Consider the following 57,671-nt stretch of genomic DNA (forward strand, 5'->3'; position numbering starts at 1 on the left):
ATGACGGTGACTTTGACAATACCTAAATCAAAAAAGATCTCGTCATTCTAGCGAGCTCAAGCGAGACTAAGAATCTGCTAACAGCAGACGCCTTTCTTTCCCACTCACCTTCATCACTGCACAACCGGACGATAGATTCTGAATAACCCTTTGACTTCTAGTTGAGTTGTTTTAGGTCAATAGCGTATCTGCCTCTTTGTGCTTATACTGGGCACATTGGTTACTAGCACGAAATTTCCATGAAACAATCTCTACAGATCTGGCTTGAAGCCGCTCGTCCAAAAACATTACCTCTGGCATTGGTCTCTATCTTAACAGGTAGCGTGCTCGCCTACTCGGCGGGTCATTTCTCACTGACGATTGCCATCATGGCTTTCGTAACCGCGACATTGCTGCAAATTCTGTCCAACCTGGCAAACGACTATGGCGATGCCGTTCAAGGTACAGATAACGACAAACGCCTCGGCCCATTACGAGCGATGCAGTCTGGCGCGGTAAGTGCTAAACAGATGAAACAAGCGATTATCTTTAACATCGTTCTGACCGCCATTTCAGGCTTGGTGTTGGTTTTCTATTCACTAAGTTCACTGGAAAGCATTGTCACATTTATCGGGCTGGGAATTCTGGCCATTCTCGCCGCCATTGCTTATACCATGGGTAGCAAACCATACGGTTACGTGGGGCTTGGCGATATATCAGTGTTCTTGTTTTTTGGTCTACTCGGCGTATCCGGTACCTACTTCTTGCATACTGGTCACGTAGACACCACGCTATTCTTACCTGCTTTAGGCTGCGGTTTACTCGCCGTTGCAGTCCTCAATATCAACAATATGCGTGATATAGAGAACGACCGAGAGTGTGGTAAACGTACGGTGGCTGTACGCTTAGGTCAACGTAAAGCCAAACAGTACCACTTTATTTTACTTGGCGGAGCTATCCTTGCCTTTGCGGCTTACTTGTTAATTCAAGACAAACCCGTTTGGATTAGCTTGCCATTCTTACTTAGTATTTATTTCGTGGCCGATCATGGTAAAGCGGTTTGGCATACACAAAAGCCTGCTCAAATAGCACCAATGATGCCAGTCATCGTGAAATGCTCTCTAGTCACCAACGTTTTGTTTGCAACAATTGTGGTAGCTCAAACTCTAGTAAGTTAAAAAAGGATTGTCATTGCATTGACTTAATGCCTAGATATACTCAAAGACAACCAATTTCTGTTTAGAAAGGTACGCTATGGAATACAATACCTCAGCACTCTGTGATATCTACCTCGATCAGGTAGATGTGGTTGAACCAATGTTCAGTAACTTTGGCGGTCGCGCTTCATTTGCCGGGCAAATCACCACCATCAAGTGTTTTGAAGATAATTCGTTGATCCGCGAGACATTAGAGCAAGATGGACTTGGTCGCGTTTTGTTAATTGACGGTGGCGGTTCCCTACGTAAAGCCCTTATCGATGCAGAAATCGCAACCATTGCGGAAGAAAACGAGTGGGAAGGCATTGTCGTTTACGGCTGTGTTCGTGAAGTAGATGAACTTGAAGATATGAACTTAGGCATTCAAGCCCTCGCCTCTATTCCTGTTGGAGCGACCAGCCAGGGTATTGGCGAATTAGATGTACCAGTCAACTTTGGCGGCGTCAGCTTCTTACCTGAAGATTATATTTATGCCGATAGCACCGGAATTATCCTGTCGCCTGAACCATTGAATATTGATTTAGAGTTGGATGAAGAAGCATAGCGAGTCTTAGGTGTCTAAGTTATAGGGTCTTCTCTTAGCTATCAGCGCCTAGCCTTGTCTTAACATTTTCTACTTCCCTAAAACACAAACACCCGCTTAACGCGGGTGTTTTTAATTTGGAATGAAGAAGCCGAATTATTCCACTTCGTCCATTTTGCCAAGTAGTGCACGAATGCGCTCTTGCCATTGTGCGTGCTCTTGCTGTGCTTGTTGTGCTTTTTGCTCTAGCTCTTCACGTTGAGAGCGAAGCTCGTTCGCTTCTTCCGCAAGTTTAGCTTTATCTTCTTTCAGCTCTTCGACTTCCATCTGAAGAAGAGTGATTGTGTCAACTGCAGTTTGAATTTTAGATTCTAGTTGTTCTAGTACTTCAAAAGACATCTTGGCCTACCTATGTTATTCCGTTGGGACGATGTGCGAGATTGATGCACACCTAACCTATATAAGGTTCATTCTACTCAGCGTCGCGATGAGAAACACTCACTATATTCGATATTTTGCATCATTCGGTCAAAAAATCAGCGCAATCTCACTAAACGCTGACTTTTCTTGTCGCCGAAGCATTTTTGAGCAAGGATTTTGCGTCCCGCTACGCTGAAAATCGCCCTAAGTATTGATCAAATTCAAGTTAGATAAAGTAAAAGCCTCGCAAAAAGGCAAACGTTTACTCGACCTTGTGATAGAATCGCCGCGCAAATTCTTCTTCCCTCTTGCTTACTTGGAGACATCATGAAACGCGATTTAGCAATGGCATTTTCCCGTGTGACTGAAGGTGCAGCTCTGGCTGGTTACAAATGGCTTGGCCGTGGCGATAAAAACGCAGCCGATGGCGCAGCTGTTGAAGTTATGCGCACGCTACTGAACAAAACAGATATCAGTGGTGAAATTGTCATTGGTGAAGGTGAAATCGATGATGCGCCAATGCTGTACATTGGTGAGCAAGTGGGTATTGGTGGTGATGAAGTGGATATCGCTGTCGACCCGATTGAAGGAACGCGTATGACGGCAATGGGACAATCGAACGCACTAGCCGTACTTGCCGCAGGTGAGAAAGGCAGCTTTCTTAAAGCGCCAGATATGTACATGGAAAAACTGGTTGTTGGCCCTGGTGCAAAAGGCGTAATTGACTTAGAAAAGCCGTTAAAAGAAAACCTAGAGAACGTAGCAAAAGCCCTGAACAAGCCACTTGATACCCTAGTCGTTATTACCCTTGCAAAACCTCGCCACGATGACGTTATTGCAGAAATGCAAGCAATGGGCGTACGTGTTTTTGCGGTGCCTGATGGTGACGTCGCTGCCTCTATTCTAACTTGTATGCCAGACAGTGAAGTGGACATGATGTACTGTATTGGCGGTGCGCCAGAAGGGGTTGTATCAGCAGCGGTAATTCGAGCGCTAGACGGTGACATGCACGGTCGCCTGCTTCCTCGTCATGAGGTAAAAGGCGATACTGAAGAAAACCGCATTTACGGTGCAGATGAACTAAAACGCTGCGATGAAATGGGCGTAAAAGCGAATGTTGTCCTCAAAATGGAAGACATGGCTCGTAGCGACAATGTGGTATTTTCAGCTACAGGCATCACTAAAGGTGACTTGCTGGAAGGTATCTCTCGTCAAGGCAATATAGCGACCACAGAAACGCTGCTCGTGCGCGGTCGATGCCGAACTATTCGCCGCATCAAATCGGCTCACTACTTAGATCGTAAAGATCCAGAAGTACGCGATATTATTCTTTAAGCATTTCTCGAGGCTCTAGCTCAATCTGAGTTTGAGCCTTTCTTTCCGCACAACGGGCAATAGATTCTGAATCACACTCGTTCCTCAGAATGACGGTGACTTTAATAAGCTCTAAATCAAAAGAACTCGTCATTCTAGCGAGCCCCAGCGAGACTAAGAATCTAGTAGTAACAAGCTCCTATTCTTTCCTGAACACCTCAACCACTACTCAACCAAAAGATAGATTCTGAATCACCTCGTTCCTCGCTGTTCAGAATGACGGAGACTTTAATAAGCTCTAAATCAAAAGAACTCGTCATTCTAGCGAGCTCCAGCGAGACTAAAAATCTAGTAGTAACAAGCTCCTATTCTTTCCTGGTCACCTTAACCGCTGCACAATCGGACGATAGATTCTGAATCACCTTATTCCTCGCCGTTCAGAATGACGACATATATTGGCTCATATGAACATAGCCCCTACAAATCCACACTCAAATTAAGTCAACACTTTTCTTTACTAACCCTATCGCGCATAATATGTACTGACGTATAAATGGTGGGTATATGAAGACCGTAGATAGGATATTGCAAATCGTTAAGCGTGATGGCTCCGTCACTGCAAAACAACTCTCTTCTGAGCTAGGGATGACAACCATGGGGGCTCGTCAGCACCTGCAAAGTTTAGAAGATGATGGCATTCTTTCTATCCATGACGTAAAAGTAAAAGTTGGTCGCCCTGCTCGTCATTGGTCTCTCACTCAAAAAGGTCATGAGCAATTTGCTGACCGTCACGGTGAGTTGACCATTCAGTTTATAGAAGCTGTCGAACATATCTTTGGCAAAGATGGACTGGAAAAAGTCACATCAGAAAGGGAAAAACTCACGTTACAAAGTTATCGTCAGCATCTTGAGCAATGCGACTCTCTGCAAAGCAAACTAGAAACACTCGTCACATTAAGAGAGCAAGAAGGCTATATGGCAGAGCTCGAGAAAGATGAGAACGGATTCATCTTGATCGAAAATCACTGTCCGATTTGTAAAGCCGCAACTCGCTGCCCAAGCTTGTGCCAATCAGAATTAAGTGTCTTTCAGTCTTTACTTGGACGTGACACCAAAGTAGAGCGTACCGAACACATCATTAGTGGCCAAAGACGCTGCGTTTACCGCATCCAACAACTGCAGTAACCACCACAACCAAACATCGACATGCCGCACTTATTCAATCTCAAGCTTGAAAGCTTCTCTTATAAGTGAGACGGCTGAAGAATTCATCCTCTCTCCTCTTTCTAGTGGTATAGGCTTTTAGTAACTAAAGGCAACTTCCATAAGGATTTGGAGAGCATCGATGTCTAATCTACGTCATATCCCATCCCAAACGCTTCCTCCATTCGATGAAATGGTTCGAATGGCAGAGCGAGATCCAGAAGCTTTTGAGCAATTTCGTCATGAGATGGCGAAAGAGATGATCGAAAGCGCATCAGAAGATATGAAAGAAAGATTGTGGGCTCAACAAAGCCATATTGATAGAGTCATCAGCACGTGTAAAAACCCTCATCACACCAATGTGGTATTGATGAACGAGTTGCAAAAACAGGTCGTAAAGTTCAAAGCAGCGCTAGAAGGGGAAGCGGCACCGACACAAAAAGCGGATGTGGTTAGCTTAAATGCGTTTAAAGATAGGGATGATTTTTACTGATACTCAGTAGATAGATCGAGAAAGTTAGGGTTCGTTTCTCTTACCAAGGCTAACTTCCACTCACGCTTCCACTGCTTGAGCTGCTTTTCTCGGTTTATAGCATTAGCCATATCGTCGAATAACTCAAAGTAAACGAGCTTATGAACGTTGTATTTCTTAGTAAATCCTTCCACTACTCCATTTTTATGTTGCCATATTCTTTGGGGCAGCTGACTGGTAACACCTATGTAGAGAACGGCGTTGTTATTTGACGTTAGGATATAAACGCAAGGTGTCTTATCGATGATTCATTCTCCTTCATTATTCGCTGTTACTTTTCCGTTGTAATTCGCAAGCTCAGGCAGTTTATTTCAATCTCAGAGCACTCTGCGCCTAGATTCTGAATCACACTCGTCCCTCGCTGTTCAGAATGATGATGACTTTAACAGCCTCCAAACCAAAAAGGATCGTCATTCTAGCGAGCCTTAGCGAGACTAAAAATCTCGTAACAGCAAGCTCCTATTCTTTCCCGCTCAGCTTAACCACTGCTCAACCGGACGATAGATTCTGGACCACGCTCATTCCTCGCAGTTCAGAATGACAGTGGCTTTAACAGCCTTCAAACCAAAAAGGATCGTCATTCTAGCGAGCCTTAGCAAGGCTAAGGATCTGGTAACAGCAAACCCCTATTCTTTCCCGCTCACCTTGGCCACTGTTCAATCGGACGATAGATTCTGAATCACCTCGTTCCTCGCTGTTCAGAATGACAGTGGCTTTCCAGACTCTAAATCAAAGGAGCTCGTCACTCAATCGAGCCTTAGCGAGACTAAGAATCTCGTAACAGTAAGCTCCTATTCTTTCCCGCTCACCTTAGCCACTGCTTAACCGGATGATAGACTCTGAATCACCTCGTTCTTCGCTGTTCAGAATAACGATGGCTTTCACAGTCTCTAAATCAAAAGAGTTCGTCATTCTAGCGAGCCTTAGCGAGACTAAGGATCTGGTAACAGCAAACTCCTACTCTTTCACACAGCTTAACCAGGGCCCAAGCGGACGATAGATTCTGAATCACGCTCGTCCCTCGCAGTTCAGAATGACGGTGAGTTTAACAGCCTCTAAACCAAAAAGGATCGTCATTCTAGCGAGCCTTAGCGAGACTAAGAATCTAGTAATATCAAGCTCCTATTCTTTCCCGCTCAGCTTAACCACTGCTCAAGCGGACGATAGATTCTGAATCACGCTCGTTCCTCGTTGTTCAGAATGACGGTGACTTTAATAAGCTCTATGTCAAAAGAGTTCGTCATTCTAGCGAGCCTTAGCGAGACTAAGGATCTGGTAACAGCAAACTCCTACTCTTTCACACTCAGCTTAACCACTGCTCAACCGGACGATAGATTCTGGATCACACTCATTCCTCGCTGCTCAGAATGATGATGGCTTTAACAGTCTCTATATCAAAAGAGTTCGTCATTCTAGCGAGCCTCAGCGAGACTAAGAATCTAGTAACAGCAAGCTCCTATTCTTTTCCGCTCAGCTTAAACACTGCTCAAGCGGACGATAGATTCTGAATCACGCTCGTCCCTCGCAGTTCAGAATGACGGTGCGTTTAACAGCCTCTAAATCAAAAGAATTCGTCATTCTAGCGAGCCTCAGCGAGACCAAGAATCTACTTTCAGTACGCACGATACTTGAGGCGATTACTCCGGCTCAGGGCCATATTGGTTTGGTCCTGATGTTCCCTTTAAGAACCCACATTCAATTAGAATCCATAAACCACAAATCAGAGAAATGGAAGCAACGAACATCTGTGGGGTCGACGGCTCTTGCGCGGCAGGGCTGGTCATTGGCGTGGCAATTCGTCCGATAATCAGCGGAATATTCAGTGCTAGCCAATAGATCGATTTGTTGCGGTCGTGCCAACGCTTGGTGGTGATCGCCAAATCAGGGATCAATAGAACCACCAAGAAAATAGGAAGAAGCACATAGGAGAGAGTAGGAAGCAGCTGGCTGATACCGGCACCAAAGCCTAGAATGGACACATAGTAAATGACGTTCCAAATCCAGTAGGTTTTACGGTCTATACGTCCTTGAAAAGAAAACAGTAACTCTTTAGTCGACATCAAATTTTACCCCAAAGTAGAAAGGTTATAGATTAGCCGAGTCGATATAGTTTGGAAAGGACACCGATAGCTTGGGTGCCCACAACGCCCATATAACAAGCAGAGCCAGGCTGAGAATTCGTAACAATAACCCCTCGCTATTCTCAGGTAATTCAGCGCAACCTAGTTCACTACCTTTTGGAAGCTATCGATATCCATGTCTCGGATATTGACCGTTAAACTGTGCACGTGACTGGCTTGCTCTTGAAGTGTCGCCATCAAGACTCGTGACAGTTCTCGCTTTTGTTCTTGGGAGCGACCAGATAACAAATCAAAGTTGATATGGATAAAGTCGAGGCTATCACCCTCCTCTCCTATTAACCAATTGTGGCACCGGAGCGTTCTAGATTTCACTGACGCGAGTTCAAAAAGGCCACTTTCTAACGCCGTTTTATGTAAATCCTCCAGCAACCCCTGAACATTGACGCGTTCTTCCACCGAGTTTGAATACTCTAAAACGAGATTTGGCATTTTGATTCCTTTCTACAACAATTAATTCCAGCGCGTAGTAATACCAATCTCAGCAGCAATTTCCGAGGAATGAACTATCATTCTGTCTACGCGATCACCAATCGGTTGCTTTTGACAAAAATAACAGGATCGATGCTTGGTCGAATCAACAAAGAAAGCCGGACAAGACATGACGCCAATCATGATCTGTTCACATTATTCTGTTATATTCCTACGTAGATTTTTTACATTAATTGACTATTTACATTAAAGATAAGGGAGATATTCCTATGCGTCGTCCTGTAGTGATGGGTAACTGGAAACTAAACGGCAGCAAAGCAATGGTAACTGAGCTGCTAACTGGTCTTAACGCTGAACTTGAAGGCGTTGAAGGTGTTGACGTAGCAGTCGCTCCACCAGCACTTTACATCGACCTAGCAGAGCGCGTAATCGCTGAAGGCGGTAACAAGATCATCCTAGGTGCTCAAAACACTGACCTAAACAACAGCGGTGCGTTCACTGGCGATATGTCTCCAGAAATGCTGAAAGATTTCGGTGCTACTCACATCATCATCGGTCACTCAGAGCGTCGTGAATACCACAACGAATCTGACGAGTTCATCGCTAAGAAATTCAACTTCCTAAAAGAAAACGGCCTAACACCTGTTTTCTGTATCGGTGAATCTGAAGCGCAAAACGAAGCTGGCGAAACTGAAGCAGTATGTGCACGTCAAATCAACGCAGTTATCGACACTTACGGTGTTGAAGCTCTAAACGGCGCAATCATCGCTTACGAACCAATCTGGGCTATCGGTACTGGTAAAGCAGCAACAGCTGAAGATGCACAACGCATCCACGCTTCTATCCGCGCACTAATCGCAGCGAAAGACGAAGCAGTTGCAGCACAAGTAATCATCCAATACGGCGGTTCTGTTAAGCCAGAAAACGCTGAAGCTTACTTCTCACAACCAGACATCGACGGCGCTCTTGTTGGCGGCGCTTCTCTAGACGCTAAGAGCTTCGCAGCAATCGCTAAAGCAGCGGCTAAAGCAAAAGCTTAATCTCGTTTTTACTGAGAGTAGAAATAACAAAGGGATGCATCATGCATCCCTTTTTGTTTGTGTTGTACCGTCGGAATACCTAATAGGAAGTTCCGACTTACGCTGGCTCAGCAATTTTCACGGTTGGCTTTTTCGCGAGCTCCGCACTGGAATCTTTCTTATAAAGGTTCTCGTAGCAGTAATTTGTGGCTTCAATGTAGCCTTCTACGCTACCGCAATCAAAGCGCTGACCTTTAAATTTGTATGCCAAAACACAACCAGATTGAGCTTGTTGCATCAGCGCATCGGTGATTTGAATCTCACCACCTTTACCTGGCTCTGTATTTTCAATCAGTTCAAAGATATCAGGTGTCAGAATGTAGCGACCAATAATCGCTAGATTGCTAGGTGCAGTGCCTGGCTCTGGCTTTTCAACCATGTTATCAATGCGGAAGATATCATCTTTGATCACCTCGCCAGCAATCACACCGTACTTATGCGTTTCTGATTCCGGAACTTCTTGTACTGCAACGATTGAACAGCGGAACTGTTTGTACAGCTCAACCATTTGAGCTAGAACGCCTTGGTCCTCATTCACACAAAGGTCATCCGCGAGCACAACAGCAAACGGCTCATCACCGACCAGTTCACGTCCCGTAAGAATAGCGTGACCTAAGCCTTTCATTTCACGCTGACGAATATAAGTGTAACTCGCAGAATCAATCAAAGAACGAATATCATCAAGCAGCGCTTCTTTACTTGTACCGCTAATTTGATGCTCTAACTCATAGTTTTTATCAAAGTGATCCATTAACGAGTGCTTACCACGACCCGTGACGATGCACATACCGTCCATGCCAGCTTCAATCGCTTCTTCAACACCGTATTCAATCAATGGCTTGTTCACCACTGGCATCATTTCTTTCGGCATCGACTTAGTTGCAGGAAGGAAACGTGTACCGTAACCCGCTGCAGGGAATAAACATTTTTTAATCATAACCATTACCAACTAAAAAAAGGCTCCTCTGAGGGAGCCTGTTATATTATTTTGAATATAAAGACTAATTAATCGCTACCAAACAGGTCACGGGTGTAAACTTTATCAGCCACATCAGCTAGTTCCTCAACCATGCGGTTAGAAACAATAACATCAGACATTTGTTTGAACTCTTCAATATCGCGGATAACGGCAGAATGGAAGAACTCATCTTCCTGCAGTACCGGCTCGTAAACCACTACTTCAATACCTTTCGCTTTAATACGCTTCATAATGCCTTGAATAGACGAAGCGCGGAAGTTATCTGAACCAGATTTCATAATTAAGCGGTAAATGCCCACTACTTTTGGCTGACGTTTGATAATGGAGTCTGCAATAAAATCTTTACGAGTGCGGTTTGCATCAACAATTGCACCAATGATGTTATTAGGAACTTCTTGGTAGTTTGCTAACAATTGCTTTGTATCTTTTGGCAAGCAGTAACCACCATAACCGAATGACGGGTTGTTGTAGTGATTGCCAATACGAGGGTCTAAGCCAACACCTTCTATAATTTGGCGAGCATCAAGGTTGTGTGCTTCAGCATACGAATCTAACTCATTGAAATAAGCTACGCGCATCGCTAGGTATGTGTTTGAGAACAACTTAACCGCTTCGGCTTCTGTAGAGTCAGTAAACAAGACCGAGATGTCTTCTTTTACCGCACCTTCAACTAAAAGATTAGCGAACTTCTCTGCACGTTCGCTACGCTCACCAACGATAATGCGAGACGGGTGTAGGTTATCGTAAAGAGCTTTACCTTCACGAAGAAACTCTGGAGAGAACATAACATTCTGACAACCGAGCTCCTCTTTAATACGCGCAGTATAACCCACAGGTACAGTCGACTTAATCACCATAACTGCATCTGGATTAATTGCCATCACATCTTTAATCACTGCTTCAACTGAAGAAGTATTAAAGTAGTTCGTTTGAGGGTCATAATCCGTTGGTGTGGCAATAACGACAAACTCCGCGTCTTTGTAAGCCAGCTCTTTATCTAGCGTCGCGATAAAGTTGAGTTCTTTGTTTGCAAGGAAATGTTCGATTTCCGCATCAACAATCGGAGATTTCTTGTCATTCAACAAGTCCACTTTTTCTTGGATAATATCAACCGCCACAACCTCATGGTTTTGTGACAATAACATGGCATTGGACAAACCGACGTAGCCCGTGCCTGCTACAGCAATTTTCATTTTTATTTCCTATTATTTAACTGACGCTAGCATATCAAAACACCGACACTCTCGGTAGAGTGCGGCGATTAACTAAAAGCCTAACTAGCAACACAACTTAATTCATTTGAGTACCCAAGTAACGCAAATAAGCATTGCGAATGCGAAGCTTGTTCTGCTCAAAGTACTCTTGACCATAACGGCCTCGGTTAAAGTAGCGGCGAAGCATACTATTATCCATCACGAGTTCATCACCCTGGCCTGCTGCCAAATAGTTTGTATCGTTGCCAACTCGAGTCGTAACGTTGAAATCATAAGCCTCGTTACCACGAACTTGTATCACTCCCGGCGACATATCGCGCCATGGCGTTAATGGCAGTTTTACTGACACAGTGACAAACTGCTCTTCGTCTGTATCATTAAACTTTGTCACCTGATAACTTGCTGATACTTCTATGTCTTCAAACCAATGTGATGTCGTGAATTTTGCGCCAACATCCCCTTTCCAAAACTCGCCAGCAGTTGCGTTAAACTGCCAATCCCACTCTGGCATAGAGAATGTGTAACGAGTTAAAAAGGTTTGGCGGTCTGGATTCGCATAACCATTTTTGTCTTTTTCGTCTTGATGTTGGAAGTAGCTCATCTCTAGTCCCAACTCATGGTTGCCCGATTGAGAGAACCAAGCTGATTCGCTGCGCGCACCGATATAATCCGACTTAACCAAGCCTAGAGAGACCTGGTTAGCAATATCGACATATGGTAAACGGAAGAACTGATGCACCATTGCACGATCAATCTCGTTCTCGTACGCGCTGTCTTCGAAATACCCACCTTCTTCAAAATCGTCACTTTCTGCTAAAGGTAAAATATGACGAACATCAATTGCCGCGCCAGACCATAGGTAGGTGTATAAGTTGCTAGACATAGCAAAAGAGTAATCATACACACCGTACTCGGTTGCAAAACCATGCCTTACCATAGGAGAAAGCACGATCTGCGAATCTAAAGTGCCTGAATTAACTCGCTCCGTTTTCCAATCAACCATGTCTAATCTTTCCGGTAAATCGCGCGTGATAAACTGAATGTCATCACAAGCTGCGCTACCATTGACAAAACTTTGGTAACAGTTAGCGTCAGACAAAACGCTGACCACTGGTTTTTGGTTGGCAAGCATCACAAGTTCAAATTGATCCGATGCAGCGCCTAAATCTTGCGCCGCATTTTGACCTAAATGACTAGACACAATACCCAGAGCGACACCTAGTCCGTCAACTTGGTTATGGTTGTAGCGGCGGTTTTCTACAGCCACCACAACTTTGCCATTTGATACGCCCACTTGAACATTAACGAAGCCTTCATTTTTTAACGCACTAACCAAAGAGGAAATTGACGCTTGTTGCGCTTTGTTTTGCTCAACGACTAAACGATCCATTAACGTCATATTATTCTTCGCGTAGTCGCGAGAGCGAGAGTATTCCGTTATCAATGGCATCGAGAGTGCAGCACTCCAAACGCTTGAACCATCCGATTCATGACCAGAATAAATCTGGTAGCTTAATGAGGCGGTTATATCATTAGGCAGTAAATTATCGGGAGTAAACACTTTTATAGAAGAGTTGAATTCTACTGAATCGTACTCTCCTACTAGTTGAACAAAGTCAAAAGGTTGGTATTCAAAGCCACCAAAAGGGCCATCTAGAACACCCATCAAACGCTCTTCTGACTGACCGAAACCAGCAGAAACCCTTAAGGGAAGTGCTTTAAACGTATAATCAGCGACGGCAAAATTAGTCATGAGCTTAGTTGCAGCCCCACCGACATCTTGCATACCTAAAGCAAAATCTAAGTTCTCATTCCCCCAAAAATTGGGAACCTGATACTTCAGTGATAGTGATAAATCTCGAATACCGCCACAGCCTGTTTTAAAACAGTTCGAGTTATAATCATAAGTAACGATACTACCATGAGCCTCTAACCCTTCAATGAGGCCGAAAGATACTTTTATAGAATCTAAACCTTGCACCTCGTCAAGCCAAGGGCGTCCTTGGGCAAAAGATACACCAAAGTCGCCATACTCTTTCACTTGAGCATTAGGGTTAAAAACCAGTCCACTAAAGCTTTGGTTAGAATTTAGCGTCTGCAATTCGTTTGCCGCGACGCCACAACTAAAAGCCAACGATAGGGTAATTATCGTTACTTCATCCACTGAAATCTTTTTGATCATAACTCTTTATTTTATTTAGTTTTGCTAGCTGGCACTGAGGCCTTCTGCTTGAGTTTTTTCTTTTTGAAAGCAATCTTCCACTGCGTCCAAGTATTTTTGTATGACTAACTGCTCATCAAACTCTCGTTCAACTTTTTGACGACTGAATTGTCCCATTGTTAACCTTTCTTGATGAGTGAGGTTGATCACCAAATCCAGTTTTTCAATTAAACTCTCTGTCGAACGAGGAGCACATAAATAACCATTGACTCCATCGTCAACCGTTTCACGACAACCAACATTGTCAGTTGTTACTATGGGTTTCCCCATTGCCGCCGCTTCAAGTAACGATTTAGGTACTCCCTCTCGATAGAATGAAGGAAGCACCATGCAATCTACCTTCGCAATCTCCTCTTCTACACAATCAGAAGTGCCAAGATAACTTACAATGCCTTCATCAACCCACTTTTGCATATCACTACTAGAGACAGCTGAAGGGTTATTAACATCAAGAAAACCTAGTAATCGAAATTCAACCTTATCACCATGTTTAGACTTCAATGCACGAGCCGCTTCAACGTAGTGACCAATGCCTTTGTCGTACAACATTCTGGCAATCAATAAAAAGCGAATTACACCGTCATCATTTGCAGGGCTAACTTGAAAACGGTTGAGATCAGCTCCCGAACCAGGTAGACGATCAACAAGATACGATGGCGCTAACCGGTTCTCCAAAAACAACGTTTTATCGTCTTCATTTTGAAAGAAGATCTTACTTGCTTTAGATTGGCTCATTTTATACAGCAATCTGGCAATCTTAGACGTAAGGCCTTCATTAATAAAGACCATACCTAAGCCGGCAATATTATTGACCGACTTAGAGCCAACAAAATGCCCAGCTAACGTACCGTAGATATTATTCTTTGGAGTAAAGTTCAGTACCACATCGGGTTTGACGCTCTTAAAGATTTTGATAAATGAGAAAAACGTACCAATATCTTTAACAGGGTTTGTACCCCCTTGGTCAATGTGGATATGACAAAAGCTTGCTCCAAGTGATTCAAGCTTCGGTGAATAATCATCTTTAGGGGCTATAGCTACAACCTGATAACCAGCGTCCAACAACGCCGTAATGGTGTTTCTTCTGAAATTATATAAATACCAACTTGTATTTGCTGAAATCGCAACCGTTTTCATCTAACTACCTAAACCTTATAAAACTCGCGATACCAATCAACTAAGGCTTGAACGCCTTGTTTGAGACCAACTTGAGGTTTGTAGCCAGTCGCTTCGAATAAATCAGAGGTATCAGCATAAGTCTTATACACATCACCAGGCTGCATCTCGCGGAAGTTCTTTTTCGCTTCAATACCAAGCGCAGATTCGATTTCCGTGATGAAGTCCATAAGGTTAACTGGGCTACCATGACCGATATTGTAAACAGAGTATGGAGCTGAGCTAGAAGCAGGCGTCCCGGATTCAACGGTCCAGTCGTCATTTCTTTGAGGGATAACCTCAGAAATACGTACAATACCTTCAACAATGTCGTCAATGTAAGTGAAGTCTCGCCACATATCGCCATTATTGTTTATATCAATTGTATCGCCCTCTAGTATCTTCTTAGTGAAAATAAAAGGTGCCATGTCAGGACGACCCCATGGACCGTAAACGGTGAAGAACCGCAATCCAGTCGTCGGTAAGTCATACAAGTGAGAATATGAATGTGCCATTAACTCATTTGATTTTTTCGTAGCTGCATACAAAGAAACCGGATGGTCAACCGTATCACTTGTTTCAAAAGGTGTTTTTTGATTCAAGCCATAAACAGAAGATGACGATGCGTAAACTAAATGCTTAACTTTTGAATGTCGGCAACCCTCTAGGATGTTTAGGTGACCAACTAAGTTAGAATCCGCATAGGCCATCGGGTTTTCTATAGAGTATCTCACACCAGCTTGAGCTGCTAAGTGGATAACACAATCAAACTGGTTGTTAGCGAAGAAATCAGCTACAGCTTGTCTATCCGAGAGATCCATCTTTACAAACTCGAATCGCTCACTATTGTTGATCGTCAGTAATCGAGCTTCTTTAAGATTAACGTCATAGTAGTCATTAATATTATCTACACCGACAACACTAGCACCTTTACTCAAAAGTACTTCAATGGTTTTAGCGCCAATAAAACCCGCTGCGCCAGTTACTAAATATTTCATTTATTAAATTCCTTCCAATAACTACCTAATAAGACATCTGCATCTTTACTTGAAAGTGGTTCCCAACCACTACCATGACAAAACGTGAGTTCTCCAAAATAAACCTTTCCATCAACGTTATACATATCAACTCGAACGTACTTAAAAGGTTTCGCTAATTTTTTTGCTAGTGAAACCACGTCAGGCATATTAATTGGAAACTCATAGGAATCATCAATTGATTCATACTTTGGCTGTATAGCAAAATCTAACTTTTCTAAATGTTCGGAATACAGTGATCTTTTATGATTACTAAACCGGTCACTATCAACCTGAATTATTACTTTTTCCTGGTTACTATCGTCCCCTTGAAAAATATGTAATTTGTAATCGGATGGCAGAGAACCATCTTTATGCATTAATAACTCTTCCATGAGTACTTGAGGCGTTTCAAGATCATAGAAATTTTCATCAATTTTTTGTCCTATTTTTACTTTTAGGTAACGATTGAATTGTGCTGATAATGCATTTAAATCTGCTAATTTTGACTTATCAAGTACTACTTTAACATTCTCACCACCACCTCCATTACTCGTTTTTATAACAAAATTATTAGGTGCTTTGTGAAAGAAATCAGGCGTTACATGAGTTGTTTTTGCAATTAAAGGAATTAAATGTTCTTTACCAATAGTATCTTCGACATATTTTCTCACAGTATACTTATCAACATAACGAGAGAAGCTTAATGATTGTGAATCTAACTTTCGAGCAAATACTTTTTCTGAAAATGTACTAGGGTTTACAAAGCTTGGATAATAACGATGAACGATAAAAAATCTGAATTTATTATATACACTAGGTGTAAGGATCAACCTTAAACTATCTCTTATTGTATTCTTTATTTGTTTCTTTAGTGATGACATTGTAGCACTTCCGCATATTGACTAGTTATTTCTTCATGATTAAGGCTGTCAATAAAATCTTTACTATTATTTTCAAACTCAGAACTAAGGATATATTTGTTTTCGATCGCATAGTTTATTGCTTTACAAGCCGCTTCGATATCACCTACAGGAAACAATATGCCGCGCTTCTCAAGAGAAAACTCTCCTTTCGAAGAGGAGTAATTAAGAAAGTCATCACAAAGAATTTCTTTAGGTCCGGTTTTACAATCACTATGGATAGGGATAGCTTTAGATATAATCGACTCGATAAGAGCATTAGGAAACCCTTCAGCCTCAGAGCAAGATAGATAGAAGCCAAATTTATTTATATACTTAAATGGGTTTTCAACCATGTCGTGGAAAGTAATATTCTTCAATTCCTTGTGTCTAACATATTCCTGTAGTTCATTTTTTAAAGAACCGTTTCCGAAAAAATGAAAATGACAATTATCTTGAAACCTTTCAGCGATTTTAATTACATCGTATGGCCGCTTCGATGAATTCAGCCGACCAACGATTGCTATGTGATGAAAATTATCGTCTACTGGCTCGTCAATTATATCTTGGGCTAACTCTTTAATTTCATCGATATTGTATGGATTATATATGACTCGATAATTTTTAGGTATCCATCCAAAAACATCATTAAAATCAGACAACATTTCTTGTGATTTAAATATATGTATATCTGCCTGCTTCAAAACCCTACTCATTAAGGATCTATGAGCAATTTTCATTATATTAGACTTATTTTTATAGAAACTACTATAACTAAAGCAATGTACGGATTGAAATATAAATTTAGAACCCAAAAGCTTTGCGAGCCCACATATTAATATAGGCTTGTTTAGATGAGCCTGAACTATTTGGAAATTATTCAAACAAACAATTTCTTTAAAAGATTTAACTATAGATAATATGGAAAGCTTTGAATCAAAACTATTTTTTTTGAGAGCTTTAGCATTATAAAAAGAATTTTCATTCAACATCCACAAACTTGTGGAAACTCTTATATCTCTATTGTTAAACAACCTTGAAACAACTCTCTCAGCCCCACCGTGACTGAGATTATTAATGAAAACTATCTTATTTAACATAATAATTTACTTCACCTTTATTTTTGAAGGAGATGATTATCAAAGTCAAGAACAACCAAAATAAAGGATGCATAATGGTATAAAATTGAAATGATATTGCCAAGAAGAACAGATAAGTTTTTCTATTTACATTCGATTTATACAAAACGTAAGAAAAAATAACACATGCAAATACAAATCCTACAAATCCAAACGTGACAAGGAAATATGGAATTGTAGGTAGATGTATGTCTACCTTGTCATTAGCAAAGCCCAAACCAAACAACTGATTAAACTCTGAAAAGTCAAATATAGCATCAAAAGCGCTAAGACGAACATTGGCTGAGTTATCAGCGCCTATATTGCCAACACGCTCTGTAATGTATAAGAAAATAAGATCATAAAAGTAAAAGAGTAAACCTAGAAATATAACTGAAGATATAATTAACTTTCTTATCGATATTTTTAGGTAGTTATACGTTATCAAAAGATATGCAAATACACCTAACATCCCACTTAGAGAAAATGACAATATTATAGATAGTAGTAACAATTTTTCAAAAACATGATTAATTTTATCATTTACTTTAAGGAGCCACATTATTGTCAGAACATGCACCGCGTAGTTCCCAGGTTCATTAAATAAACCTGAAGGTCTGAACATGCTGAAACCATTAGCTTCGAGTGATGAAAAACCATTAACTCTTTGAGTTTCTCCAGTTATAGGCTGTAAAAAATCAATTTTCTCTCCAAGAACATGAAATGAAATTAACTGTATGAAGAAAAAAGAAAAATGCACAAACAATACTAAATTTAAACTAGAGATATACTTTAAGAAAACATCTCTGTTTAAATATATAGCCAGAAAAAAGAGTATATTTAAGTTGATGCCTAGTATGGAATTTATGTTAAGTTTATTATCTTTGTCAGCTAAAGTAATCAACAAAGATAAAGACAAGAATATCATTAAGATAGATAAAAAACTTACAACATCTTTATTTATTGATTTTCTATCTGTTAATGCCTTTAAGAAAAAAGCATAGCTTAACAACATTGACACAACAGGAAATGGAGCTAGCGATATAGATTGAAAATATAATGATCTTAGAGTGATTCCAAAATATATAAAAAAGATAAAAACTGGCAAAAATCCAAATCTATTAACCATATACATCAATATTCCTGCTCGAACTTAAAGTAACCGAATATCATCTGAAAAAAACAAAATGTAGCGGCTAAAAATATTTTCAAGTTTTTATCCAAACACCTGAAAACAAAAAACTCTATATTTAAAATTATTTCATTCCATATAAAACTGTAACATTCAAACAAGTTAACCTCATCAAATAATGAATTTAATTAACGATTATAAAACTATCACTATTTATGTTCCAACCTTCTCTTTAAGACCTCATTAAAAATCGTTCTATGAGATTGACACCTAACATTATTTAGCAAACGAGCAATCGCTATTTTTTCATTAAACTTTTTCAGCCTTAATCCTAACCTTCTAAAAATCCCCCTTTCCAATCTAGAGTGATTGAGTGCCGAAGATAGGTAGTTAACATGCTCCAACTTATAATAATTTTCCCAATACTTTTCATACTGGTGATCATTTTTAATACTATCGCAGAGAAATCTAAACCGTTTATTAAAAATATCTAAGTCTTTCCCTTCTAAAGCTAAAACTGTTGTTGAATTATTTACTTGCTTAAATGGAATGACTTTTGTATTTAAAACTTCATCATCGATTTTAATCTGTAAAGATATTCCTAAGTACCAAGTATTATTCGCCTTTTTTTTAGGAAATATAAAGTTCCCTAAGCCATAATAAATTTCTTTTCCTCTATACTCTTCCATCCCACAAACAGTATGAGTATGATGGCATAACACCAAGTCACAACCAATATCTATATAATATTTTGCAATTTTTCTAATCCATTTATTTGGCATGTCTGAATGCTCAGTCCCACCATGGAGTATAACGACTTTAAAGTCAGACTCGCACTCTGTTATCTCTTTGTAATTACAACAAGGATCAATGGTTTTTGCACGATTAGCATCATCTATTTCACAAAATTCAAATTCACAGAAATTAAAAATAGCCACTTTATGACCATTAATATCTAAAAACTTATAGTTAGAGGTACCATTTACTTCAATGCCCTGATAAGTTATTTCATATTTACTCAAAACGGATATTGTGTCTTTTATACCTTCAATTCCATAATCACAAATATGGTTGTTGGCTAAAGTCACATGATTAATATTAAATATTTTAAATATATTACCCGAATCGAGTAATTTTATATTTGGTCCAACTTTAAAGTTCGTTTTGTTTGATTTGGTTATAGGTGCTTCTAAATTGACTATATGCGTTTTAGCATTCTTATAAATTTTTAATAGTTCATTATTACCATTATTTTCTGTTATAACTCCGTTTGAAGGGAAAAAATCGCCAGATACAACTATATATTCATATTTTTTTGTAGACATAATAAATATAACCAATATTAAACAATAAACCCAAAAGGGAAAAAGCTATAGTAGCACCTAAATATCCGACACTAGAAAAATACATTAAAAACACGATTAATATACGAGAAGTGATATATGTAATCTCATACAATAGCGCAGATTTTTGAATGTCTATTATATTTACTAGAGCATTGGCAGGAGCATTACAAAAAAGACCAATCCCCCACAGTGAAAGTGCAGACATTATATATCCAGAAGCTTGCCACTCATCGCCAAAAACAAAACCAAACAAATAAGGTGAAAAAATAGCAACAGCAAGAAATACAGGTAAAGATATTTTAATTAACGTAAATACCGTTTTCCTGTATAGTTTTTTTAAGGTTGAACGCTCTGAAGATAAACGAGCAGCTTCTACAATAAAAACATCTCTTGTAGATTTCCCTATCAATGCACATGGAGCAAGAAGCATTCTATTTGCTAGGGCATAGAGCCCTGATATAACAGGTCCATACAATGCTAACATTATCAATATGAAAACATTTTGGGAGATAGCATTGATAAATGACGCTGGTGTTTGATAGATTATTATTTTTTTACATTTATAAAAACAGAAATATAGTGACTTTTTATTAAATCTTATTAACTCTATTATTTTTGCATGATATACCACATAAACAGATGATAATAAAAAACTAATCGTGTATGCATAGATCAAGTTATTAACGTCAGCTCCAAAAAAATAATACAACGAAATTTGTAGCGTAACCATAACTGCAGCTTGTAGAACTTTAGATAAAGCTAAACATTTATAATTCTCATGCTTATTAATAACAGATGAAAATAATATATAAAATGAAAAAGACATCATCATTAAGATCACAACCATTAATTTTTCGCTAGAAAACCCATTGATTTCTTGATAAGAATAATGTATAACTTTAAAGATAATAAATAATAAAAGTGAAAATAGTGATAAAAACGCTAATGCAGTTGACAGTATACTTCCTATTAAGTTTTTATCTGAAGCCAGAATTCCATACTCTAACCTTAATGTTGATATAGAAGATAGTATAATAGAAATAGACAATACTGATCCGTAAATACCAAATAATTCTGGATTATACAACCTAGTTACAAAAGGTAGAGTTCCTAATACTATTATTTGTGCAAATGCATTCCCAAATAGAACTTTGATGATATTTTTAAACATTTCTAATATTATCTACAATGGAGCTCGCGATTAGTTCTTCTAAAGTTGTATCATTTTGCATTTCAAGCCAAGAGTCACCGTCTTTTACATAATAGCATGGCGCATTCATTTGCGTATATGGACCAAAATGAGCACATTGATATTCGATACACTCAAAACCTCCACTATGCTCTACGACATCAATAGATACATAAGGAGTATTCAATGCATTTTTAAAATTTAGTGCAAAATTAAGTAAATCTTTGGTTGGTTTAATAAAATCAAACTTCCCACTTCCACTAGCTCTAAAGTCATTTTCTCTTGTCCCCCTTTTGAGAACAAAAACCTTTTCACCGAACACTAACACCTTGAAATCGTGCAATAAATTGGGGATAAAGTCTTGTATTACATAAGGCTCTCTCCATCTGTAATAATTCCATTTATTTTCATTCTCAATGGATTTTTTTAATCTAACTTGAAAATACGCCCTCGCAAGGTATCCAATTCTTTTAATGCCTATTTTCTTAAAGTGATTTAATCTTAAGAAGCTTATTAACTCTCTACCACTTTCAATAAGTTTCACACCACCACTACCCGCTCCACCAAGAACTTTTGCTACACTACGTTCTTTTATATTTATACTTTCTATATAGTAATGTTGATTGACATATGGAAGCCCAATCAATTTCGCCAACTCTCCTTGATAACCTTTATTATCATGTGCTTTTATGAGTTGTCTAGATGGAATCAAATTATTTCTTTTGTCAAATTTTAAATCTAAAATATCATCTAAGAATGCTTTTACATTTGGGTTTTGGTGACTACCACAAACATAGTATGTTTTTTCTTCAACTTCATGACTAACTAACTCTTGAAATGTTAACGTTGAAACACAAAAGCCATACCTTTCTAATGAGGTTTTAATTAGTCCTATATCCATAGTCTTAAATGTAGGCAAACTTTGTCCAAAGTAACCTTCATGGTGAAGTAATATTATTTTCTTCATACCTAACCTTAATTTTATAAATTTATTTCTTCTTGTTTTAGAAATGTTTTTTTTGTCATCTTATTTACAAATGATGAAATTTTCCAGATGTAGGAAATCGACATAAAATAAAAAGAAAATGTGAGTAGAAATGCAATAAACATTGTAGATTCTTTAATACCAACAAAATCAGACCATAAACCGATAGCGGCACAAATTGATGCCATCGAACAGATGAAAATTAACGTTGCACCTGGTGAAAGCCCAATACGTTGGCAAATATGGTGTAGATGTTCTCTGTCTGGTTGGAATGGTGACTGACCTTTACGAACGCGACGAATCATAATGGTTGCCATGTCCATCAACGGTAAGGCAATTAACCACAGCGCTGTAACTGGCTTGAAAGCTACAGCTCCTGGCTCTTGTGTGCCGCGAATCAGCATCCAGACCACGGTAAAGCCGATAAACATACTGCCTGCATCGCCCATGAAGATCTTAAAGCGACGACCTAGTGGGAAACCTAAGTTCAGGAAGATATAAGGGAGCATCGCAGTCACGATCAATAAACAGATCGTGGCTAAATATTCATTTCCGTTGTAGGCAAACACAATACCTAATGCTGTAAAGGTGACCGAGGCTAACCCGCCCAGCAAGCCGTCTATGCCATCAACCATATTAAATGCGTTAATTGCGCCTATTACCGCAATAACGGTGATCACTGCGCCAGCGACTTCATTAAGGGCAATGGTTTCGCTCCCCATCAAGTAGCCTAAATCGTGTAAGCTGTGGCCTCCGATGTAAATCATCGCAAGGGATATTCCGGCTTGGATAATAAGACGAATTTTGAAACTTACATCGTAGTAGTCATCTAATGCGCCGAGCACTATAAGCACAGCCGAACAAGATAAGTAGAGTGATAGGTTGTCATTCATTGGTAGGAACAGAAGGAACCCGACCAGTATAGTAGAGAAAATGGAGATGCCTCCTACAAGGGGTACTACTCCTTGGTGGAGCTTTCTTGCATTGGGTTTATCTACTAGACCTACGCGCTTAGCAACTTTGCGCATAACAAAAAGTAGAACGAACGACAAAATAAATACAAATAAATATGCATTATTCATGGTAGCCAACTGTGTTATTAAATAAGTTTGAGGTAAATCTATAACGCATCCGACTGATTCCCTTTACGGATTCCATTGCATCACAGGTCCGATACTGCTGATTCTTGCTTCGCTCGTATCTAGACACGCCGAACTCTAAGAATGAGCAGGTGATTTTTTGGCGTGACAAAACCACATTAGCCAACGTGGGTTGTAACGCATTGCAAACGCTAATTTCTAATATTGAATATGTAAGTAACTGAGTTCCACCGACACTAGCTCGTGACGGTCATCGGTTCTCAGCCTTTTATAGGCAGGCCAAATACAAAGATGAATACACTAACTAACGGTTTGGGCCGGTAGTTATGTACTTCTATAAACCTAGTATTTGGTTTTGATAGGTATGAGAAATGGAGATTTAAATTGTAACCTATGCCTAACCAACATTTGCTCGCCACTTTGTTAGCTTTGAGCGTCCCTCTGACAAAAGGGAATTACATAAATTTGTAATAGTTCTCGTTTTTTATAAATCAATCTTGCCAGAAATGCACTTAGGTGCTTATTATTATTAAAAATTATCTTGCTTGGTCTCTCTTCTGTTAGGAAAGAGACTAACAGATGATTTGGGCACGCTACCGCCCCTAGGTCTGGCTCCTAGAAGCAAGTTTTATACGTAGTGTTTAATGGTTGCGTTTCCAAACAGGAGTCGAATTGTATAGTAAACACGTTGCAACTAAAAGTAGAACGTGTAAAAAGCTTGCAAAAAAATGTCTTTTTTCTGACACTTAACTCGCCATAAACGTGACGCTTTTTTTGTTGGCTTACTAATTATTAAACTCCTTCCGGCATAGCTGATGTTTGTATAGCTAGCGCGTTAATCTCAGAAGTCTAAGTGAAAATAGTTGCAATAATATGAATTGCATCACAACAGGTTGCAATGCTACACAGTCAAATTTATGACGAATATCTAAGTCTCTCTAAACTTTCGGTTTTGCTGTTTTCTTACTCTCATTATCCTTGCCTACAATACGCTCACTTATTCACCACTTTCTGCTTACCTTGTTCATTGCGCGATTGACTGAGCCGTCTTTACGTCGCGAGGTGTCGCTATATATGAAAGCAAATACTCGTAAGCGTGGGTTAACAAAGGAAAAGACGTCGTTTCGTTATGAAAGTACTGCACCACGGTGGGAAAAATACGGTTACTGGCTCTTGTCACGAGCTCGTATTACAAAATGGAAGTGTGCTGATCGACTGTGGTTTGCTACAAGGTCAAGATAATGCTCAGCAGGAGAGTTTGAATATCGACTTTTCTATCTCTGATCTCAAAGCGGTTGTTCTAACCCATTCTCATATCGATCATATTGGTCGGCTACCTTGGCTATTGGCTGCAGGTTATAAGGGGCCTATCTACTGTACGGAAGCCACCGCTGAGCTCGTACCGCTTATGTTAGAAGATGGATTAAAGCTCCAGTTAGGCATGAGGCGCCATCAAAGGAACAGCTTGCTCGATTTTATTCGAACGCTTATTCGCCCTTGCTCTTACTCCCAATGGATAGAGATAGAAGAACATACCTATCTTCGCTTTCAACCAGCAGGACACATTTTAGGGTCTGCATATGTTGAGTTTCATTTATCAAACAATGAAGTTGTTGTGTTCTCAGGGGATTTGGGACCTCGTAACACGCCTCTCCTACCTGACCCGGTATCGCCTGAAAAAGCTGACTATTTGTTTATCGAGTCAACATACGGCAATAAAGTTCACGAAGATGTTGAGTCTCGCAGTAGGCGATTGCTTTCAATTATTGAGCATGCACTTCAGGATGGTGGCGTAATTGTTATACCTGCTTTTAGCGTCGGGAGAACTCAAGAGTTACTGTTTGATATAGAACAGCTTATTCATGAGCACGCCTTGCAAGATTCTCTGCCTATTATTCTCGATTCTCCTTTGGCTAAAAAGGTAACTACTACCTATCGGCAATTTAAAAAGCTTTGGGGAGCTGAAGCGAAAGAGCGGCTCGAGCATCACCGACACCCTCTTGCGTTTGATCAATGTATTACCGTAGAAAGCCACACTGACCATTTAAAGCTCGTCAATCGACTCGCGAGCACGGCAGAAGCTGCTATCGTGGTTGCGGCCTCTGGTATGTGTGAAGGTGGACGTGTCGTCAATTATTTAGAAGCATTGCTGCCAGATAAAAGAAATGATGTGCTATTTGCAGGCTATCAAGCAGAAGGGACGTTAGGTCGGCGAATTCAGGATGGAGAAGAGAACATACTGATTGAAGGAAGGCGCGTTAGAGTGGAGGCTCAAGTACATACCATGTCAGGTTACTCTGCACATGCGGATAGGGACGATTTAATACAGTTTGTTTCTGGCATTCCTACTCCTCCGAAAGAAGTTCACCTTATTCATGGTGAACAAGAGTCGAAAAGATCGCTTTATCAACAACTGATAACCCTCGGATATAACTGCGTTATATAGTGAAATGAACAATCATTTAATTTCGAGGCAATATAATATATCGCAAACATAGTTTTTCGAATTCATTGATATAATTTCGTTAAGATTCAAAAACAAGTCATAGACAAGGACTCAGGTTCAAGAAAATTAACAAAGTTATGAGCATGTTCTGGATTAAGGGATATAATTTCTATACGAAATAAATTATAATCGCCGACTTGTAAGCAATTGGCTAGTCGATAACAACTTATTCCATTCCTATGACAGACAGTATGAGCGACACGCTTCAAGAACGAGAAGCTTCTGAATTAACTAAGCATAATTCTATCAGCATAACATCAGCATTGGACGAGTTATCCGCAAGTGAATCAAATGCTTGCCTTTATATCTACTGTCCAAAAGAAGACGAAGCAAAAATTGCTCAAGTGCTTAAGAGGCATCCTGAGATTAACGCTCAGGTTAATAACTATGCTCTTAGAGACTTCAAGAGCAAAACGCTTTGCCACTTCAAAAGCTCGCATCTAGATCCTGAACAGCAAGCATTTCTTGTCGCGGCGACAGAGCTAGGTGCTTGGGTTGAGCCATTGGTGAGCTATTTTGACCGTTCACTCGGATATACTGAAACTGAGCTTTTGCACAGCGGCTACTTCTTACACCAAAAAGCTTTTTCTATCCTTTCTAATCGCAAGAACAGCTGGCAAAAACGCTTCATCGATCTGTTGTTTGTTTTCATGCTGTCATGGGTTGCTATTCCAGTAGGGCTTATTACGGCACTACTCATTAAGCTTGAATCGCCAGGTCCGGTATTCTTTAAACAGCGTCGTACCGGCCAGTATAATGAAGAGTTTGAAGTGATTAAGTTTCGCTCGATGCGGAACGATGCAGAAAAGAACGGAGCCCAATGGGCAACAAAAAATGACGCGCGCGTAACGAAAGTCGGCTGTTTTATTCGTAAAACTCGCATTGATGAGCTCCCTCAGTTAATCAACGTACTAAAGGGAGAGATGTCGATGGTTGGCCCTCGCCCAGAACGTGAAGTGTTCATCTCTGAGTTGGAAAAAGCCATTCCTTACTATCGCTTTCGTCACGCCGTTAAACCTGGGGTCACTGGCCTAGCTCAAGTAAAATATCCTTACGGCGCATCGGTAGAAGACGCTATTTGGAAGCATAAATACGATGTCTACTATATCAAACACCAAAACTGGATGATGGAAGTGAAGATTCTTTTCCTTACAGTCAAAACGGTGTTATTTGGGATGGGTCGCTAAAACACGGCGAAGTTAATCGAACGGATCACAGGTATAAAAAAGAGCAGCGCCTTACGGTCGCTGCTCTTTTTGTGTGTATATTCTGTAAGCTCTATCGAGGATTAAGGAAACTAAGATTTGCGCTTAGTTCGGTGTTTCATCGTACCTTTAACGGCGTAGACAGAAAATGTAAATAGGCTTCTTGGCAAGCTCAAGCCTACTACGTCTCTGTAGAACTTCCATTGATATGACAAAACGCTAAATTTGTTAGCTGTCATACCACTATCCATCCGATACTTTGCTAATGGCTTAGGTAGACAGTACGCTTTAGGAGTATCTTTCAGTATATCTAACCACAATCCCATATCCTGACGTTTACGAATAAGAGGCATATAGCGCTTACCGAGTGCCTGTGTATCATAAACGGCGGTCAGGCACCCGATAACATTACTGTACATAAGTTTTTTATACGTTGTATATTCGGGAGCAGTTACAACACTCAGCTCTTCTTCACTAGTAAAACGGCTGTAGTGAGTGTATGTGAGTGGGTAGTTATTCTCCAGCATGAATGGAATTTGCTCTGCTAGTTTGTCTTCTGTCCAAAGGTCGTCAGAATCCAAAAAAGCAATAAATCGCCCTCTTGCTTTTTTTATAGCAAAATTCCGGCTCGCTCCTGCACCCAGGTTTTCTTTGTTCTGATATACACGAATGTTATCGTATTTATCAGCATATGTTTGAATGACTTGCCAAGTATTATCGGTAGATCTGTCATCTACTATTATAAGCTCCCAGTTTTTATAAGTTTGGGATAGTACACTTTGAATGCTTTCTAAAATGGTGCCATCAGAGTTATATGAAGGCATGATTATAGAAACAAGGGATTGGCTCTTTTGCATTATACTGACTTTTTAATCATCCATACTTATACAAGTTAATTAAACTAGAGGTTATCCCCAGAACACTTCTGAGGATAATTGCTATCATTTAATTTTCTTAAAAATTTCATCCCACATTGCTTTTGTTTGAGCTTTGTACTCAGCAATTTTAGTGTTGTAGCTCTCTTCTTTTACCGTCGAGATAGATGAGTTTAATGCAGCCTTGAGCTCTTCTTTTGACCATTCCGGCTTTGCTAAGAACTCGGCACGGTTGTATTCAGCAAAAAGGTTCTCGTACTTATGGCTCCAGCTCGTACCTACACAAGGAATACCTTGAGTTAATGCACTTACACAGCCATGGAAGCGAGAGCAAATAATGCCTCGGCTTGAGCCAATCAAACCTTTCACTTTTAAAGGATTAGTCTCTTGAATAATTTCAATCGGATGAGGAGTTGCCGCTTTGACTTTTTCACAAAGCTCGCCATCGTGTTTGCCTTCATGGTTTAAAAGTACTGGCGTGTAACCTAGCTCGACAATGTTTTCCACAGACTCTACTAAGAAGTCTAGGTAACGTGATTTCCAAGTCGTATTTGTATTGCGCTCGTTTACCATGTTGTAGTTAGGGATGATAAACACAGTGTTGTTGTATTTCGCGTAATCTTCTTCAAGCTCACCTTTCACTAGGTTCGTAAAGTCAGGCGCAATTTTTAACTTGGATGTATCTTCAAGGTGAGGTCGAATACCATCAAAGCTGCTCTGCTCGCGAGCAAAAATCAATGCCGCTTTACTAAAGCCATCTTTTACTGCTGCTTGTTTTTCTGGGTCAGCAAACGGGCCTAGTGCTTGAGGCATGAAAATGAATGTTTTGTTGTGTTTTGCTAGTCGCTTAACTTCTTTAGCTACCGCTTCTAAGTGTTTAGTCGGCCATTGATCACCATAAGCAAAACCAGATGCATCCAGCACCACATCCACATCTGCTTCTGTCACAATACCCCAATTGGTTTTTAGCCACTTTCTAATTTTTGTCGGTAGGTGGTAAGACAACTCGTTTAAGTCCAAAAAGCGCTTTTTCAAAGACAGTTTCTGATAAGCGTTGACCTCAGCACGCGCTTTATATGGCGAGTTACCATTAGGTGCCAAAACAATCTCTGCACTCGGATCAAACTCATTCAATTTTTGAATAACAGCGTGCAACATAAGCTCCGCGCCTTTGTTAACAAATTGAACACCTTTAATTTCAACGATCATTATTTCACTACCTTTATTAAATCTGAGTTGTCTTTTTTGTGAGAGAACGGGATAAAGCCTTCTGGGTCTGCATAACCTACTGACATCAGCATAACCGTACGTTCGTGAGACTCTAAGCCTAGCAGTTTTTCAAGTCTCTTTTCACGGTCTTCTACATCTGGCCAGTTGATCATACAAGAGCTTAGCTCCATTGTTTCCAGTGCTAGAGCGAATTGCATTGCCACCAATGAACCATCAATGTAAATAACGTGACGATCTCGCTCTGCTGGGTATGCAGAAAGGTCTCCAACGATAGCAATAATCATTGGGAAGTTATGCCCAAAACCAACAGTACCCATAGCGCTATCGGCAACTTTATTCACCATGTCTTTGTCGGTTACAACATGAAACTTAAATGGTTGGCGGTTACATGCAGAAGGCGCTTGTTTTGCAATTGTCATTGCGCGCTCGATCTTCTCCATTTCAACTGGCTGCTCAAGGTACCAACGGGTTGAGCGGCGTTGTTTAAACAGTTTTTCTAACTGCTCTGTTGTAATTTCTGAAACTTCACTTGCGTTTTTCGCATAGGGAATTGAACGCATCGTTAGCTCATCTAGAGATTGAACTTTCTCTAAACACGCGAAGTAATCAACTTTTGCTTTATCAATATCAGTGTCTTTACCCGCAATTTCAAAGAAATGACTAATTACGCTCACACACCAATCCAACTCTTCTTTATTAAGTTGTTGGTTGTTGCAAGCAACAACAAAAGCGTCAACGGTTTCTTGAATGTAACGAGTAGCAAATACGTCTCTTCTTGGACGCATAATCAAGCCCTTTTCAAGACGGTGTACATTTCGTCTTAAAAGAACTCGACTGTCTCTCGCTTTGGCATTGTCATCATGGTACTTCAAACTACCTTTCAGAACCGACTGGTGCTCTCTGTAGAACTGTGTGCTGAAGAACGTGTAGTAAAGAGAAGAGGTAAATCTGGTTTTTGACATTGTACGGATCAAGCCTGCTCTTGTATTTTCAATGAACGTCTTAATACGATTTTTTGTATTTTTACTTAGAAGCTTCAATAACAGGCTTTTCATTTAAATTTCCTAATACAGTATGTTGCAGGCATAAATACAGATTTGGTCATAATTAACGCCATAATTTGTGTCTTTGGATGGAACCAAAGAACGAAATAACTCGCGCTAGCATATGAGATAAGTGTGGCAATTGCGGCGCCCTCTCCTCCAAACTTAGGGATAAGGAAGTAGTTGAGCACAACGTTAACAATTGCTGCGATACCATGAGTAAACAAAGAGAACTTTAGCAATCCTTCGGCTATGAGCCATTTGCTCAATAATGCGCGCATAAAGATAAAACAACCAGCCCAAATATGAATGGTTAGAATAGGTGCAGCTGGGGCATAAGGCTCACCAAAAGCTAGCGGCACAAGCCATCCGCCCAACAGTGACACCGCGATAGCGATCACTATCGCCATCCAAAGCAGTACACCGCATAGTTGTTCGAGCTGGAAGTTGTATCTTTCTTTATCATCCCGAGCTTTTAGCAATTTAGGAAAGAAAGAGGTCGTTAAAGCCAATGGGAAGAAATACCAAACTTCAGACAAACGAGCAGCAACAGAGTAGATCCCGAGTTCTGTCGCTCCTATCATTTGGCCAATCATTAACTGGTCTATTTTAAGATAAACAACAGACATAAAACCAGATAACACCAACCATTTAGATTGATCCAGTAGAGACAGGGCGTATGGTTTGTTCCAAGAAAAATGTTTGAGCGTTACGGCTTCAGAAAAACGTTTATTGTAGTAAATATAACTAGATACATACAGCACGCCGCGTATAACAAGCTCAATAAAAAATACCCAGATAAAGAAACTAAGCTCGGCTTTGAACAAAATACCAACTAATTTAGCAACGCTAGAAATTGTCAATGTTGCTACTCGAATAAAAACGAGATATTTGGATGCTACTTCAGCTTGAAAGTAAAACTCAATAACGTAAAGGGCAGATGAAATATTTATAACTGCAGCAACAATCAACCATTTCGGATCGACGAGCTCTATAGAACTCTGCCAAATCAAAATACCAATAACAGCGATCGTTGCCCCAACGACCCCACCGATCACTCGTAATAAAAATGATGAGCACAGCACCTCGTACTGGCTGCGTCCATTTACGATTTCTCGCGTAACAAGAGCATTAAGACCAAGAGAGGTGAAAGGAGCTAAAAGAGCTAAAAAAGAAACAATAAAGTTATATTGACCAAACTGTTCAGGCGCTAAATATCTAGCTAGGAAGATATTTATTAAAAAAGTAATCGCTAAAGTTATTATTTTTTCACTAAATAACCAAGCTGTATTTCTCAGTGCTTTTTTTGTTGAGTTCATTTTTTAAACTACTTAATAAACTTGGTCATGATAAAAAATAACCTTTATATATATCGCGCAACGCTAACAGCTTGCTATAACGTATCTTTTTAAAAGATTTCAAAAAAAACGCAAAGTTGAGTACTAAACTCAAGCTACCAAAGATTTCTCGAAAAGCGATACCTCTAGCCATCATCTCATTGCTGTTTTTTATTTCTTTACCTGATGACTCTAGTGGATGTCGAGTAATCACTTCAGGAACAAAACCCAACTGACATCCAGATTTCCTCAATCGACTCAAGAATACTGGTTCATCACAAAGAGGGTATTTAGCGCCAGCCCCAAGATTTTCAGGAAAAGTGAGATGGGACTTGTCTATTAATACAGAGGCTTTAACTGCAATCTCAATCGTTCCAACTTTCAAGATGGAGATATTATTATGTTTAAATTCTTTGTCTGCATAGTTTTTGATCAACCTGCTCCCCGTTAGGTCTGACACAGAGAAAGTCAAAACTTCGTAGTCATTCCTCGAAAAAGCCTGAACAACTCTCTCGTAAGCAAGTTCTTCTAACTCAACATCATCGTCAAGGAAGAAAACATAACTTGCATCATTTGGAATGTGCTTTATCGCTAGATTTCTACTTTTTGCCACACCAGTTTCATCTGAAAATACAGAAAACACATCGCTACGGTGTGAGATTTTCTTGAGAAATTCGTCTTGAGTGGACTTTGAGGTGCACTGGGAAACGACAACGTAAAACACTTCTTCCCTCTGCTTCAGAAAGATGTCAGGAACGTTGAGCAATCGATCACCATAAGCAGCAACTAAAAACGTAACCTTTTCCATTTTTACTTTCTCAAATTTCGCTGCTTCAAGAAAAGTGAAAGTGCAGACTTGTAGTTATCACGAGAAATCAATCGAACCATAGTCAAAAGAGGGAGCATTTCTCCTGTCACCTTGTATCTCATGATTTCCATTGATTTTTTATGAGCGGCATTCATTTTGTTTTGATGCTTATCGAAAAACAGTTCAAAACCTCTCGTTTTACGATCATTCGAACTTGAGATTCTCTCACCCGCATGCTCGGTATTTAGGTAGTAGTTGTATTTATCAATTTTGTAACCTTTACCAAATCGGTCTACAAGCCTTACCCAAGTGTCGTAATCTTGAAATGCTGGCATCGCTTCGTCAAAACCGCCAATAGCCTTTAGCTTAGCAACGCTGGTTAACATCTGGTTTCCAACCAAGTTTTGATACATTAGGTTATTCAGCTCAAACTCACCTTGCTCGAACCCAAATTTTCGATGAATTTCTTTGTCTGTGGTAACTTCAATAATGTTTGCACAAACTAGAGAATACTTGTCCTCATAAGCATCGACTAAATCGTCTACACGGGATACCCCAAAGTAGTCATCATCGTCCATACCTGTAATCAACTCACCCGATGCAGCGTTCAATGCAACATTTCGAGAGTAACAAGCGCCTCTCCCTTCATCGTTTCTGAAGTATTTTAATGGATAAGTCGTTTGCATCTGTTTAATTACACCTTGGGTATCGTCTGTTGACGCATCATCTACCACGATAACTTCGATGTTTTTGTAAGTTTGGTTATAAGCAGATTCAATTGCTCGTTTGAGCAGTTGACTTCGATTATGAGTAACAATATAAATAGTCACTAATTTCATATTCAACTCTATTATTTATTTTTTACTAATTAGTTTTTCTGCTCTTTCGAGCTCTGCCAATTTATAAATACATAGTATTAAAAATACGACCCAGGTAAAGTGAGTACTAAGGTACTCAGAGCGATAAGTAGATGCAATTAGAAGATGAAAGGTTAACAAGCCACCAAGAAAATACTTTGTAGAGGTAAATCCATACTTAAAGCAAGGATAGAACAGTGACATGAAGAACGTAAATATCATAAGGACACCTATCGCTCCACTTTCCCAAAACATGTCTAAGATATAGTTGTTAGTTATCCTAAATAAGTAATCTTCACTCTTCATACCAAACTCATCAAGAACAGACATTGTGCCAAGTCCGTGTCCAAAGATAAGCTGTGTGTAGTTTGACTCTGTTATTAATTGAACAAAAGATATCATAAATTGGCTACGAGAAGATCCACCAGAGGCTTCTGTCGACATCTTATAATAGATAAATTCAATTAAAATAGTACCTACGTATATTAGAAATAGTACTAATACCATGACAAGAACAAGTATGAAAAAGTGACTTATTCTTGTTTTACCCGTTAGAACTGTTTTTAGAAAAGTAAATACGAATACAAATCCTAGTAATAGGACAAAGTTTACATATGCCCCACCAGAGAAAGAGAGTATTACAATAACAAATGATAACAACAATAACGCTATTCTTGAGAAGCTATGTCTTACCAAAAAGCTAATAAGAATCAGGGACTCCATTAGGATGGGTGATAAATAGTTTGGCTCTTCAGCGATCGAAGTCACACGAGAAGGAAACACAGTTCTCAAAGCTGCAGGGACACCATGCATCCAGTCTCGTGTTTCAATAAAGAATGGGATACCCAAGAATTTACCAATGACTTGCCAGTAACCAAGAGCGATAAAAGCTAGCGTACTTAGCAAGGCTAATTTCATAAATTTCTTTAAGGAAGACTCTGTTGCATTCGAGAACCAAAGAAGAAAGATAAAAACATTCAGCATAAGAGAAAAAAATGTAAACATCCTGCCTATGATTACAGATTTCAAATATTCAGCCACCAAGTAATCTCGGCTAATTAATATGCTAAAAAGTGAGATAATAAAAACGGATAAAAATGAAAGGCATACGAATACAGGGTACTTTTCAAACCTAAATGTTCTTGAAGTAATTAAGTAGTATGAAAATGCTAATAGTGAGGAAAGGAATAAAATAACTAAGAAGATTTTATTCCATTGTGTTACGGATAATGGCGCAAATAATGCAAAGAGGCACATATGCGCCTCTAATAGTTTTTTCGGTGCTAGATCGACGCTATGCATTTTTTCTTTTTACTGCGATTCGAATTAATGCAATGAATATAGAAAGAATTCCGCCAATCAATGTACCTAAAACACAAATAATTGCCCTACTAGGACTGTCCTTTTCTTCTGGCACTACTGGGGGGTCAATCATTTCGAATATGTACTGGTCTTGAGCCTCCGCAAGCATTAGTTTTTTAGTTTGCTCCTCGATGAGCTGGTAAAAAACATTCTGCATTTCGGAGAGGTTCGTTAACTTCAATTGCTTATCCAAATATTCAATATTCTTCTTAGCTTGGCCAATATCTTTATTCTTCATCCATTCATTCAGATCAGAGATCAACCATGATAACCATTGCTCTGCTAACTCTGGAGACTGATTTGTTAATGAAATAATTGTAGCGCCACTCACTTTATTAAAATCAATTGATAACAACTCGTTAAAAAACTTGATTGCTTCAAGCCTAGTGGGCTCTGGCTGCTTTCCTTCACCGACAGTACGCGTCCAAACACCAGTTGATTCATCGTATATTTCAGGGTCGATAATAATTCGTCTTGCAGATGCATCCCAGCTATCAATTGCCATTAACGGAATTAAGATATCGTGTCGCTCAATAAAAGAGCCTAAAAAAGCTCTCGAACGCAATGCTTCCAATGCGATCGCTTGTTTTGAACTTTCCTTCCCACCAAAGCCCGCTAAAGCAGCTAAGCCACCTAATTGCCCCATTGCGGAACTTGTTGAATTATCAGTAACAGGGAACAACACTGCTTCAGATTTATAAATGTTTGGTTTTGAAATAGCAAACAGCACTGATGCCACTGCAAAAGTGAATGTGATTGAAATAATCAACCATTTCTGTGTCCAGAGTAACCGAACTAGTTCACTAATATCCACTTCGAATTGATTCTTTTCCATTATATCAAGGGGGATTACTCCCCCGTCTCTCGATTTTGTTATTTATTACTTAAGTGCGTTAATCGCTACACCTGTTTGATATAGGATCTGTGTCGCTGCTGTCCAAGTACTTAGTGCATCACGGTAGTCGGTATCAATTGGCACAACAATAGTATCGCCTGCTTTTAACCCTTCTTTATTGTTTCCGAACCAATAACCTGATGAAGGCTTGTAAACAGAACCATCCGCACGCACTACAAAAATACGGTCTTCGTCCGCTTGTTTCTTAGCTCCACCCGCTTTGTTCAAGTAATCATCAACATCAAGTTTGTTGTCTAACAAGTAGGTAATTGGAACCTGAACTTCACCCATAATCGATACAGTATTGCGGAAGGTTGGGACAAAAAGGAAGTCTCCATCTTCTAGCATAAAATCTGCTGAACGCTCACCCTTTAAGATGCGATTTAACTGTACCACCATACGCCCAAGTGCTTTGCTGCGACTTGCTTCCTCAACAAATGCTAGTGTTTTTTCTGGGTCTGAAATTACAGAGCCCATATTACTATCGGCTCGGAACGTCTTCTTCGCTGTTTCTTTACGCATATCTGCTGCATATTGGTTTAAAAGCTTCTGCTCTTGTAAACGCAATGCTTCACGCGTAAATATTGCTCCTTGAGGATGAGCAAACTCTGTCAGACCTCCAGCTCGGTCCAATAACTCACTTAAGGTTTCACCTTGACGCACGGTATAGGTTCCTGGGAAACGAACTTCACCCTGTAAAGTGACTGTGCTTTGTAGCTTCACATTTGGCTTTTCTAAGATGTTCAAACGATCTCGCCCCACGATAACTGCATCGTCCGAAGCACTGCCTTGAATTGCTTTACGCAGATCAATACGTTCAACATCAATATAAGCACGTTCATCCGCACTATTAATCGCAGTTCGTGCTAGTTCTGCATTAATTGTAAATGCGTTGTAAGTCAAACCACCAGCTGCTTCAATAAGCGTTGATACCGTCATTCTTGGAGTAATCGGATAACGCCCTGGGTGCTTGACTTCACCAAAGACTTCAGCAATTTGAGGGGCTAGTCCCAAACGAGACTGTTGCTGAAGTTGTAACAACACAGGGGCAAGTAAAGTGCGACGAGTATTTTGCTTCAGCTTTTCAAAGTCTTCCTCTGTAATCTCTTTACCACGGAAAATGATTTTAGCTGGTTTCGCCTGCTCTGTGGCGCTCGGGTTGTTCAGCGTACCGTTTGCTGAATGCGAAACGGCAACAGAAGAGCTCATCACTTCTTGCTCTTTCTGTTGTTCCAGCTCAGCTTGCTCTTGCGCTTGCTCCAATGTTTTTGCTTTTGAAACAGCCTCTTGTGTTGCCAATGTATCCAAGTCTTCGTTATTAAAGCGGTTGAAAACCAATATACGATCTCGTGATTGTAACTGGAGGTTGTCTTGGCTACCTGGTGATAGAATTGCGTTGGCTAAGCTTAGTTGGAACACTTCAATATCACGTTGCGGATTAATCTCTCTAACCACAACCGCATAGTTAACATCAGCTGTAGAATTAAAAGCTGAGTCAACAGATTTGAAAAGATCAGCAACACGAAGACCATTGCGCCATTCCACATAGCTAGGATGACGAACATCTCCCTCTATCTGTACGTAACGAGTAAGCTCTTCGCTTTTTTTCAAGATCTTGATGGCATCGCCATTTTTAACTTTACTCTGTCGATCTTGCGTTTTATTGAAATCAAGCGTCAGAGCCTCACGAGCGCCATGTGAAGCGTAGCGTTTTATCTCCAATTGCTCGACATGGGCATTCGCAGTAAAACCACCAGCCATCTGAATAAGTTGCTGGTATGTTTCACCTTGCTTGACTTCATAAATTGCAGGGCGGTTGATTTCGCCTTCTATAGACACTGTATCGTTAACAGAACCAATTAAAACAACATCATCCGGTAGCAAGCGCACATCATTACTTGCATCACCTTTTAGTAAAAGGTCATACATATCCAACTTACGAATGATTTTACCATCACGCTTTAGCTGGATATCTCTCAGCGCCCCACTTTCACCAAAACCGCCGCTGTAATAAATAGCTTGTGAAATTGTCGTTAATGCGCTAACCGTGTAGGCACCAGGCTTATATGCATCCCCCATTACAAACACTTGCATGGTGCGTAATTCACCCAATGAGATATCACTGCGCACACCAATCATTTGCTCTTTTACACGTTGCGTTAGAGAGTCACGAACATCAGAAAAGTGCATGCCAGCAACATTTACCGGCCCAAGTGAGGGGAAGTTGATTGTGCCCGCACGATTTACGCGTAAACGATGCGTTTCATTCTCCTTACCAAACAACTGCACAATGATTTCATCACCTGCACCCACGGTGTAATTTGCTGGCACAGGAACATCACTGATCGGAGCAAAGGTGCTTGGAGAACCAGCAAAAAGATCTAAACCAAAGCGTTTAAGCTCTCCCTGCTCACCTTTTTTGAGCCATTGTTCTTCGATATTGGAAGATACAGCGCTACTAGCTTCAGTTCTAGGTTGGATTACTTGCGGATTTTCGTAAGGAGACTTGTTTGAAGATGAACTAGAAGGAATGGAGAAACCATACTTACTCGCCAAGGCCTTTTGTTGGTCGGCGGGTAGGTTTTGAAACATTTTCATTTGTTCTGGAGTGGGTGTTTGTGCCATTGAATAAGACGCAAACGTACTTGCCAATATAAAAGCGGCAATAGAGAAATATCCTTTAAACATGGTATGTCACTATAATAATTGAATAAAAGACCCTAGCCCCAAGTTTGAGCTCTAGGTATTTAAATTAGAAACGGTGCTGAAAACCCAATGTAATCGAGTTAAGGCGAACTTGGTCTTCAGAGACGTTATCAACGAACTCAAATATCACCGCGCTTTGGTTATTTAAAGCGTAGTGCATACCTAACCCAAAACTAAATCCTTGTTCTTTGTGAGAACCTACATTTTGTAGATCAAGCTGAACGCTTGAATACCCAGCTAAACCATAAAGTGCAACTCGCTCTGAAACCGGCATATTCAACTTAACAAAGCCGCTCAAAGCGCTATCAACGGCAAGACCACTGTCACGTTGAACTGATGTCCCATAACGCCCTTCTAAGCCGATATAGTCATTAAAGAAGTACCCTGCTTGCGCACTAAGAAGGAAAGGACTCCCCTCTTTTACGGACTCAGAAGACGAGCTTTTCAATTCTGCATTTGAGTAGCTCACTAACGCACCAGCATAAAAATCGGCTGACGCTGAAAAAGAACTCAGGCTCAAGCCCAGTGCACCAAGTATTCCCAAACAATGCTGCTTTCTTATCACGTAAAAGTCCCTAGTACTGGTAATAATATGGGCTGCCAAAGCAAAGTTAAGCGTGCTATGCAGGCCATTAAATACTGAAGAGTTGGCACGCTACCGCCCTGAGGCGTTGAGCGTAAGCCACTGTATCGCTTTCTATATGGTGTAAGTAAAAACGACCTATTTCCTCCAAACCTCTAGTTCTGGAGGAAATAGGCCGACAAATTATGCACTCTTGATAGTTTATCAGCAAGCAAGGGAGCAAGATAACCGCGCAATGTCACGCTGGTGTTAGAAATGAGATCGAAAGCCATGGCAAAATAAGAAACTATTTACATGCTAAGGCTTTTTTATCTAGAATATAATTTGGAGCATTTTTATGCTACCAAACATCGATGTTTTTATACCGGATACACAAGGATTAATAATGAAGAATACAGCTCTAGCTATTCTTATGGCTCTAAGCGCAACAACTGCATTTGCAGCAGAAGAAGCAGGCTCAACAGGCACAGCTTCTGCGTCAGCAACTGGCACGACAGCTGTAGGTGTAGGCGCAGCAGCAGCAGTAACTGTAGTAGCAGTTGCAGCGTCAGATAGCGACTCAACATCTACTTCAACATCTACTTCTACTTCTACTTCGAACTAATTTCGTTTTGTAGAACAGAAGCCAATCGCCCTGAATGACTCAGGGCGATTTTATTTGTAAGAGGGAATAATGAATATCTTCCGAATACCTAAATGGATACGCCAACTCCTCATTCTTCCACTACTCCTTGTACTCTTTGGCTGCACACAGAAATTCAATGATGTTTCAGCAACCGTCCAAGAAGCCTACGGTAACTACATTGATATCGAGATGACACCAGAAGAAATCAATGCTATTCCATATGCCAGTGCCTATTTGAAACTTGGAAATCAAAAACAGGTGTTTGTTGTTTTAGCTTTTGCGGAACAAAACCAACTCAGCGGCAAAAAACAACTGAAATGGGTAAGCGCCGATAAAGCGATGATCGTTACAGAGAATGGGCACATCGTCAAAACGATTGGTCTACAGAGTGGGGACTTAGCAGGTGTTTACGGTGACGTTCCAGATTTTTCTTTAGACTCAACCTCTGTCAACTACACACTTTCATACGATTGGGCAACACAATACCGTTATGGCTTTCCTGCAAATATAACGCGTTCTTACTCAGGCCAAGAAACGTTAACAACACCTATTTCTAGCACTATGACCAACGTATATAAAGAAGTTGTTGAGTTTAGCAGTCTTTCTCAATCGGTCGAAAACTACTATTGGGTCAATGAACAGGGTCAGGTCGTTAAAACCTTACAACACCTAGGGCCAAATATGATTCCGGTTGAGTTAACCATTTTGAAGGGATATAGCAAATCATGAGCAAGCAACTACTCACATTATTCGTTTTGGTCATGCCGCTTTTGAGCATGCCTAGCTTCGCTCAAACAGAAACCTCTGCTATGCAACCATTAAATGTTGAATTGCTAGAAGCAGGCAAACGGCTACAATTTCAAGGGCCGGCTCGTTTAGAAAATGTGTTAGCACTTGCTAGGGAGCAAAGCGTCTCTCTGCAATATTCTCTTGGTACCACTTTGTTTGATAAATCGGAACACGCCGAGAAAACCTCTACCGCTTTAAAGAACTCGGTGCTCAATCAAATGATTCAACACAATTTGGTCGCACATCCATTCTACAAGTTCATTCAGAAGCAAAGCTTTGCACCACGCTTACTGTCTGCGATTGATGTTGATAAAATTCGACTAGATAAATTCGACAACCCACTGTTGCGCGGCGATTACCTGCTCGCTAGCCCTCTACGCGAAGAAAAAGTGTATTACTTAGGAAACCTAAGTAGCGTGTATTCCGTTAAGGCGCAAGCAGGCATCCCTTTGCAAAGACAAATAGAGAATTTGAAAAATAACATTGGTGCGTTATCAACACCGCCAGTGTTGATCTACCCAGATGGTCACGTAGTTAAGCCGCATCACGGAGCTTGGTTAACGACACAATATTACTTACCACCTCTGACATTGGTATATATTCCGTTTGGTGATCTTGAATACTCCGAAATGGACCAAGATATTGTCCGCCTACTCACTCAATTGATACCAAACTCCACAAAGAGACCACAATGATGCCAATTAGAAAAAGCTTAACCCTTTCTTTAATGGGCCCTGCATTGGTTTGGGCTCAAGATATACCCTTTGAGGCTCCCTCGCTACAGCCTTCTCAATCTGATTTTGGTGGTGTTGGTTTAATGCAGATGCCAACCGGACGTATGGCTCCTGAAGGGGAATTCAACTTTTCTGTAACAGGTAGTGATGAGTACCTTTTTTACAATGTGACTCTGCAGCTTATGCCGTGGTTAGAAACAACCATCCGTTACACTCAAGTTAACGACCTGCCTTACTCATCATCCTTACCCGATGTTGATAATGAATACACAGACAAGGGGATAGATTTTAAATTTAGATTATGGGAAGAATCTGAATACATGCCAGAAATTGCCCTAGGTGTGAGAGACTTTGCTGGTACCGGCCTTTTTGATGCTGAGTTTATTGCAGCGACAAAACGATATTCTAATTCGAAATTAGGTACTTTTGATTTTACTTTGGGTATGGGTTGGGGCTACTTGGGAACCAGAGACAATATAACCAATCCATTTTGCAAAGCATCAGACAAATTCTGTGAACGTTCTGAAGAGTTTCTTGATTCTGGAGGAACAACTAATTTTGACAGAGCTTTCAAAGGGCCTACGGCTTTATTTGGTGGTATAGAGTTCCAGACGTTGCACGCTCCTTTACGATTTAAAGTTGAGTACGACAGCAATGATTATTCTACAGACTATGCAGTTGTGGGTGCAGATGTTGATATGAAGCCCCACACACCATGGAACTTTGGTGTCCTCTACCGTCTAGGCATGGCCGATTTTCGTTTAAGTTATGAACGCGGCGATACTTTAGTAGCAGGCTTAACGCTAAACACTAATTTCAATGACATGCCATCATTCTGGCGAGACACACCAACCCCAGAAGTGGAAGATAACCAACCCAAAGAACTGTCTGATGTTGATTGGGAACGTGTAACAGAAGATTTAGACAAAATTGCTGGTTATCGAAACACGCGTGTTTATGTTGATAACAATACAGTAACTGTCGTTGGTGAGCAGAAGAAATATCGTGACCGTACAGAGGCACACGAAAAAGCGGCAGCTGTACTCCATAATGAAATGCCTGACGATATTGATACCTATGCGATCAATGAACGTAGCCGAGGCTTAGTCGGCGAACAAACGATTATTTCCAAAGAGAAATATCGCGACTTTGCCCAAGTTAATTACATCAATCCGAAAATAGAAGATGCAACCTCAAGGGCTACAACTAAGCCAATGGGAGAATCTGTCTACGATGGTTTTGAACGTTTTGATTGGGGCTTTGCACCTAAACTAGTTCAAACTCTCGGAAACGCTGAAGATTTCTATCTCTTTAGTGTAGGGCTAAGCGGTAATGCCTCATATTGGCTGACGGACAACCTTGAAATTGGCGGTTCGTTATACTGGGATTGGTATAACAACTACGATAAGTTTATTTATGTCACTCCACCTGATGGCACTACTGTTCCTCGTGTTCGCACCATGTTCCGCGCTTACCAAAATGAACATGCTGTAACCATGTCAAACTTACAATTGACTTGGTTCCAAGAGTATTCCGATACGATGGATCAGCAATTCTACGCGGGCTATCTGGAGAGTATGTTTGCTGGAGTCGGTACCGAGTTTCTTTACCGTCCACAAGGAGCTAACTGGGCGATTGGCGCTGACGTCAACGTAATTTCTCAACGTGATCCACAAAGTTACTTCGGTGTTTACGATGAGAAATGGCAAAACGTGCCAGAATATGGACGTCCGTTCCAAGTTATTGATAAAGGCTTCACTGGTTTTGTATCTGGTTACTACTACCCTCAATGGGAATTCCTACAAGATTTGATGATCCAAGTCGATGTTGGTCAGTTCCTAGCTGGTGATGTTGGTACACAAATCAATGTTTCTAAGCAGTTCAAGAGTGGCGTAATTGCTGGTGCCTTTGCGTCATTTACAGACTTGTCTGCGGATGAATTTGGTGAAGGTAGCTTTACCAAAGGTTTCTACTTGTCGATTCCATTTGACATCATGACCGTTAAGCCAAGCAACAATCGTGCGAACTTTAGTTGGCAGCCTCTTACTCGTGACGGAGGACAGAAACTCGGACGTAAATACAGCTTGATTGAGTTGACCGACGAGCGAAATCCTTGGTATCAAAGGCCTAACCGTTCGGATGTGGAATAATAAAGTAATCAAGGGAGCTGCGGCTCCCTTTTTCATATCTAGATACTGAGTCATAGAAGACTCAAACCTATCTTCCTGCTTCCAATAGCGCTACTTTTCGTTTCTTGCTAGAATTCCTGAGAAAATTTTAATCTATGGTGGAAGTTCTATGATCATCGTAACTGGTGGCGCTGGCATGATCGGCAGCAACATTGTTAAAGCACTAAACGAAGCTGGTATTAACGATATCCTGGTTGTCGACAACCTAAAAAATGGCAAAAAGTTTAAGAACTTAGTTGATCTGGACATCACAGATTACATGGATCGTGACGACTTTCTGACCCAAATTATGGCGGGCGATGATTTTGGTCCGATTGAGGCAATTTTCCACGAAGGTGCTTGCTCTGCAACGACTGAGTGGGATGGTAAGTACATGATGCTAAACAACTACGAGTACTCTAAAGAGCTGCTTCATTACTGTTTAGATCGCGAGATTCCATTCCTATACGCTTCTTCAGCAGCCACTTACGGCGATACAGATACTTTCGTTGAAGAACGCGAATACGAAGGTGCACTGAATGTATACGGTTACTCGAAACAGCAGTTTGATAACTACGTTCGTCGCCTATGGCAAGACGCTGAAGAACATGGTGAGACCCTTTCTCAAATCACCGGCTTCCGCTACTTCAACGTATATGGCCCACGTGAAGACCACAAAGGTAGCATGGCATCAGTTGCGTTCCACCTAAACAACCAACTTAACGCAGGTGAAAATCCTAAATTGTTCGCGGGCAGCGAATCATTCAAACGCGACTTCGTTTACGTTGGTGATGTCTGTAAAGTAAACCTGTGGTTCTTAGAAAACGGCGTATCAGGCATTTTTAACTGTGGTACTGGCCGTGCTGAATCTTTTGAAGAGGTAGCAAAAGCAGTTATCAAGCATCATGGCAAAGGCCAAATTGAAACCATCCCATTCCCTGAGCACCTAAAAGGCGCTTACCAAGAATTCACACAAGCGGATCTGACCAAACTGCGCACCGCAGGCTGTGATGTTGAATTCAAGACAGTTGCAGAAGGCGTTGCCGAATACTTGACTATCCAAAACAGTTAAGCACCACAAGGTGGTAGAACCATAACCTGCCACCTTTACTCAAATGCAATAGCCTGTATCATTCCTAACTATCTTTTTTCTCATTTAAACCACTTCGCCCGTACACGAATAGGTAACTAGACACGCCATGACCATAAAACGTGATGACTTCGACCCTAAAGCATATAACCCTGAGTTTAAGCGCCACTTTCTGTCGCCTAAGTACTGGGGCACGTGGTTAGGTGTTATCTTATTTTTACCTTTATCATTAATGCCACTGGGTTTACAAAAGTGGTTGGCGAAAACCATAGCCAAAAAACTGTCGAAATCCCACAAGGGGCCAGCTCACCGAGCGAGGGTTAACTTTGAGCTGTGTTTTCCGGAAAAGTCGTTCCAAGAACGTGAAGCTTTGATAGAAAAAACACTCTACACAGCAGCCATGTTCTTTTTTCGCTTCGGGTTACTAAGTTTACGCTCACCAAAATGGCTTCAGAACCGTTGCCAAATTCGCGGCCTAGACATTTTACGACAGCACATTGATAACAACGAAAATGTGATTTTAATGGTTCCCCACTCTTGGGCAATTGATGTGCCTGCTATCTTGCTCGCGTCAATGGGAATGCCAGTTTCTGCAATGGCGAAGAAACAAAAGAATGATGTTGCTGACTGGCTAATGCACAAGCAAAGAGTCCAATACGGTGGCCGTGTTTATGAACGCTCAGGTGGCATTAAGCCTTTCCTGAAATCCATTCGAGATGGCTATGTAGGGTATTACCTACCCGATCAAGATCACGGCCCAGAGCATAGTGTGTTTGTGGATTTTTTTGCAACACGTAAAGCAACGCTACCTGGTTTAGGCAAAATTGCGAAACTATCACGCTCAAAAGTACTGCCTCTATTTGCGTCGATGAACACTGAAGATGGTACGTTTGATATTGAGATTTTACCAGCGTTTGAGCTGGATAAAGGCGAAGAGCAAGACGCTCGTACCTGTAATGAAGCCATTGAATATTTTGTCGGTGATAAACCCGAACAATATATGTGGGTACTACAGTTGCTGCACTCTCAAGAAGACGGCAATAACTATTACAATTTGTTTAAACCAAGATATAACAGCGACTGGAAAGTGCAGTGAAAGTATTTGTCGTAAGCTTGGCTCGATCGCTAGATCGCCGAGAACGTATTGAAGAAAAGTTAAAACAACAAGGCATTACGTTTGAATTTTTTGATGCAGTAGATGGCTCTGTTGACCGTTTTCTTCATTCAGAAAAAAGTCGTCCTACCATTACTCTACGCCGCAAAGGGTATCAATTAAAAACCAGTGAAGTCGCCTGTTTTGCAAGCCATTACGAGTTGTGGGTTCGCTGTGTTGAGCTTGATGAACCGATCGTCATCTTAGAAGACAACGTCGACCCCGTAGAAGGGCTGAAGCAAGTACTCGAACATACCCTTCCATTGACTTCTAATTATGACTACATCAAGTTGTCTGCCACTCAGAAGCGTGTATTCACCCCAATCGTACCTATTGATGATAATCATATGCTAGGGGGATACTCAGCAGGCACTTGTGGTACCACCGCTTATATCGTCACACCTAAAGCAGCCTCAAAGTTTGTTATGCATGCTCAAGAGTTTATTGAACCAGTCGATGACTACATGGAAAAACCATGGAGACATAGTGTTCAAGTTTACAGCGTGTCTCCAGATCTCTTTACTAGAGCAGAGATTGCTTCGACGATTGGTGGTAAAAGAAAAGATAAATCCAAAATGACTCTTGCGAATAAAATATACGCTGAACTTTTTAGAACTTATGAGTCAATTTTGAAATTCCTATACTGGAAAAACAAAGCATGAAGATTTTAGTCATTGGCCCTGCATGGGTCGGCGATATGGTAATGTCGCAATCGTTATATATCGTATTAAAGCAACGCCATCCAGATAGCCAAATTGACGTTATCGCTCCAGGATGGTGTAAACCGATTCTTGATCGTATGCCAGAAATCCACCAAGCGATTGAAATGCCTATCGGTCATGGTGAGTTTAACTTATTAGGCCGCAGGGAAATTGGTAAATCATTACGTGAAAAGCAATATGACCACGCCTATATCTTGCCTAAATCAGCGAAATCAGCACTGATCCCATGGTTTGCCAACATTCCTCTTCGTACTGGCTGGAAAGGAGAAATGCGCTATGGTTTATTGAATGACTTACGCCCTAACATGAAGTCTTTTCAGTACATGGTAGAGCGCTATGTAGCGTTAGCTTATCCAAAAGCAGAAATGGTGGATTCTAACTCTCTTGGCGGGCTTGAAACTTTACCTCGCCCACGCCTTGCAATCAACGAAGCAGAGCAACAAGCCACGCTCAAAAAGTTCAACTTAACGCAAGACCAACCAATTATTGGACTGTGCCCAGGAGCAGAGTTTGGTCCTGCCAAAAAATGGCCCGAAACACACTACGCTGAAGTTGCGACTCAAATGGCTCGTTCTGGGCATCAAATCTGGTTGTTTGGTTCTCAAAAGGACTTAGAGACTTGTAACAATATTCGCGCACTTGTTCCGACGCAATTCCATGAGGACATTCACGTTCTAGCAGGCCAAACCAGCTTAATTGAAGCGGTCGACTTACTTGCTGCATGTAAGACTGTTGTCGCGAATGACTCAGGCTTAATGCATGTGGCAGCTGCGGTTGGTTGTAATGTTGTTGCCGTGTATGGCTCAACTTCACCGAAGTACACCCCCCCACTCGCAGAAAAAGTGGAGATTGTTCATACCGATATTGATTGTCGCCCTTGTTTCCAGCGTGAATGTCAATACAAACACCTTAAGTGTTTGACAGAACTTTCGCCTAAGCAAGTGCTAGATAGTATCCAAAAACTTGACGCCATTACGATAAGCTCATGTTAGTTCGTATTGTTTATACCTTACTACTCGCCCTAGCGTCACCGCTGCTTTTATTTGGTTTGTACAAGAGCAAACCAAATAAGCCTCAGTTTGGCTCTCGCTGGAAAGAGCACTTTGGCATAACTCCCAAGCTAAAAAGCAACGACAAACCTATTTGGATACATGCCGTATCTGTTGGTGAAAGCATAGCAGCAACACCTTTAATTAAAGCCCTTAAGGAACAAAACCCCGAACAATCTATTCTAGTTACTACAACAACAAGTACCGGAGCTGAACAGATTGCTAAGTTGGGTGATTTAATTGAACACCGCTATATGCCAATTGACTTTGGTTTTGCTATCAAAGGTTTTCTTAAATCAGTACAACCAAAACAAATGTTGATCATTGAGACTGAGCTGTGGCCAAACACGCTTCACCATGTTTACAAAGCGGGTATCCCTATAACAGTCGTGAATGCTCGCCTATCTGAAAAATCGTGTCAGAACTACGCCAAAATACAGCGGCTTTTTAACCAGCTTCATCCATGCCTAACTCAAGTACTCTGCCAAACGGATTCAGATGCAGAGGGCTTCGAACGCTTAGGCGTTGAGAAAAAGAAACTATCCGTTACTGGCTCGATTAAGTTCGATATTCAAATATCAGAGCAAGTGAAACAGCAAGGACAGCAGCTTCGAGCCCAACTTGGAAAGGATCGTCCAATTTGGATTGCAGCTAGCACCCACAAAGGCGAGGACGAACAGGTATTAGATGCACATAGACAAGTTTTAAAATCTCATCCAAATACATTACTTATTTTGGTTCCTCGCCATCCAGAACGATTTGATGATGTATTCACGCTTTGCCAACAGCAAGGATTTAAAACTGTGCGTCGTACTTCAACGCATGCAGTAGAGACGAATACTCAAGTATATCTCGGCGATACAATGGGTGAGATGCTAACGTTGATGGGCGCAGCGGACATCTGCTTTATGGGTGGAAGCCTAATTGGAGATAAGGTTGGTGGGCACAATGTGCTAGAGCCTGCCATGTTAAAAAAAGTCATCATTACTGGCCCCAGCTATTTCAACTTTAAGGAGATTGTTGAAAACTTACTAGCTGTGGATGGTATCTTAATTGTGCCAGACTCAACGACCCTTGCCCTAAGGACTACAGAGATCATTTCTCAACAAGATAAATATTTACTCCGAGCTTTGCATGCTAATAAATGGGCCTCATCCAATCAAGGCGCTCTAAACCGAACAATGAGCTTACTCCCCCAAAGTGATAACTAATAACTTAATAATTAGTTTGATAAATACCTCACTTTTACTATTAAGCTTGTATGTTTTACTGTACTAAGCACTTTACCTGTTTAACTTAAAAAGAATATCCATTATGCAAAAAATTTTAGACTGTACTCTTCGCGATGGTGGCTACTATAACCACTGGGACTTTTCACCAGAAGTCGTTGACGCTTACCTCACAGCAGTTGCAAAAGCTAAAATTGATTATGTTGAGTTAGGGCTTCGTAACTATCCTAAGTCTGTTTACAGTGGTCCATTTGCTTATACGACTGAAGAGTTTCTAAACACGCTACACCTACCGAAAGGTCCGACATACGGCGTAATGGTTGACGCAAAAACTTTGCTAGATGCGGGTAAACCTGTTGTCGCTGCCATCAATGATCTTTTTGTACCAGCACAAGAAAGTAAAGTTGATCTCGTTCGTATCGCGGCACATTTCAATGAAGCAGAGCAGTGTGAAAGCATGATTAAAGCTTTCAAAGAAATGGGGTATATCGTTGGCTTAAATCTGATGCAAGCGGGCGGAAAACCATCCCAAGTTATTGCGGAAAAGGTACAGGCGGTAGCAAAAGCAACCCCTGATGTTATCTATTTTGCTGACTCTCTCGGAAATATGGATGGTGCAGAAGTCACTCGCATTGCCGAAATTGTAAAGCAAAACTGGGATGGCGACATTGGTATCCACACCCATAACAACATGGGTCAAGCAATGTCCAATACGATGACTGCTCGTTCGAATGGTGTTACATGGTTGGATGTGACCGTTACCGGAATGGGACGAGGCGCTGGGAATGCCCAGACCGAAAACCTGCTCGCCGAACTTGATGGACTAGATAAATACTTGCCAACAGCAATATATGAACTAGTTATTCGCCATTTTGAGCCAATGCAAAGAAGATACGGTTGGGGCTCAAGCCTTCTATATTACTTGGGGGCCAAAAACGATATTCACCCAACTTACATCCAGAATATGCTTTCAAATCCTAATTACGGAACAGAAGAAATTGTTGGTGCTATCGAGCATTTAAAAAAGCTAGAAGGTACAACAAGCTATAATGGTGATGTCTTAGAAGAAGCGCTTACTGTAGGGAAAATAAGCCAACCGACTGAAAGCCAATCAGATCTATCAGGTATCTTTTCAGGAAAAGAAGTCTTACTGGTCACTAATACGCCCAATACGGCAACACATAGAGTCGCGATCGAAACATACATTAAAACTCGAAAGCCTATCGTAATTGGCATCAATACAAAGCATGAGATTGACACTGAGCTTTTCGATTACTTTGCTGTATCTCATAACTCTAAATACTTGTCAGAAAGCAGCCATTACTCAGAGGTAGCCAAACCCGTATTTTTGCCAAAGAACCGCTTTGACGAAGACGAGCTAAGTAAATTTAGTAATATTTCTATGATTGATTACAGTAGCACCATAGAGAAGGATACTCTCACCGCCCATAAAAACTACTGTACACTACCGTATGATAATACCGCTGCATATGCGTTATGTATCGCTTTTATAGGTCAAGCGCAGAAGATATCTCTCGTTGGTTTTGATGGTTATGATGTGACTGACCGACGCCAAATGGAAATGAATGAGATCTTTAGCATGGTTAGTCAACAGTTTGGAAGTACATCAATTCAAGCGTTAACCCCAACCACTTATCCAGTAAAAGCAGGGTCTATTTATGCACCCGCTATTTAATGGCTATGATACTGTTATTTTTGACTGCGATGGCGTGATCCTAGACTCAAATAACCTCAAAATTGATGCCATGCGTAATGCTTTACGCATGGCCCAAGTATCAGAGCTCGAAATAGACAATTGTTGCAATTACTTTAAAGCTAATTTTGGCAAATCGCGTTTTCATCATGTGAGTTACTTTGTTGAACATTTCATCCTAAATACAGATGAAGCATTGTACGAACGTATACTAAGCTTCTACTCAAAGCAGTGTGAAGAGCTATACATGGAAGCTCAACTAACGCCTAATTTTATTGCAGCAATTACAGATTGCCCAGCCAAACTCTATGTAGCGAGTGGATCTGCTCAAGACGAATTACGAGAAGTATTTGTTAAAAGAAAGCTGGCGCAATATTTTACGTTAATTCTAGGATCACCTACCGCGAAAGCAGATAACGTTGCAACCATCCTAAAGGAGTCTTCAGGCACGGCTCTAATGATCGGTGACGCATTATCAGACTTTCACGCAGCCAAAGAGAATAATATTGATTTTCTTGGCTATCTTCCTTTTTCAAATGTAAAAGAAGAGCTTGAAAGCTTATCAAAAAGTGAAGGTTTCAATATTCTAAGGAGTTGGTAAGCATGAGTGTCCATGTCTTTTTACCATGCCGAAAAGGCAGTGAACGTATCCCAAACAAAAACACCAAAGACTTTGCTGGTGTAAAAGGTGGGTTGCTAAAAATCAAACTGGATCAGTTAATCAATATAACTGATCTAGATTCGATAGTCGTATCTTCAAACGACGACGTTGTTCTAGAGTTTGCTTCAACATATAAAGATTCTCGCATACGAATAGATGAACGCCCAGATCACTTAGGCTCAAGTTCAACAAGCACTGATGATCTTATTAGATACGTTCCTTCGATTATTACTACAGGTCACGTACTTTGGACTCATGTAACCTCGCCTTTCCTCGATGAATCCGGTTATCGTGCAATTCTAAGACAATATCTCGCGAGCCTCTCTGAAGGATATGATTCATTAATGACAGTCAAAGAGCTACGAGGTTTTATTTGGAATAAAGACAGACCGATTAGCTACGATCGTAATATAGAAAAATGGCCAAGAACTCAGACGATTGAACCTTTGTATGAAATCGATAGCTCAGTCTTTTTAAATAGCGTCGAAAACTACAAAAAACTAAATGACCGAATTGGACTAAAGCCTTCTATGTACATACAGGATGCAGAGAGCTCAATTGATATAGATTGGCCAGAAGACTTTACTTTCGCTGAATCTATGTGGTTACAGAAAAATAAATGATCATCGGTAAATAGACATTACAATTGTAGCGTCTATTTACCTGTCATTTCATTGTCTAGGATAAGCATCGATCATAGAGAAACTAGACCTATTCACGATTTTTACCCCTTTGAGCTCAGCCCATTTATTTAACAATTGATGTGCATAAAACGTCAAGAAAGTTAATCGCATCAAGTCCGTCATATTAAAAGGTTTGACCTTTTGAGGATTTTCTAGGAGCGGCAACTTCTCTTCTTTTCCATAGAAATGCTTGTAGACCATATAAAGCCGGTTGCTCTCTTGATCAACATGGACATCATTATGGAAGCTCATATCCGCTCCAAATATTTCCACTGAATCATATTCACATAGAATTGCTACATACACAGCAAAGATAAGCACATTGACAGCTGGAGGTGCGACGATACCAGAAGATAGTGCCATTGGGCCATATTTAATATTAGTTACATTACTAGGAATTGCTCGCAGCACTTTTATCGCTATGTTGCTGTTTTTGATATTGCCTTGAATGAACTCTCTGTCAGCAAAGTCAGGAATAATCAATTGCATTTCCCAAGACACAAGTTCATTTAGATCTTTAAACAATTTATCTCTTTTTTCCACCAGAGAGCTATGGGTGGTTTCATCCCAGAAATAGCTATCAATTAAAATATATTTATTAGGTTTCAACGCCGTAAAATGCTCAGACTCTGAGAAATGATTAACAGCAATCACATCACTATCTGTACCAATACTATTAATATCTGACTTTAAGGATGGTCCATTACCTAAAACCGTACATTTCTCATGTGTACGATAAAAGTCTTTAGGTGAATCAGTGCTTTTATCGCTTCGCTTTTTGAATGAACGGAAAGTTGAAGAAAAATGCCTCTTCATACTTATCGATTGCTTTATATTTTTAATTTTATTCATCTTAACCTACGCAAAACTTTTAAAACCGTTCGATAATCCAGCGTTTTAACAAAATAACAAATCGCTTCGCTGTACAAAGCAGACTTTGATTGTGAAAGTGATGCCATAAACTCAGCGGTACACATACGCTTTTTAATCGCACTCACAACTTTAGTGGCGTTTTTACTCTCTGCATCTCGCAAGTTCATTTTAAGATCTTGCAGTTCACGCTGAGCATTAATTACTGTGTTGTCATACCTTTCTTCACGTGTTTCTTTTGCGAACGTTGATATGCCACCCAATCGATATTGGATCCATTTTTTGTTTTCATGATGAATACCATTTAACAAAAAGGCTCGAAGGACATTGATGCGATCTTCATTGATGATGTCTTTGTTGTAAGGAGCAAACTCGTTCAGTACATCAGAGGTAAAAGCGGCGCAACAACCATCTACTGCACACTTTCTATTAATAATATTTTCGAGTGTGTACGGCTTTTTATTTTGCTTAATCGATTCAAATGACTCAATAACATCGCCTTGCTCAGAAATTTTGTCGTAACCACCAATAATTAAGCTTGGTTTGCCATTTTTCAACCAGGCTTCATAAGTTTCCTCAACTCGGCTCGGCATCGCTATATCATCGCCAGCTTGTACAATAATAAGCTTATTTTGGTATTGCCCCCGCAAGGAGTTGATTTGGCTAACTAAACCAACATTTTGCTTATTGTGGCGATATTCAATATTTAATCCTTTAGGCGCAAACTCTAAAAGCGATAGAATTATTTTATGACTATCATCAGGTGAACAGTCATCCAAGATCAATAATTGGCTTGGCCACACGGTCTGGTTCAATGCCGCTGGCAATGTTTTCTCAAGATAACGAGATTGTTTATAACAAAAGAAGACATAAACCACGTCTTCTAATACTTGCACATGCTCTTGTGTCATTACTCAACCTTAAAAGAGTTGATTGCATCGACTACTTCTTGACTCTCGTCTTCACTCAAGTAGGACGACATTGGCAATGACAGCACCTCATTTTGTAACTGCTCAGTCAACGCTAATGACAGATGACCAAACTCTTTATAAGCCTGCTGTTTATGCGGCGCTATCGGGTAATGTACTTGTGTTTGAATACCATGCTCTGATAAATGCTTAACCAATGCATCTCGGTGTGAAGTTCGCACCACAAACAAATGCCATACATGTGCCTCAGGCTCTGTCACTTCCGGCAAGATAATATTCGGGTTGTTGATTTCGCGTAAGTAAAATGCCGCCAGCTCCTGACGCGCTTTCGTCTGCGCTGGAAGGTAGTTCAGTTTCACTGACAACATCGCCGACTGAATTTCATCCAAACGACTGTTCAGACCTTGATAAAGATTCTGGTATTTAACATGTGAACCGTAGTTTCGAAGGGCACGCAAGGTTTCGGCAAGCTCTTCATCGTTGGTCGTAATAGCGCCACCATCACCCAATGCACCTAGGTTTTTACCCGGATAGAAGCTAAAGCCTGAGGCGTCACCCCATGCTCCAGACTTCTTACCATCAAGTGTCGCACCATGAGACTGGGCGCTGTCTTCCAACACGAGAAGATTGTGTTTTGTTGCCAACGCCATAATCGCTGGCATATCGGCCAACTGGCCGTACAGGTGCACCGGCAAAATGACTTTCGTCTTTTCTGTAATCGCCGCTTCAATCGCTTCAGGACTGATATTGTGCGTCTGCTCATCCGGCTCCACAAACACCGGAACCAAGTCCGCTTCGGTGACCGCCAATACCGATGCGATATAGGTATTACCCGGTACGATAACTTCATCACCTTTGTTGATTTTTCCTAGCTCTCGCCAAGCCTTTAACGTCAGTGTTAAAGCATCTAAGCCATTCGCAACGCCTATACAGTGTTTAACACCACAGTAGTCAGCAAATGCTTGTTCAAACTGTTCCGTTTCCTTGCCAAGGATATACCAGCCAGATTCAATCACGCGTGCACAGGCTTGTTTCAATTCGTCTTCGTACTCGGCATTTAAGCGCTTTAGCTCTAAAAAATTAACGTTCATTATCTACCTAGGATTTTTTCACACTTCAATTTCATTGGCTCAATATCTGACGGGTATATTTCATAAAGATAATCCAAGTCTGTATCGCCAACGAGTCGAGCACCGAACTTTTCATGGAATTTGTTTACCGCATGGTTATCTTTGCGAACATCGAAGTGGCATTTTTTAAAACCCAACACATCAAAGCCAAATTGATAAACTAAAAGAGCACTTTCGAGGGCAGCGTAACGTGTTTTTTCATGATTCAGGATCCAACTTCCCCAACAAAAAGAAACACCTTTAAAGTCGTAAAGTCTAACTGTTCCGCATTTGGTTCCATCTAGCCTCTCTATAATGAAGTAAAACTGCTTCTTTTGTTGCTCGTCCTCTTTATACGCTCTTATCCATAATCTTTGTGCTTCAACACTCGTATCGCATTTGGACAAGTGTGTATTGTATTTTTCATCACCTCGAAGCTGAGTTATAAACTCTGCATCATCTTCTTGAACAAGGCGAAGTTGTATTGTCTTACTTTTCAGCATGTTTGTTTACCACATTCAAAAATTCAGCATAATCGCGTATGTAATCGGCTTCATCATATAATTCACTAGCGACAACCATTAGCACACAATCTTCAGAAAAGTCGTGCATCTCACGCCATTTTAAGCCTTTGATATGCAGTCCTACATCGGGAGAGGAAAGCGTCACTTTCTCTTTTGTGGTGCCATCATCAATAACGAAAGTCACGCTACCTCTCATGCAGATAGCGACTTGCTCTAAGTCGTAGTGTGCATGAAAGCCCCTAGCTAAACCGCTTTGTGTATCAAAAATGTAGTAAATACGTTTGATATCAAACGGAATGTTTTTGTGTTGCTCTAACGAGATTAGTGAACCTCGCTCATCACCCATTTTCTGAAAAGATATTAGCGGTATATTTGACATTTATTCTTCCAATAACTCTAGAAGATAGCGGCCATAATCGTTTTTAGATAAGGCTTTTCCTGCAGCTTGAATATGATCTCGTGTTAACCACCCTCGGCGATAAGCAATCTCTTCTAAGCAAGCCACTTTATAACCTTGTCGTTTCTCGATCGTTTCGACAAAGTGAGCAGCTTCAAGCAAGCTGCCATGTGTCCCCGTGTCTAACCACGCAAAGCCGCGCCCTAGCACGTCAACCGTCAACTTCCCTTGCTCTAAGTAAGCTTGGTTAATACTTGTAATTTCTAACTCGCCACGATGAGACGGTTGAATAGTTTTGGCAATGTCCACGACGTGGTTATCGTAGAAATACAGCCCGGTCACAGCGTAATTGGATTTTGGCTTGACTGGCTTCTCTTCAATCGATAACGCTCTCATATCTTCGTCAAATTCCACCACACCAAAGCGCTCAGGATCTTTCACTTTATAGCCAAAGACCGTCGCACCTTCCGTCAAAGCAGCAGCTTGCTGCAACTTCGGAGTGAACCCTTGTCCATAAAAGATGTTGTCACCCAGCACTAAACATACTGAATCATCGCCAATGAATTCTTCGCCAATGATGAACGCTTGAGCTAAGCCGTCTGGGCTTGGTTGAATCGCGTATTGCAACTCAATGCCAAACTCTGAGCCATCACCCAATAGGCGCTGAAATCCTTCCTGGTCTTCTGGCGTGGTGATGATCAAGATTTCACGAATACCAGCTAGCATGAGTACCGACAACGGGTAGTAAATCATTGGTTTGTCATAAACCGGCAGTAACTGCTTAGAGACACCGCGTGTAATAGGGTAAAGGCGAGTGCCCGAGCCACCTGCTAAAATAATGCCTTTCATTATTCGCCCGCTCCTAATCGCTCTAAACTGTATGAACCATCAAGCACGCGTTGCCACCATTGCGGATTATTGAGGTACCATTCCACGGTTTTGCGAATACCGCTTTCAAACGTTTCTTCTGGCGTCCAGCCAAGCTCTTGAGCAATCTTGGTGGCATCAATTGCGTAACGCACATCATGACCTGGGCGATCTTTCACATACGTGATCAAAGATTCATAAGACTCAACACCTGCAGGTTTGTTTGGTCGCAGCTCTTCAAGCAAAGCACAAATGGTTTTCACCACTTCGATGTTGGCTTTTTCGTTATGGCCACCAATGTTGTAGGTTTCACCGACTTCACCTTCGTTGACCACTTTGTACAGCGCGCGAGCATGGTCTTCCACAAACAGCCAATCTCGGATCTGCATACCATCACCATACACAGGCAACGGCTTGCCATCGAGGGCATTTAAAATCATCAGAGGGATCAACTTCTCTGGGAAGTGGTACGGGCCATAGTTGTTGGAGCAATTAGTGATAAGTGTTGGTAAGCCATAAGTACGTTGCCAAGCGCGAACCAGGTGATCGCTCGAAGCTTTAGATGCAGAATATGGGCTGCTCGGCGCGTATGAAGTGGTTTCGGTGAACAAATCATCCGTTCCCTCTAAATCACCATACACTTCATCCGTAGAAATATGATGAAAACGGAATGCCGATTGGCGCGCTTCATCTAAGCCCGACCAATATTGACGAGCCGCTTCAAGCAAATGGTAAGTGCCCATCACGTTGGTCTCAATAAAAGCAGCAGGACCATCAATAGAGCGATCGACATGAGACTCGGCGGCCAAATGCATAACCCTATCGGGTTGATGCTCTGAAAACACGCGATCTAGTTCAGCTCGGTCACAGATATCTACTTGCTCAAAGTAGTAACGTTCACTCTCTGAGACATCAACCAGTGATTCTAGATTCCCTGCGTAGGTCAGTTTATCTAAATTGATGACGGTATCTTGGGTGTCACGAATGATATGTCGGACAACAGCTGACCCAATAAAGCCTGCTCCACCGGTTACTAATATTTTCATTACAAATGTTACCTACGTTAATTTTTGTGCCATCAGATACACATGAATACTTTATGATTATTGTAGTTTATAGACTCACTCGAGCATCGTTAGACTCAAGAAGGCTTACTTAGAGCAATCAACATAAAATGATAAAAAACTCAATTAAGATTGAGAAGCATAACCGTCCTGAAAATGTTCAAAATCGGATTCTTGCCAAATAATCTGTCGCTTTAAACGCTCTTTATTAAATGAACGCAGAAGTCTATTTAGATTTTGATGCTTCCAGTCACCAGAAGTTTCAAAACGACACTTATCAAAATCGATAATCCATACCTTATCTTTGTCGTCGATCAAGATATTGTGGATATTCAAATCAGTATGGTTAACGCCAACCTGATGCATCTTGGCAATTTCTTTCCCTATTTTCTGATACATTTCTACCGATAAAGACTGTTCTTGCAAGATACTAACCAGATCTCTGGCGTTTGGGATTCGCTCACTTAATAAATCAGCTTGATAGAAGAGTCCTGACTTTACGGCTCTTGCTGCAATAGGACGAGGAACGTGCACCCCAGCCTCAATTAGCGCCAACAAAAGCTGAAACTCTTGCGCACAACGGGTGTTATCCCAGCCAGAGAACCAATAATGATCGTTAACTAACTTCCCAAACAAACCGCCACGACGGTAATGACGTAGTGCCGCTTGCATGTTCTCTAGTTGGATAAACCA

Annotated in this window: 54 protein-coding genes (1 of these 54 running past the window's edge); 20 read left to right on the forward strand and 34 right to left on the reverse strand. The window is 40.8% G+C overall.

From position 1 onward, the window contains the following. Positions 1–239 precede the first annotated feature (239 nt). Complete coding sequence (locus R7O03_RS07565) at positions 240–1,157, forward strand: 1,4-dihydroxy-2-naphthoate polyprenyltransferase (protein WP_005383178.1); 918 nt, start codon at positions 240–242, stop codon at positions 1,155–1,157. Between the two features lie 76 nt (positions 1,158–1,233). Beyond that, positions 1,234–1,740, forward strand: coding sequence for a ribonuclease E activity regulator RraA (rraA, locus tag R7O03_RS07570; RefSeq protein WP_005379537.1), 507 nt, complete (start codon positions 1,234–1,236; stop codon positions 1,738–1,740). A 135-nt stretch (positions 1,741–1,875) separates the two neighbouring features. On the opposite strand, the gene zapB is transcribed toward rraA, so the two are convergent. Then, on the reverse strand, positions 1,876–2,118 hold the full coding sequence (gene zapB / locus R7O03_RS07575; RefSeq protein ID WP_005379536.1) for a cell division protein ZapB: 243 nt from the start codon (positions 2,116–2,118) through the stop codon (positions 1,876–1,878). 348 nt (positions 2,119–2,466) lie between these two features. Here zapB and glpX point away from each other — a divergent pair, with 348 nt between their 5' ends. The 3 genes from glpX (at position 2,467) to R7O03_RS07590 (ending at position 5,149) form a co-directional block, all read left to right on the forward strand. Continuing rightward, entirely contained in the window at positions 2,467–3,474 is a 1,008-nt protein-coding gene (glpX, locus tag R7O03_RS07580) for a class II fructose-bisphosphatase (protein ID WP_151514469.1), read from the forward strand. A 543-nt stretch (positions 3,475–4,017) separates the two neighbouring features. Then, the gene (locus tag R7O03_RS07585) at positions 4,018–4,638 is read left to right on the forward strand and encodes a helix-turn-helix transcriptional regulator (protein ID WP_005379532.1); all 621 of its coding nucleotides are present in this window, start codon (positions 4,018–4,020) and stop codon (positions 4,636–4,638) included. A 160-nt stretch (positions 4,639–4,798) separates the two neighbouring features. Continuing rightward, positions 4,799–5,149 carry a DUF3135 domain-containing protein gene (locus R7O03_RS07590; protein WP_053303351.1) on the forward strand — a complete coding sequence of 117 codons (351 nt, stop codon included), beginning with the start codon at positions 4,799–4,801 and terminating at the stop codon, positions 5,147–5,149. Here the strand turns inward: R7O03_RS07590 and R7O03_RS07595 are convergent. The 3 genes from R7O03_RS07595 to R7O03_RS07605 all read right to left on the reverse strand — a co-directional run bounded on the left by R7O03_RS07595 (position 5,143) and on the right by R7O03_RS07605 (position 7,758). Next, the gene (locus R7O03_RS07595) at positions 5,143–5,436 is read right to left on the reverse strand and encodes a GIY-YIG nuclease family protein (protein WP_025768346.1); all 294 of its coding nucleotides are present in this window, start codon (positions 5,434–5,436) and stop codon (positions 5,143–5,145) included. The two genes, R7O03_RS07590 and R7O03_RS07595, sit on opposite strands and share 7 nt — an antisense overlap. Before the next feature lie 1,389 nt (positions 5,437–6,825). Further along, the gene (locus R7O03_RS07600; RefSeq protein WP_033905993.1) at positions 6,826–7,248 is read right to left on the reverse strand and encodes a DUF805 domain-containing protein; all 423 of its coding nucleotides are present in this window, start codon (positions 7,246–7,248) and stop codon (positions 6,826–6,828) included. Between the two features lie 162 nt (positions 7,249–7,410). Beyond that, the gene (locus R7O03_RS07605) at positions 7,411–7,758 is read right to left on the reverse strand and encodes a 5-carboxymethyl-2-hydroxymuconate Delta-isomerase (RefSeq protein WP_151514470.1); all 348 of its coding nucleotides are present in this window, start codon (positions 7,756–7,758) and stop codon (positions 7,411–7,413) included. A gap of 269 nt (positions 7,759–8,027) precedes the next feature. Here R7O03_RS07605 and tpiA point away from each other — a divergent pair, with 269 nt between their 5' ends. Next, positions 8,028–8,798, forward strand: a complete 771-nt coding sequence (tpiA, locus tag R7O03_RS07610) for a triose-phosphate isomerase (RefSeq protein ID WP_005384863.1) — start codon at positions 8,028–8,030, stop codon at positions 8,796–8,798. Between the two features lie 97 nt (positions 8,799–8,895). Here the strand turns inward: tpiA and galU are convergent, their stop codons facing one another. From galU to wecA, 12 genes are all read right to left on the reverse strand, one after another. Continuing rightward, positions 8,896–9,774, reverse strand: a complete 879-nt coding sequence (gene galU, locus R7O03_RS07615) for a UTP--glucose-1-phosphate uridylyltransferase GalU (RefSeq protein WP_140202666.1) — start codon at positions 9,772–9,774, stop codon at positions 8,896–8,898. Between the two features lie 68 nt (positions 9,775–9,842). Beyond that, positions 9,843–11,009, reverse strand: coding sequence for a nucleotide sugar dehydrogenase (locus R7O03_RS07620; protein ID WP_258490729.1), 1,167 nt, complete (start codon positions 11,007–11,009; stop codon positions 9,843–9,845). A gap of 97 nt (positions 11,010–11,106) precedes the next feature. Continuing rightward, positions 11,107–13,212, reverse strand: coding sequence for a YjbH domain-containing protein (locus R7O03_RS07625; protein ID WP_318131631.1), 2,106 nt, complete (start codon positions 13,210–13,212; stop codon positions 11,107–11,109). Between the two features lie 24 nt (positions 13,213–13,236). After that, a complete protein-coding gene (locus R7O03_RS07630) occupies positions 13,237–14,388 on the reverse strand; it encodes a glycosyltransferase family 4 protein (protein WP_318131632.1) in 1,152 nt (383 codons plus the stop codon). 8 nt (positions 14,389–14,396) lie between these two features. Next, entirely contained in the window at positions 14,397–15,404 is a 1,008-nt protein-coding gene (locus tag R7O03_RS07635; protein WP_005384851.1) for an NAD-dependent epimerase, read from the reverse strand. Next, positions 15,401–16,306, reverse strand: coding sequence for an ATP-grasp fold amidoligase family protein (locus R7O03_RS07640; RefSeq protein WP_318131633.1), 906 nt, complete (start codon positions 16,304–16,306; stop codon positions 15,401–15,403). Before R7O03_RS07640 ends, R7O03_RS07635 begins: the two co-directional genes overlap by 4 nt. Next, a complete protein-coding gene (locus R7O03_RS07645) occupies positions 16,294–17,424 on the reverse strand; it encodes a glycosyltransferase (protein WP_318131634.1) in 1,131 nt (376 codons plus the stop codon). Before R7O03_RS07645 ends, R7O03_RS07640 begins: the two co-directional genes overlap by 13 nt. Beyond that, positions 17,414–18,577, reverse strand: coding sequence for a hypothetical protein (locus tag R7O03_RS07650; protein ID WP_318131635.1), 1,164 nt, complete (start codon positions 18,575–18,577; stop codon positions 17,414–17,416). Before R7O03_RS07650 ends, R7O03_RS07645 begins: the two co-directional genes overlap by 11 nt. Before the next feature lie 206 nt (positions 18,578–18,783). After that, a complete protein-coding gene (locus tag R7O03_RS07655) occupies positions 18,784–19,899 on the reverse strand; it encodes a CapA family protein (protein WP_318131636.1) in 1,116 nt (371 codons plus the stop codon). Then, a complete protein-coding gene (locus R7O03_RS07660) occupies positions 19,880–21,091 on the reverse strand; it encodes an oligosaccharide flippase family protein (protein WP_274032840.1) in 1,212 nt (403 codons plus the stop codon). Before R7O03_RS07660 ends, R7O03_RS07655 begins: the two co-directional genes overlap by 20 nt. Continuing rightward, positions 21,084–22,076, reverse strand: coding sequence for a hypothetical protein (locus R7O03_RS07665; RefSeq protein WP_318131637.1), 993 nt, complete (start codon positions 22,074–22,076; stop codon positions 21,084–21,086). Before R7O03_RS07665 ends, R7O03_RS07660 begins: the two co-directional genes overlap by 8 nt. A gap of 14 nt (positions 22,077–22,090) precedes the next feature. Beyond that, a complete protein-coding gene (wecA, locus tag R7O03_RS07670) occupies positions 22,091–23,176 on the reverse strand; it encodes a UDP-N-acetylglucosamine--undecaprenyl-phosphate N-acetylglucosaminephosphotransferase (protein ID WP_318131638.1) in 1,086 nt (361 codons plus the stop codon). A 1,147-nt stretch (positions 23,177–24,323) separates the two neighbouring features. Here wecA and R7O03_RS07675 point away from each other — a divergent pair. Further along, positions 24,324–25,640, forward strand: coding sequence for an MBL fold metallo-hydrolase (locus R7O03_RS07675; RefSeq protein WP_318131639.1), 1,317 nt, complete (start codon positions 24,324–24,326; stop codon positions 25,638–25,640). A gap of 239 nt (positions 25,641–25,879) precedes the next feature. Continuing rightward, positions 25,880–26,887, forward strand: coding sequence for a sugar transferase (locus R7O03_RS07680; RefSeq protein ID WP_005384832.1), 1,008 nt, complete (start codon positions 25,880–25,882; stop codon positions 26,885–26,887). Between the two features lie 110 nt (positions 26,888–26,997). Here R7O03_RS07680 and R7O03_RS07685 read toward each other — a convergent pair whose 3' ends face one another. From R7O03_RS07685 to R7O03_RS07730, 10 genes are all read right to left on the reverse strand, one after another. Continuing rightward, a complete protein-coding gene (locus R7O03_RS07685) occupies positions 26,998–27,762 on the reverse strand; it encodes a glycosyltransferase family 2 protein (RefSeq protein ID WP_213883671.1) in 765 nt (254 codons plus the stop codon). An 84-nt stretch (positions 27,763–27,846) separates the two neighbouring features. Continuing rightward, a complete protein-coding gene (locus R7O03_RS07690) occupies positions 27,847–28,989 on the reverse strand; it encodes a polysaccharide pyruvyl transferase family protein (protein ID WP_206949319.1) in 1,143 nt (380 codons plus the stop codon). Next, the gene (locus R7O03_RS07695) at positions 28,989–29,972 is read right to left on the reverse strand and encodes a nitroreductase family protein (protein WP_262592323.1); all 984 of its coding nucleotides are present in this window, start codon (positions 29,970–29,972) and stop codon (positions 28,989–28,991) included. The genes R7O03_RS07690 and R7O03_RS07695 overlap by 1 nt, the downstream gene beginning before the upstream one ends. An 89-nt stretch (positions 29,973–30,061) precedes the next feature. Further along, on the reverse strand, positions 30,062–31,372 hold the full coding sequence (locus tag R7O03_RS07700; protein ID WP_167415636.1) for a flippase: 1,311 nt from the start codon (positions 31,370–31,372) through the stop codon (positions 30,062–30,064). 25 nt (positions 31,373–31,397) lie between these two features. Further along, positions 31,398–32,198 (reverse strand): glycosyltransferase family 2 protein, encoded by an 801-nt coding sequence (locus R7O03_RS07705; protein WP_213966806.1) that lies wholly within the window; start codon positions 32,196–32,198, stop codon positions 31,398–31,400. Between the two features lie 2 nt (positions 32,199–32,200). Beyond that, entirely contained in the window at positions 32,201–33,037 is an 837-nt protein-coding gene (locus R7O03_RS07710) for a glycosyltransferase (RefSeq protein WP_167415634.1), read from the reverse strand. Positions 33,038–33,052: 15 nt separating this feature from the next. Further along, the gene (locus R7O03_RS07715; RefSeq protein ID WP_318131640.1) at positions 33,053–34,357 is read right to left on the reverse strand and encodes a hypothetical protein; all 1,305 of its coding nucleotides are present in this window, start codon (positions 34,355–34,357) and stop codon (positions 33,053–33,055) included. After that, entirely contained in the window at positions 34,350–35,252 is a 903-nt protein-coding gene (locus R7O03_RS07720) for a Wzz/FepE/Etk N-terminal domain-containing protein (RefSeq protein ID WP_167415632.1), read from the reverse strand. Before R7O03_RS07720 ends, R7O03_RS07715 begins: the two co-directional genes overlap by 8 nt. Before the next feature lie 45 nt (positions 35,253–35,297). Further along, positions 35,298–38,000 (reverse strand): SLBB domain-containing protein, encoded by a 2,703-nt coding sequence (locus R7O03_RS07725; protein WP_318131641.1) that lies wholly within the window; start codon positions 37,998–38,000, stop codon positions 35,298–35,300. 64 nt (positions 38,001–38,064) lie between these two features. Continuing rightward, complete coding sequence (locus R7O03_RS07730) at positions 38,065–38,583, reverse strand: outer membrane beta-barrel protein (protein ID WP_017820722.1); 519 nt, start codon at positions 38,581–38,583, stop codon at positions 38,065–38,067. Positions 38,584–38,986: 403 nt separating this feature from the next. Between R7O03_RS07730 and R7O03_RS07735 the strand changes: the two genes are divergently transcribed. The 12 genes from R7O03_RS07735 (at position 38,987) to R7O03_RS07790 (ending at position 51,158) form a co-directional block, all read left to right on the forward strand. Continuing rightward, positions 38,987–39,205 (forward strand): hypothetical protein, encoded by a 219-nt coding sequence (locus tag R7O03_RS07735; RefSeq protein ID WP_031780921.1) that lies wholly within the window; start codon positions 38,987–38,989, stop codon positions 39,203–39,205. A 69-nt stretch (positions 39,206–39,274) separates the two neighbouring features. Continuing rightward, positions 39,275–39,955: a YjbF family lipoprotein gene (locus R7O03_RS07740; RefSeq protein WP_167415631.1), complete on the forward strand. Its 681-nt coding sequence runs from the start codon at positions 39,275–39,277 to the stop codon at positions 39,953–39,955. Beyond that, on the forward strand, positions 39,952–40,710 hold the full coding sequence (locus R7O03_RS07745) for a capsule biosynthesis GfcC family protein (protein WP_042522613.1): 759 nt from the start codon (positions 39,952–39,954) through the stop codon (positions 40,708–40,710). The genes R7O03_RS07740 and R7O03_RS07745 overlap by 4 nt, the downstream gene beginning before the upstream one ends. Beyond that, positions 40,707–42,899 (forward strand): YjbH domain-containing protein, encoded by a 2,193-nt coding sequence (locus tag R7O03_RS07750; protein WP_213966805.1) that lies wholly within the window; start codon positions 40,707–40,709, stop codon positions 42,897–42,899. Before R7O03_RS07745 ends, R7O03_RS07750 begins: the two co-directional genes overlap by 4 nt. A 148-nt stretch (positions 42,900–43,047) precedes the next feature. After that, positions 43,048–43,989 carry an ADP-glyceromanno-heptose 6-epimerase gene (gene rfaD, locus R7O03_RS07755; protein ID WP_017634969.1) on the forward strand — a complete coding sequence of 314 codons (942 nt, stop codon included), beginning with the start codon at positions 43,048–43,050 and terminating at the stop codon, positions 43,987–43,989. A 127-nt stretch (positions 43,990–44,116) separates the two neighbouring features. Next, positions 44,117–45,103: a lauroyl-Kdo(2)-lipid IV(A) myristoyltransferase gene (gene lpxM, locus R7O03_RS07760; protein ID WP_017634970.1), complete on the forward strand. Its 987-nt coding sequence runs from the start codon at positions 44,117–44,119 to the stop codon at positions 45,101–45,103. Beyond that, positions 45,100–45,822 (forward strand): glycosyltransferase family 25 protein, encoded by a 723-nt coding sequence (locus R7O03_RS07765; RefSeq protein WP_213966804.1) that lies wholly within the window; start codon positions 45,100–45,102, stop codon positions 45,820–45,822. Before lpxM ends, R7O03_RS07765 begins: the two co-directional genes overlap by 4 nt. Next, on the forward strand, positions 45,819–46,874 hold the full coding sequence (gene waaF / locus R7O03_RS07770; protein WP_064368919.1) for a lipopolysaccharide heptosyltransferase II: 1,056 nt from the start codon (positions 45,819–45,821) through the stop codon (positions 46,872–46,874). The genes R7O03_RS07765 and waaF overlap by 4 nt, the downstream gene beginning before the upstream one ends. Beyond that, complete coding sequence (gene waaA, locus R7O03_RS07775; protein WP_318131642.1) at positions 46,868–48,142, forward strand: lipid IV(A) 3-deoxy-D-manno-octulosonic acid transferase; 1,275 nt, start codon at positions 46,868–46,870, stop codon at positions 48,140–48,142. The genes waaF and waaA overlap by 7 nt, the downstream gene beginning before the upstream one ends. A 103-nt stretch (positions 48,143–48,245) precedes the next feature. Further along, positions 48,246–49,856: an aldolase catalytic domain-containing protein gene (locus tag R7O03_RS07780; RefSeq protein WP_213966802.1), complete on the forward strand. Its 1,611-nt coding sequence runs from the start codon at positions 48,246–48,248 to the stop codon at positions 49,854–49,856. Then, complete coding sequence (locus R7O03_RS07785; RefSeq protein WP_047009435.1) at positions 49,840–50,475, forward strand: HAD family hydrolase; 636 nt, start codon at positions 49,840–49,842, stop codon at positions 50,473–50,475. Before R7O03_RS07780 ends, R7O03_RS07785 begins: the two co-directional genes overlap by 17 nt. A gap of 2 nt (positions 50,476–50,477) precedes the next feature. Continuing rightward, entirely contained in the window at positions 50,478–51,158 is a 681-nt protein-coding gene (locus R7O03_RS07790; protein WP_318131643.1) for a cytidylyltransferase domain-containing protein, read from the forward strand. A gap of 48 nt (positions 51,159–51,206) precedes the next feature. Here the strand turns inward: R7O03_RS07790 and R7O03_RS07795 are convergent, their stop codons facing one another. The 8 genes from R7O03_RS07795 to R7O03_RS07830 all read right to left on the reverse strand — a co-directional run. Next, positions 51,207–52,070 (reverse strand): hypothetical protein, encoded by an 864-nt coding sequence (locus R7O03_RS07795; RefSeq protein WP_213966801.1) that lies wholly within the window; start codon positions 52,068–52,070, stop codon positions 51,207–51,209. Further along, a complete protein-coding gene (locus R7O03_RS07800; RefSeq protein ID WP_017820715.1) occupies positions 52,067–52,999 on the reverse strand; it encodes a glycosyltransferase family 2 protein in 933 nt (310 codons plus the stop codon). Before R7O03_RS07800 ends, R7O03_RS07795 begins: the two co-directional genes overlap by 4 nt. Next, positions 52,999–54,108, reverse strand: coding sequence for a DegT/DnrJ/EryC1/StrS family aminotransferase (locus R7O03_RS07805; RefSeq protein WP_017634981.1), 1,110 nt, complete (start codon positions 54,106–54,108; stop codon positions 52,999–53,001). Before R7O03_RS07805 ends, R7O03_RS07800 begins: the two co-directional genes overlap by 1 nt. Continuing rightward, the gene (locus R7O03_RS07810; protein WP_017634982.1) at positions 54,108–54,629 is read right to left on the reverse strand and encodes a GNAT family N-acetyltransferase; all 522 of its coding nucleotides are present in this window, start codon (positions 54,627–54,629) and stop codon (positions 54,108–54,110) included. Before R7O03_RS07810 ends, R7O03_RS07805 begins: the two co-directional genes overlap by 1 nt. Continuing rightward, a complete protein-coding gene (locus R7O03_RS07815; protein ID WP_054701130.1) occupies positions 54,616–55,029 on the reverse strand; it encodes a sugar 3,4-ketoisomerase in 414 nt (137 codons plus the stop codon). Before R7O03_RS07815 ends, R7O03_RS07810 begins: the two co-directional genes overlap by 14 nt. Next, positions 55,030–55,896: a glucose-1-phosphate thymidylyltransferase RfbA gene (gene rfbA, locus R7O03_RS07820; RefSeq protein ID WP_213966800.1), complete on the reverse strand. Its 867-nt coding sequence runs from the start codon at positions 55,894–55,896 to the stop codon at positions 55,030–55,032. Continuing rightward, on the reverse strand, positions 55,896–56,960 hold the full coding sequence (gene rfbB, locus R7O03_RS07825) for a dTDP-glucose 4,6-dehydratase (RefSeq protein ID WP_064368911.1): 1,065 nt from the start codon (positions 56,958–56,960) through the stop codon (positions 55,896–55,898). The genes rfbA and rfbB overlap by 1 nt, the downstream gene beginning before the upstream one ends. 144 nt (positions 56,961–57,104) lie before the next feature. Continuing rightward, positions 57,105–57,671 carry the 3' portion of a 3-deoxy-D-manno-octulosonic acid kinase gene (locus R7O03_RS07830; RefSeq protein WP_318131644.1) on the reverse strand. The gene runs 144 nt beyond the window's last position, so the window shows 567 of its 711 coding nt (coding positions 145–711); its start codon lies off the right edge, out of view — the gene reads right to left on this strand; the stop codon is at positions 57,105–57,107.

The sequence above is a fragment of the Vibrio sp. Vb2960 genome (assembly GCF_033337665.1).
Taxonomy (GTDB): Bacteria; Pseudomonadota; Gammaproteobacteria; order Enterobacterales; family Vibrionaceae; genus Vibrio; species Vibrio alginolyticus.

Bases quoted from the DNA above. Each gene is read 5' to 3' on its own strand.
- R7O03_RS07695 (WP_262592323.1), bottom strand. From the start codon at position 29,972: ATGTCAAAAACCAGATTTACCTCTTCTCTTTACTACACGTTCTTCAGC.
- R7O03_RS07705 (WP_213966806.1), bottom strand. From the start codon at position 32,198: ATGGAAAAGGTTACGTTTTTAGTTGCTGCTTATGGTGATCGATTGCTC.
- R7O03_RS07795 (WP_213966801.1), bottom strand. From the start codon at position 52,070: ATGAATAAAATTAAAAATATAAAGCAATCGATAAGTATGAAGAGGCAT.
- R7O03_RS07665 (WP_318131637.1), bottom strand. From the start codon at position 22,076: ATGAAGAAAATAATATTACTTCACCATGAAGGTTACTTTGGACAAAGT.
- R7O03_RS07600 (WP_033905993.1), bottom strand. From the start codon at position 7,248: ATGTCGACTAAAGAGTTACTGTTTTCTTTTCAAGGACGTATAGACCGT.
- R7O03_RS07675 (WP_318131639.1), top strand. From the start codon at position 24,324: ATGAAAGTACTGCACCACGGTGGGAAAAATACGGTTACTGGCTCTTGT.
- R7O03_RS07605 (WP_151514470.1), bottom strand. From the start codon at position 7,758: ATGCCAAATCTCGTTTTAGAGTATTCAAACTCGGTGGAAGAACGCGTC.
- R7O03_RS07590 (WP_053303351.1), top strand. From the start codon at position 4,799: ATGTCTAATCTACGTCATATCCCATCCCAAACGCTTCCTCCATTCGAT.
- R7O03_RS07645 (WP_318131634.1), bottom strand. From the start codon at position 17,424: ATGTTAAATAAGATAGTTTTCATTAATAATCTCAGTCACGGTGGGGCT.
- tpiA (WP_005384863.1), top strand. From the start codon at position 8,028: ATGCGTCGTCCTGTAGTGATGGGTAACTGGAAACTAAACGGCAGCAAA.
- waaF (WP_064368919.1), top strand. From the start codon at position 45,819: ATGAAGATTTTAGTCATTGGCCCTGCATGGGTCGGCGATATGGTAATG.
- R7O03_RS07810 (WP_017634982.1), bottom strand. From the start codon at position 54,629: ATGCTGAAAAGTAAGACAATACAACTTCGCCTTGTTCAAGAAGATGAT.
- rfbB (WP_064368911.1), bottom strand. From the start codon at position 56,960: ATGAAAATATTAGTAACCGGTGGAGCAGGCTTTATTGGGTCAGCTGTT.
- zapB (WP_005379536.1), bottom strand. From the start codon at position 2,118: ATGTCTTTTGAAGTACTAGAACAACTAGAATCTAAAATTCAAACTGCA.
- R7O03_RS07565 (WP_005383178.1), top strand. From the start codon at position 240: ATGAAACAATCTCTACAGATCTGGCTTGAAGCCGCTCGTCCAAAAACA.
- R7O03_RS07630 (WP_318131632.1), bottom strand. From the start codon at position 14,388: ATGAAAACGGTTGCGATTTCAGCAAATACAAGTTGGTATTTATATAAT.
- R7O03_RS07585 (WP_005379532.1), top strand. From the start codon at position 4,018: ATGAAGACCGTAGATAGGATATTGCAAATCGTTAAGCGTGATGGCTCC.
- R7O03_RS07750 (WP_213966805.1), top strand. From the start codon at position 40,707: ATGATGCCAATTAGAAAAAGCTTAACCCTTTCTTTAATGGGCCCTGCA.
- R7O03_RS07710 (WP_167415634.1), bottom strand. From the start codon at position 33,037: ATGAAATTAGTGACTATTTATATTGTTACTCATAATCGAAGTCAACTG.
- R7O03_RS07620 (WP_258490729.1), bottom strand. From the start codon at position 11,009: ATGAAAATTGCTGTAGCAGGCACGGGCTACGTCGGTTTGTCCAATGCC.
- R7O03_RS07800 (WP_017820715.1), bottom strand. From the start codon at position 52,999: ATGACACAAGAGCATGTGCAAGTATTAGAAGACGTGGTTTATGTCTTC.
- R7O03_RS07680 (WP_005384832.1), top strand. From the start codon at position 25,880: ATGACAGACAGTATGAGCGACACGCTTCAAGAACGAGAAGCTTCTGAA.
- R7O03_RS07660 (WP_274032840.1), bottom strand. From the start codon at position 21,091: ATGTTTAAAAATATCATCAAAGTTCTATTTGGGAATGCATTTGCACAA.
- R7O03_RS07720 (WP_167415632.1), bottom strand. From the start codon at position 35,252: ATGGAAAAGAATCAATTCGAAGTGGATATTAGTGAACTAGTTCGGTTA.
- rfaD (WP_017634969.1), top strand. From the start codon at position 43,048: ATGATCATCGTAACTGGTGGCGCTGGCATGATCGGCAGCAACATTGTT.
- R7O03_RS07690 (WP_206949319.1), bottom strand. From the start codon at position 28,989: ATGATCGTTGAAATTAAAGGTGTTCAATTTGTTAACAAAGGCGCGGAG.
- R7O03_RS07655 (WP_318131636.1), bottom strand. From the start codon at position 19,899: ATGTCTACAAAAAAATATGAATATATAGTTGTATCTGGCGATTTTTTC.
- R7O03_RS07780 (WP_213966802.1), top strand. From the start codon at position 48,246: ATGCAAAAAATTTTAGACTGTACTCTTCGCGATGGTGGCTACTATAAC.
- R7O03_RS07650 (WP_318131635.1), bottom strand. From the start codon at position 18,577: ATGTATATGGTTAATAGATTTGGATTTTTGCCAGTTTTTATCTTTTTT.
- lpxM (WP_017634970.1), top strand. From the start codon at position 44,117: ATGACCATAAAACGTGATGACTTCGACCCTAAAGCATATAACCCTGAG.
- R7O03_RS07790 (WP_318131643.1), top strand. From the start codon at position 50,478: ATGAGTGTCCATGTCTTTTTACCATGCCGAAAAGGCAGTGAACGTATC.
- R7O03_RS07745 (WP_042522613.1), top strand. From the start codon at position 39,952: ATGAGCAAGCAACTACTCACATTATTCGTTTTGGTCATGCCGCTTTTG.
- R7O03_RS07685 (WP_213883671.1), bottom strand. From the start codon at position 27,762: ATGCAAAAGAGCCAATCCCTTGTTTCTATAATCATGCCTTCATATAAC.
- R7O03_RS07640 (WP_318131633.1), bottom strand. From the start codon at position 16,306: ATGTCATCACTAAAGAAACAAATAAAGAATACAATAAGAGATAGTTTA.
- rraA (WP_005379537.1), top strand. From the start codon at position 1,234: ATGGAATACAATACCTCAGCACTCTGTGATATCTACCTCGATCAGGTA.
- R7O03_RS07725 (WP_318131641.1), bottom strand. From the start codon at position 38,000: ATGTTTAAAGGATATTTCTCTATTGCCGCTTTTATATTGGCAAGTACG.
- R7O03_RS07635 (WP_005384851.1), bottom strand. From the start codon at position 15,404: ATGAAATATTTAGTAACTGGCGCAGCGGGTTTTATTGGCGCTAAAACC.
- R7O03_RS07625 (WP_318131631.1), bottom strand. From the start codon at position 13,212: ATGATCAAAAAGATTTCAGTGGATGAAGTAACGATAATTACCCTATCG.
- glpX (WP_151514469.1), top strand. From the start codon at position 2,467: ATGAAACGCGATTTAGCAATGGCATTTTCCCGTGTGACTGAAGGTGCA.
- R7O03_RS07735 (WP_031780921.1), top strand. From the start codon at position 38,987: ATGAAGAATACAGCTCTAGCTATTCTTATGGCTCTAAGCGCAACAACT.
- R7O03_RS07805 (WP_017634981.1), bottom strand. From the start codon at position 54,108: ATGAACGTTAATTTTTTAGAGCTAAAGCGCTTAAATGCCGAGTACGAA.
- wecA (WP_318131638.1), bottom strand. From the start codon at position 23,176: ATGAATAATGCATATTTATTTGTATTTATTTTGTCGTTCGTTCTACTT.
- R7O03_RS07740 (WP_167415631.1), top strand. From the start codon at position 39,275: ATGAATATCTTCCGAATACCTAAATGGATACGCCAACTCCTCATTCTT.
- R7O03_RS07785 (WP_047009435.1), top strand. From the start codon at position 49,840: ATGCACCCGCTATTTAATGGCTATGATACTGTTATTTTTGACTGCGAT.
- R7O03_RS07815 (WP_054701130.1), bottom strand. From the start codon at position 55,029: ATGTCAAATATACCGCTAATATCTTTTCAGAAAATGGGTGATGAGCGA.
- R7O03_RS07700 (WP_167415636.1), bottom strand. From the start codon at position 31,372: ATGAACTCAACAAAAAAAGCACTGAGAAATACAGCTTGGTTATTTAGT.
- waaA (WP_318131642.1), top strand. From the start codon at position 46,868: ATGTTAGTTCGTATTGTTTATACCTTACTACTCGCCCTAGCGTCACCG.
- galU (WP_140202666.1), bottom strand. From the start codon at position 9,774: ATGATTAAAAAATGTTTATTCCCTGCAGCGGGTTACGGTACACGTTTC.
- R7O03_RS07715 (WP_318131640.1), bottom strand. From the start codon at position 34,357: ATGCATAGCGTCGATCTAGCACCGAAAAAACTATTAGAGGCGCATATG.
- rfbA (WP_213966800.1), bottom strand. From the start codon at position 55,896: ATGAAAGGCATTATTTTAGCAGGTGGCTCGGGCACTCGCCTTTACCCT.